The organism is Niallia sp. Marseille-Q9988 (assembly GCF_976954375.1).
The window spans coordinates 288,357-346,027 of sequence record NZ_CDRJSZ010000005.1 but is presented as its reverse complement, the minus strand read 5'-3'; the positions used below and the strand labels follow the sequence as shown (position 1 = coordinate 346,027).

Here is a 57,671-nt window from a genome sequence, read left to right as displayed (position 1 = left end):
CCTTCTCCTCTGCATTACCATGGGCGTAATTATGAATCGCACAAATGTCTGTATCGGTTGCTTCCCAGCCATCATTGGAGATTACAAGGCGTGTGCCATCAATGGCATGGAGCATATGATACATAGTTGTTGAAAAGTGCTGCTGTGTTTTATCAGAATGAATATCTGGAATACCCCAGCTTTCATTAAGTGGCACCCATGTGATAATAGACGGATGATTATAATCTCTCTCCACAATTTCCATCCATTCCTTCATTAATCTTGTTGCAGCTGTTTTTGTATAAATAGGTGCTGATGCGCATTCTCCCCATACTAGAAAACCTAATGTATCTGCATAATGCAAGAAAAGAGGATCTTCTGTTTTTTGATGCTTTCTACAGCCATTAAACCCCATTTCTTTAGCGAACTCGATATCTTTTTTAAAGTCTTCTGCTTTTGGAGCTGTTAAAAGTCCCTCTGGCCAATACCCTTGATCAAGAACCAGTTTTTGATAATAGGGTTTATTATTTAAATAGACCATGCCCTTTTCAGTATGAACTTTACGATAGCCAAAATAGGATTCCACCCGATCTAAAACTGTTCCACTTTCATCACAAAGTTCAAGAGAAACATCAAATAAATTTGGATGCTCTGGTGACCATGTGTAGCCATCATCATGAAAATTGGTACGAAAAATTTTATTTTGGATAATGTCTACTGCCCGTTTTTCGGTAATATTGTTCATTTTAATGCGATCTTCTGCAATCAAAGTATTCTTAAACATCATTTTGTAGTTTATATAATAAGTAGCTTTCGAAATATCTGTTTCTTCATTTAAAGCAAAATCCATCCATACGACGCCGCTATCAAGATCAGATGTAAATCGAACTTTTTCAATATGTTCATTATTTACTTGTTCTACCCAAACCGTTTGCCAAATTCCTGTCGAATTCGTATACCAAATTGCCCGGGGCTCCTCTTCCCAGAATTGTTTGCCCCGCGGAATCGTTTCATCTTTTAAAGGATCATAGACCTTAACAGTAATAATTTGATTTTCTTCTGCTAAATAATTGGAAATATCAAATGAAAACGAAGTATGCCCGCCTTCATGCTCTCCCACGAATTGTCCGTTCACATAGACCTTGCTATAATAGTCTACCGCCCCAAAATGCAAGATTGTTTTCTTAGCAGAATCATTAGAAATAACTACTTCTTTTTTATACCAAACATATTCATGGACAGCTCTTTCTCCAATCCCACTTAATAAAGATTGGTAGACAAACGGAACTTGTATTTCTTTTTCAAATGTTTCTTTATTAAAATACTGCTTTTTTTCTCCAATATTGTCATCATCAAACTGAAATTGCCATGTTCCATTTAAGTTAATCCACTCATCACGCACAAACTGAGGGCGCGGGTACTCTTGTCTCGTCATCTTATACACTCCTATGATTATAATCTTCGAGTATTTACTTGTCTTACTCTCTCAACAGAAACTTTTGGTTTTCTATCGATTGTAAGCAAGCCATTTACTTCTTGTTGGACATCTGTTAGTTGTGTATAACAATATCCACATACATATTCTAAATCCTGAACTGCATGATGGATATCTTCAAAACGTTTAAAAAACGCTTCTTCATCCTTCACTTGATTCCCATATCCCCAGCCTTCCTCTGTTTGAAAAGCAATTCCGCCAAATTCAGAAATAAGGATTGGCTGACCTTTATATGGGTAGTTCTTTGCAAAGGCATAGAAACCTTTATTAAACTGGATGGAATTCGACATTAATTTTTCTTTATCTTCATATCTACTTGCAAGAAGCGCTCCAAATTCTTCATAGTCATGCAATGTGATAATATCGGAAACAGTATGTTCCCAGCCGTCATTTGTGATTACAGGACGATTGCCATCATATGCTTTTGTTAAATGATAGATACTTTCTGTAAAAGCTTGTTGCTGTCTGTCATGATGGATATTACCAATACCCCATGATTCATTAAATGGAACCCATGTGATTACACTTGGATGGTTGTAATTTTGCTTTACAATTTCTAACCATTCATTGGTGAAATTCCGAACAGCTTTGTCACTAAACCCATACGTTGAACCAACCTCTAACCAGACAAGAAGACCTTTTTTATCCGCTAAATATAAAAATCTGCTGTCCTCTACTTTTTGGTGCTTCCGTACTCCGTTATAACCCAATTCTAATACTTTATCGATATCTTCTTCTAAAGCGGAAACACTTGGTGGAGTTAAATCCGATTCTTCCCAATAGCCTTGGTCTAAAATTAAGCGTTGATATAGCTCTCTATTATTCAGAAGGATTCTATTTCCTTCAATAGAGATCTTACGCATTCCAAAATAGGATTGAACTTCATCCAGTAATACATCTTGCTGGTACAATTTAAGAGTCAAATCATATAGATTAGGATTTTCTGGACTCCACACCTTCATTGTCCATGGATCCAGTCTTTCTAAAACACTTCCTTTAAGTATTGCTACATTATCAACTATATTTGCCGTTAATTCATTGATTACTTTGCCATTAAATTGGATTGTTGCTACTACTTTATATCCTTCTGCTGTAAGCGGGATGTCTTTTGTTTCTACTTCTATCGCTACTTTTTGCTCATCAAATAATGGTGTAATTTTAGCATGGTTTAAGTGAGCTTCATTTACATACTCCAACCAAACCGGTTTCCATATTCCCGTTGTTTGAACATACCAGCAGCCAAAATTTTCATCATGCCAGCGTTGTTTTCCTCTCGGTTGTGCACAATCCTTTGAATCTTTGACTTTAACAGTCAGTTTATTCTCGCCAGTTGTCACATAGTTAGCTATATCTACAGAAAAACCATGGTAACCTCCTTGATGAATTGTTACGAGATGACCATTTACATAGATAAACGCCTCATAATCTACTCCTTCAAAATGGACAATCGGATGCTTTTGTATATCATCGATTGTAATCGTTCTTTCATACCAAACCGTTTCGTGATGTTCTTGCTGATTAATCCCACTTGCTTTCGTTTCATAGGTGAACGGCACATTTATGGTTGTGCTCTTTGGAAAAGATGCATACCACTTCTCCTTCTCCCCTACTTTTTTATCATCAAAAGCAAATTTCCATTCTCCGTCTAGTGAAACCCATTCCGCTCTGTGGAATTGAGGATTTGGATGCCATTCATTCATTAATTTATACCTCCAACTTGTTCATTTCTTGTCCTATTTATTTTTCGTATAGATTTATTTTTTGCTAAAACTAAGATACCCGCCGACATACATAAAACTAGACTTATAATATCCATGATCGTATAAGATAGTGCCCCACATACGAATAGCCAAACTGCGACCTTTACATGGACTTGATCATCTATCATATATTTTTTTGCACAAACTAAATTAATTAACCCGAGACCGATTAACAAGGCACCAAACATCCCTATAAATATATAGATACTTCCTACATACGATTCCATTGCTTTCATATAAGCGAACTTAGAATCCTCTACAAGCTTTGCACCTTCTACCTTTTTTAATGTCCCATATAGCAAGATCGTAAAGAGACCATCAACAATTTGCCAAACACCCACAATTCTCACTAAATTTCTTTCTAACTTTCTATTCATTATCCTTTCACCCCTGCAGATAACGACATAGATTCCAAGAAATACTTTTGTGCGAATAGATATAAAATAAAGGTTGGAATAATCGCAAACAATGCACCTGCCATTAATAAAGTCGGTTGTGCTTGATACATTCCTTGCAATAATTGTAGACCTGGTGTAATTGGCATCTTTTCTATATCATTAAATACAATGGACGGCCATAAGAAGTCGTTCCATGATCCCGTAAAGGAGAATAAGGCAACAACCAAAAGTACTGGTTTTACCAATGGCAATATTACTTTTCCTAAAATTTGAAAATCATTTGCACCATCCATACGGGCAGCCTCATCAAATTCGAGGGGAATATTATTCATAAACTGTCTAACTAGGAAGATATTAAATACTCCAGCAGCTCCAGGAACAATCATCGCAATCGGTGAATTCACCCATCCAAGGACATCGATAATTTTATAAAGAGGAATAAGATTTACTACTCCTGGAAACATCATCGTTGCCATTAAAAAAGCAAACAAACCGTTTTTACCCCTAAAATCCAATCTGCTAAATGCGAACGCAGATAATGTAACAACAATTAAAACTAAGATGGTATGTGATACAGAAATAACAACTGAATTTGTAAACCAACGTACCAATGGTGTACTTGTATTATCAACTAATAATGTTGTGTAATTTGTAAGTACCCATTCAATCGGTAAAAATTTAAAGCCCACTGTTTGTAGTTCTATTTCTGATTTAAAGGAGGTTACAACTCCCCATAATAAAGGAATAATCCAAATCACAGCCATGACAAGCAAAAAGGCAAAAGCAATTATTTTCGGTAGTGGATTGGTTCTTTTACTACTCATACTCTTCCTCCTCTAATTAATTCTTTCTCTCTCTTAAGAAAAAGAATTGCAATGATGCAACAACCATTATGCAAAGTCCAAGAATAACAGCCATTGCAGACGAGATTCCAGCAATCGATTGACCTGAACCAAAGGCATTTTGCTGAATATCCATTAATAACACTCTCGTTGAGTCTGTTGGGCCACCACCAGTTAACATTAATGGCTGACCATAGACATTAAATTGGGCAATGGTTGTGATAACAACCGTATAAAGAATTTGCCCTTTCATACTTGGAAGGGTGATTTTAATAAATTTCTGGAAAGAAGAAGCGCCATCAATGTCTGCTGCTTCATAGTAATCTTTCGGAATGCCATTCAGTGCCGCTTGGTAAATGATCATATTCCCACCAATCGTCCACCAAACCGTTACTACTACTAGTGCAATCCATGCAAACGGCTGTGTACCAGTCCAAACTGTTTCAAGATTAAATATATTATTAATTGGACCATACGTTACGTTAAACATAAGTCCCCAAATGATAATGACAGCAGAAATTGCGAATAATGATGGTAGATAGAATAAAGACTGAAAAACTTTCCACAGAGTCGGTTTTGTATTCAATGCCGCTGCAAGAAAGAGAGGTACAAGAATACAAAATGGGACGGTAAATAGAACAAATAAAAAGGTGTTTTTCAAACCACTATGAAGTTGTTCATAAAAGACGGAATCAGATTGAAGTAATAGTTCTTTATAATTATCCAATCCAACAAAGGTTGGGGAACTAATCAAATCCCATTCTGTAAAAGAGATATAAATTCCAAAAAAGATTGGAATCAGAAAAAACACTCCAAAAATAATCAAATGAGGTGCTAAAAATATCCATGGCGCAAAGGAGGTATTCCTAGTTTTTTTCATTTTCATTTGATTCACATATTTCGTAGTGGGAACAGTTTCCATACACCCTACTTCCTTTCCTCTTGCTTTTATTAAAGTAAGATTCGTAGATTCTATACAATTAAAACTTATAGTCTAAATGCACTTATTTTCTTACTAGCAACTTTGATTTCTGTATGTAGGCTGTTTACTATTCTAGATAGATTGGGCCGTTTTGTTGATATTAGCTGCAGCTGAATACACTTCGCTTTTTGCGGGCAAGGTTTTAGTCACCGCGAGCATAACTAGTCATGTTTCCACGTATCTCGCTCGTTTAACCCGGTAGCACCTTTCGTGTATTCAGTCTGCTTAAGATTGGCTATTCTTCCTTTTCCTGCATGTTTTCAATTATCTAAAAACCCCTAAAATCCCAACTCAAAAAGTAAACACTTTCATTTTTATTCGAAAATCAATTATTCGAATTATCTTTTTCTACCTTTGCAGATATTTCTTTTTCCATATCCTCTAATGCTTTGTCCGTTTCTGTTTTGGAGAATACAACATCGCCCGCTTTCGAATCAAGCAATTCAGAAACATAACCATTGTATTTGTAGTCAAATATTTTTAATGTTGCTTGTTGTTCTGGTGTTGCTAAAAAGAATGATTGTGGCATTGCTTTATATTCTTCATTTTCTAATAGAGAAAGCGTTGCTGGGTTTTGACCGGATTTTGCCCATTCCATTGAATTATCACGAACCCAATCTAGAAACTCAACGACACCTTTTGCTTTTTCTTCGCTACGAGAATCATCTTTAAACATGACAAATTGGTGAGAGGAAGACCAGTTCACTGCTTTAGATAAGTCATCTGATAATTGTGGAGCATTTGTTAATCCCCAATTTATCTTTGACTCTTTAATTTGGTTTTGCATCCAAATTCCTTCTGGTAGAAAAACAACTTTTCCAGTTAAGAACATTTGCGTAGGATCTTCTCCATCCTTTGTCGTATAGCCAGCCTTCACATAATCTCTCCACAAATTAAAAGTATCTTTCGCTGCTTGGTTAACTAAAGTTGGTTGAATGCCGTCTTCTGTTAGCTCACCGCTATTTTGTGCATATAGTGACAAGAAATTAGGCTTCAGCCATGTTACCCCTAGTGCTCTGATTTTATCCTTTTGCGCTTGCTCACCAACTTGTTTAATCTCATCAAATGTTACAATATTATCATCCAATGCTGTCGGTAAATACTTATCCACTAAATCTTTATTGTAATAAAGTCCGAAAGTATGAATATCTAATGGAATACTATAACGCTCTGAATCTAGTTCTCCAATCTTCCAAGCCTCCGCAACATAATTGTCTGCCTTAATTTCTGGAAAATCGGCGAGCAAATCATTATAAGAAGTTAACATGCCATTATCTTTAAACTGTTTAATTCGTTCTGCATGGACGATTGTTAAATCTGGAATATTCTTTTTGGAGTTTACAATTGTCGGAATCTTTGTATACATGTCCGTTTCTTTTAATGAAACGTTTTTAATTTTGTATTCAGGATTCGTCTTATTATATTCATTTACCATTGCCTGCATGTTTTTCCCGTCAGGCCCTGTGTATGGATTCCAAAACGTAATTTCGTTTTTGGAACTGCTACTAGCTTCCGAATCTCCACAGCCTGCTAAAATACCAATTGAAAGCCCAATTACCCCAAGATACTTCCAAAGCTTACTCTTTGCCCCCACAATAATTCCTCCTTTTTATTTAACTCATTACTCAACTAAATTCTTTAACTAAAAAGTTAAAGTTTATCTTTTAAACCTTTTTACATTACTAATTTAACAACTTAAGAAAGCGTTGTCAATGCTATTTTATCAATATTTAAAGTTTTTTCTATTGCAGTTAAACACTACGAATGATAAAATAAATAAACAAGCTATTGTTTAACTAAATAGTTAAAGGAGGTCCCCATGCAAATACAAATTTCAAAGGATTATTTTCATATTTACCAAGCACTTGCTAGCGAAACAAGAATTGAGATTATTGAAATCCTTGCTAAAAACAATATGAATATATCTGATTTAGCAAAACAATTAGGCATAAGCGCCGCTATCGTTACCCGTCATATTCAAAAGCTAGAAGAAGCAGGAATCGTTAAATCGGAAAGAACCCCGGGAAAATCAGGACTGCAGAAAATAGTCTATTTAGCGATAGACAATATTGAAATTCATTTTCCAAGAAAAATATTTAAAGAATATCAACTCCACCAGACAGATTTAAAAATTGGTCATTATACTGATTTTTCCGCTATGCCTACTTGCGGAATTGCAACAGAAAAAGAAATCATCGGGAAAGCGGATGATCCTAAATATTTTATGGATAGCCAAAGAGTGGATGCACAGCTATTATGGTTATCCCAAGGTTATGTAGAGTACAAAATCCCAAATTTACTAGGACCAAATGAAATTCCAGAAATGGTAGAAATCAGTCTAGAGCTTGCATCTGAGTTTCCGATTTCCAATAATGTATGGCCAAGTGATATAACGTTTTACTTAAATAACGTGGAGATTGGCACCTACACTGTGCCTGGAAATTTTTCTGATGTGAGAGGTCGCTATACGCCAAAATGGTGGAATGATAAATTTAGTCAGTACGGCCTTTTAAAAACAATCAGGGTAAATAAAATGGATACAGGTATTGATGGGGAGCCGTTTTCTAGTGTCACGATTAATGATTTACAATTAGAGAACTCCCCCTTTCTCACTTTGAAAATTGCGGTTAAAGAAGATTCAGAAAGAGTTGGTGGGATGACTTTATTTGGGGAACATTTTGGAAACCATAAGCAAAATATACAGATTGGGATATATTATTTGGAGAAGGAAAATTAATATAGCAAAATTAATATAGCAAAATAAAAAGAAATGACCGTTTCCATTCTGTCATTTCTTTTTATTTTCATTTTCACGTTGAAGGTTAATAGCAACAGTAGCATCGTTTGTAGCAGTCATCACTACATCAAAATAAACGGATTAACATCAATAGAAATTTGCAGTCCATTTGTACTTATTTCTGTCTGGTAATGATCTAAAATCGACTTTAGAACTTCTTCCAGATTTGGTTCTTGTTTATATTTTATCAAACATTGATAGCGGTATTTATTTTTTATTCTTGCGATTGGTGAAGCGACTGGTCCTAAAATAACCGTTTGCGGTGATAATCTATTTCTGACGATCTGCGTGATTTTCTCCGCAACCCCTACTACCTTCATCAGCTCTTCATGACTAATCGTAATCATCGTAAGAAAATAGTATGGTGGATAGGCATGCTGTCTACGAATCATCATCTCCGTTTCATAAAAACGGTCATAATCCTGTTCACTCGCAAGTTCAATACTATAATGCTCTGGTGTATAGGTTTGAAAAATAACTTCCCCTTGTAACTCATGTCTGCCTGCTCTTCCGCTTACTTGTGTCAGTAATTGAAAGGTCTTCTCCGATGAGCGGAAATCTGGCAGATGAAGCATTGTATCAGCTGATAGTACGCCAACTAGCGTAATTCTTGGGAAATCTAGTCCTTTGGCAATCATTTGCGTGCCTAATAGAATATCTGCTTCTCCATCTTGGAATTTTTGCAGCAGCTTTTCATGGGCTCCCTTTCGACTAGTTGTGTCCACATCCATCCGAATAACTCTTGCTTCAGGCAAAATTTTCGCCAGCTCTTCCTCTACCTTTTGTGTTCCTGTTCCAAAATACCGAATATGCTCACTGCTACATTCTGGACAAGTGGTAGGCGTATATGTTTCATAGCCACAATAATGACACTTCATCTTATTTTGAAAACGATGGTAGGTTAAGCTAATATCACAATTCGGACATTTAACAACATACCCACAGTCACGGCACATGACAAAGGACGAATGCCCTCGCTTATTTAAAAATAAGACTGTTTGCTCTTTCTTTTCAAGGCGATCTTTCAGCTTATCTAGCAATGCTTCGGAAAACATGGAGCGATTGCCGGTTCGAAGTTCTTCCCGCATATCAATAATTTCTACATTAGGAAGGGATTGGTTATTCATTCGATTAGGAAGGGATAGTAAAGTATATACGCCTTTTTGGGCTCGTGCAAAGCTTTCTAAAGAAGGAGTTGCACTACCTAAAATAATCGAACAACCATGCTTTTTCCCTCTTTCGATGGCAACTTCCTTTGCATGGTAACGTGGATTCTCCTCTTGCTTATAGGTCATTTCATGCTCTTCATCAATAATGATAATGCCAAGATTCGTAAATGGAGCAAAGATGGCGGACCTAGCTCCTACGACAACTTTCACTTCGTTTCTTTGAATTTTTCGCCACTCATCATACTTTTCTCCCACTGACAATCCACTATGCAAAACCGCAACAAGTTCACCAAATCGCCCTTTAAAACGGTTAACCATTTGGGGAGTTAGGGCGATTTCAGGGACAAGCACAATCGCTTCCTCTCCCTTTGCCAATACTTTTTCAATGGATTGCAAATAAACTTCTGTTTTCCCGCTACCGGTTACACCATATAAGAGAAACACTTCATGGCGCTCCTCTTTGACCGCCTGATGGATCGGTGCAACAACTTTCGCCTGATCATCTGTTAAAGGCAAGGCATATGTTCTTTCAAACTCACGCTCTAGATAAGGATCTCGATATACTTCTTTATCCATTTCACCGAGAAGACCTTTTTCGACTAGCCCTTTTATAGCAGCTGTAGAAATCTTTAATTTCGTTAAGAGCTGTTTTTGTTCAATTGGTTCTGGATGCTCACTAAAAAACGCAAGTAATTCTTTTTGTTTTTTTGCGTTTTTATTCAGCGATTCTTCGTAATCGGTTAAATCTTCTCTCTTTACCAAAGGATAAATATGCTTTACCTTTTTCTTTTGACCTCTTGATTGAACCTCGTAGGAAACTTCTATTGTTCCTTTTTTCACTTCCTTTTGCAGAGCAGAAAGAGATACATTCTTTAGAGCTTCCTCCCACACTACTTCTTCCATATTGCGAAAAAGAGCAGCTACCCCTTCTGCCATGTCTTGTTCTTTTCCCGTTACCCTTTTTACCTTGCGCTCATATTTAGCCTTTAAAGCCGGCGGTAGCATCGCTTGAAAAGCAGAAATTTTATAGCAAAGGGTAGAATGAGACAACCAATCAGCAAGGGATAAAAGCTCTTTATTTAAAACAGGTACTAAGTCCATCGGCTCGATTATCTTTTTAAGTGATTTAAAACTAGACGTTTCCTCCAAGCTTTCCACAAATCCTTGAACCTTTCTAGGACCGAATGGAACAATAACTCGCATGCCTGGTTGAATAACCTCCTCCAGTTCTTCTGGAATGAGATAATCATAGGGTCTGTCCGTTTGTTTTGCCGGAACATCGACAATTACTTTCGCTACAGTCATTTCTGAACAGCTTCCTTCATCAAGACCGCTTGTTCCAAGATTTTTTCCGCTACTTCATCTTTAGAAAGAAGGGGAAGTTCGATGGAAGTCCCATCTTTCTTATACATTGTTACTAAATTTGTATCTGTTCCAAAGCCAGAATCCTGCCTATTTACATTATTAGCAACAATCATATCCGCATTTTTCCGCTTTAATTTATCCATTGCATACGCAGCCATATTTTGCGTTTCTGCTGCAAAGCCAATCAGAATTTGTTGATTTTTTCGCGACCCAAGTTCTGACAAAATATCCTTCGTCCGTGTAAATTCGATTGTTTCTGGACCGCTTTGCTTTTTCACTTTATGATCATATACTACCGTTGGCTTATAATCACTAACTGCTGCAGTTTTAATGATAATGTCAGACTTCTCGCTATAGCTTATCACCGCATTATACATCTCTTCAGCACTTTCCACAGAAATTACCTGTGCACCCTTTGGTGGGGCAAGATTTGTTGGTCCGGATACTAAAATAACATTTGCCCCATATGCAATTGCCTTTTTTGCAATACTATATCCCATTTTTCCAGATGAATGATTGGAAATAAAACGAACAGGATCAATTTTTTCTCGCGTCGGTCCAGCAGTTACGAGAACGGTTGTACCACTAAGGATGTTTTTCTTCCCAGAGAAATAATCCTCCATATGCTGAATAATCATTTCTGGTTCTTCCAATCTTCCCTTCCCAACATACCCGCATGCTAAATAACCTTCACCCGGGTTAATAAATCGATACCCATAGTCATGAAGCGTATTAATGTTTTTGATAACTGCGGGGTGATCATACATATGAACATTCATGGCAGGAGCAATCCAAACATCACTTGTCGCTGCAAGCAAGGTGGTTGTAATCATATTATCAGCAATGCCGTTTGCTATTTTTCCTATCACATTCGCTGTTGCCGGTGCGACTAAAATCAAATCAGCCCAATCTGCCAAATCAATGTGGGCAATCACTTTCGGATCTTTTTCATCAAATGTGTCCGTATATACTTCGTTTTTAGAAAGTGCTTTAAAGGTTAAAGGATTCACAAATTCCATGGCCGCTTCCGACATGATAACCTTCACATCCGCGCCCTTTTGCGTTAATTTACTTGTTAAAGCACATGCCTTATAAACCGCAATTCCTCCCGTAACACAAAGAAGAATCTTCTTTCCATTCAACATTATGCGCTTCCTTCCTTTCTTTCTGTTCTAAGAGTTTATGATAAATAATATTGTTTTATTTGTATTCCGTGGGGACAGCACGATTCACTGGGACGAGCGCCGAGCCGCTTCGCCAAATCTTAAATCGGAAACCAACCTGCTTAGTTAGAATTTAAACATTTATGGGAACACCATTATGTAGTCTTTCATTACTTCTATTATTGTTAAGCATATAATTAAATAACCATTATGTCCATGAAAAAAGACTTAGTAAATGGAATTGCTCCTTTTACCTAAGCCTTTTAGTTTGTACTATATTTTTCAAAAAAATTTAATTATTCCTCGCTTGAACCACTTGGAGTATTTACACGGTAAGTTAGCTGATCTTTATTAATCTCTTCTAATGCTTTTCCTACATTTTTATGAGAAACATATTTTGCTAATTGTGGTCTCGCATTTGTTTGTAGCTTTCTTGCTCTCTTTGCAGCAACAGATACTAATGAATATTTAGAATCGATTTTTGTCATTAATTTATCAATGGATGGATATAACATTATTTAGCCTCCAGCATTTTCTTGTATTTTGGTTCTACTCTTTCTCTGCGACAATGTTCAGCAACAATGATTGCTTTAATTTTTTCACAAGCATTCTCTACTGTATCATTTTCTACGACATAATCATATAAGTGCATCATTTCAATTTCTTCTCTTGCCACATTCATACGGTTGTTAATAATCTCTTCTGACTCTGTACCTCTTGTCACAATACGATTCTTCAACTCTGATAGGCTTGGCGGGCTTAAAAAGATAAATAAGCCGTCAGGAAACTTCTCACGAACCTGCTTTGCACCTTCTACCTCAATTTCTAAAAAGACGTCTTTCCCTTTTAATGTTGTTTCTCGTACGTAATCAACTGGTGTACCGTAGTAATTTCCTACAAATTCTGCATATTCTAGTAATTTCCCTTGTTCGATTAAGCCCTCAAATTCTTCTCTCGATTTAAAGAAATAATCTACACCATCTACTTCACCAGCGCGCGGAGCTCTAGTTGTCATGGAAATAGAATATTCAAAGGATGTATTTTGTTGTGAGAATATTTCCTTTCTCACTGTTCCTTTCCCTACACCAGAAGGTCCAGACAAAACGATTAAAAGTCCCTTTTCTACCAAATCTTTCTCCTACCCTTCGTCTATAATCTCATCACGATCATTTAATCGATGTGCAACCGTTTCTGGCTGAACTGCTGAAAGAACAACATGATCGCTATCCATTACGATAACCGCTCTCGTTCTTCTGCCATATGTAGCATCTATTAATGATCCTCTATCCCTAGCATCTTGGATAATGCGTTTAATGGGGGCAGATTCTGGACTGACAATAGAGATAATTCTATTTGCAGAAACTATGTTTCCAAAACCAATATTAATTAACTTAATGGACATTTGCCTACTCCAATCCTATTATTTTTAGTTTTAACTAGGAAGATTTATTCTAAACCCTATTTATTCAATGTTTTGGATTTGTTCTTTCATTTTTTCCAAACAGCTTTTCACCTCGACAACAATTGCTCCAATTGATGATGAATTAGCTTTAGAACCTATCGTATTGATTTCTCTGTTCATTTCCTGCAACAAGAAATCAAGCTTTCTTCCAATCGGGCTTTCTTCTTCCATAATTTGATAAAACTGTCTAATATGACTATGTAATCTAACTAATTCCTCATTAATATCTGCTTTATCTGCAAAAATTGCCACTTCTGTAATGAGTCTTGCTTCCTCTATCGGTTCCGGCAAATAGCTTTCTAGACGTGCTTTCAGCTTTTCCCGGTATTGTGTAATCACTTCAGGAGCTAATGACTGTAATTGTTCAACCCAAGTCTCTGTTTGCTTCAGGTTGTTTTCTAAGTCTTTGGATAACTCTAATCCTTCTATTGTTCGCATATTATTTAACTGGACAACCGCTTCTTCAACTGTAGTAAGTAATACTTCTGATAGTTCTTCCATGTCAAGTTCCCGTTCTACTATCTGAAAACACTCTTCTTGATTTAAGAGATCTCGTAGGGAGATAGGCTCTTCAATGGAATATTTGTCTTTTAATTGATGAAGTAATTGGTAATATTGATCAAGCAATGGCCAATCGACGATCATTTCTTGGCCCCTTTTCTCTTCATCTTCTAAGCTTACAAATACTTCTACTCTACCTCTATGTATATAGTTTGAAATAATTTTCTTTATTTGTTCTTCCAAATATAGAAATTGCTTTGGCATCCGAATAATCTGATCGCTAAACCTGTGATTGACCGATTTCATTTCAATGTGAAGTGTTGAATGATGATATTGTTTTGTTGCTCTTCCAAATCCAGTCATACTTTTTATCATGCTAACACATCCGTTTTCTTAAAATGTGCGAATTAATGTTGCTCATGCTTTTCCCGCAAAGTTTCGCTACTAACCCGCAGCCTGAATACACTTCGCTTTCCGTGGGGCGAGCGGTGAGCCTCCTCAGCTTCTCCTCCGGGGTCTCACCTGTCTCGCTAATCCCCGTGGTGTCTCCGTGTATTCAGGCTGCTTTATTATTCTTTAATAATTTCTCATCATACTTGCATAGCGTCGAATATTTTAGAAAAAACAGCATTAAAAACCACATTAAATAAATAAAAGGTAATAGAGTGGTCTCTACTACCTTTTGGATTATAACATATTTTATTTTGATTTACTTAATAAAAATGATCCTGCGAGTAAAAAAGTTGGTACGGAAGCGAATCCGATGATCATTGGCCAATCTTTCATTGCTATTGGCAGTGTATGGAAGATTTCTTGTAGGAATGGTACGTAAATGACAACTAGTGCAAGTACAAGGGATGAAATAACGGCCCATACAAGATACATATTGCCAAATGGGTTTCTTGAAAAAATTGATTTTTCACTGCGGCAGTCAAAAACATGTATTAACTGAGCAAGGACTAATGTGATAAATGCCACTGTTTGGGCGTATTCTAGATTTTCTGGATTATTATCATAGGCAAACATAAACGCTAAAATTGTGGAAATCCCGATTAAAAATCCTCTTGAAATTACCTTCCAGCCGAGCCCTCTTGAAAATACACCTTCATTCGGACTTCGCGGACCTCTTTTCATGACATTGTCTTCTGGTCTATCCAAGCCTAAGGCCATTGCTGGCAATCCATCTGTTACTAAATTCACCCATAGAATTTGGATTGGTACAAGTGGTAAAGGTAGAGCTAATAACATCGCAAACAGCATAACCAGTATTTCCCCAACATTTGAAGCTAGTAAATAACGGATAAATTTACGAATATTTTCATAGATATTTCTACCTTCTACGATCGCTGCTTTAATGCTTGCAAAATTGTCATCCATTAATACTAAAGAGGATGCTTCCTTCGCTACATCTGTACCTGTAATTCCCATTGCAATACCGATGTCCGCCTTCTTGATTGCTGGAGCATCATTCACTCCATCACCAGTCATAGCTACGACATGTCCTCTATTTTGGAAAGCTTGAACAATCTTCAGTTTATGTTCTGGAGAAACGCGAGCGAATACAGCAACATCTTCTACAATATCCTCTAATTCTTGTAAACTTAAATCTGTTAGCTCTTTTCCTTCCATTACCTTGGAACGGTTATTGGCAATGCCAAGCTGCTTAGCAATCGCTTTTGCCGTAATAACATGGTCTCCGGTAATCATAACTGTCTTAATTCCAGCTTCTTTACATTCTTTAACAGCTTTTTTTACTTCTGGTCTTGGCGGGTCAATAATGCCTTGGAGCCCGATAAAAATTAAATCCTTTTCCGCTTCTCTTTCGTGCATAATAATCGTATTTGGAGATATTTCCTTATATCCAATAGCAATCGTACGAAGCGCTTGGGAAGCTAATCCGTTAATCGCTTCCTGCACTACTTTCTTCTGCTCACTTCCTAATACAGTGGAACGATTTTCAAAAAGAATCGATTTACTTTGACCAATCAACACATCTGGTGCTCCTTTTGTTACGACAAACTGTCTTCCAGATGGGTCCTTTACGATCACACTCATCATTTTTCTTGTCGAATCAAAAGGAAATTCATTCACTATCGTAAATTGATTTAATAATTGAGAGCGCGAAAATCCTGCCTTCATACCAGCAACTAGTATAGCGCCTTCTGTCGGATCACCGTTTAAAACATATTCTCCGTCTTTTTGCAGTATCTCTGCATGATTACAAAGCATTCCAAATGTTAAAAGCTGTTGTAACGCCTTATCTTTAGCAGGATCGACTAATTTTTCATCTGCATAGTATTTTCCTTGTGGTTCGTATCCTGTTCCATCTACTGTATACGTTTTGCCACCAATCCATGTTCTTGTAACCGTCATTTTATTTTGCGTTAATGTACCGGTTTTGTCTGAACAGATTACAGAAGCACATCCCAGCGTTTCTACTGCAGGCAACTTACGGACAATTGCATTTTTTCGGATCATTTTCTGAACGCCAAGAGATAAAGCAATTGTAACAATCGCCGGTAGCCCTTCTGGTATTGCAGCAACTGCTAAGGATACACCTGCTAGAACCATTGTGTATAAATCATGTCCTTGAAGTACACCAATTACTACAACTAATACTGTTAATAGCAAGGCCGTTACAATGAGAATCTTCCCTAGCTGCTCTAATCTTCTTTGCAGTGGGGTTGTCACAGAATCTGCATTTTGCAGCAAGTCTGCGATTTGTCCCATCGCCGTCTTCATTCCCGTACCGATTACGACACCAACACCACTTCCACGCGAAACCATCGTACCCATAAAGCCCATATTCTCCATATCACCGAGCGCTAAATTATTATTCTTAATGGCTGATACGATTTTAGGAACAGGTACAGATTCACCTGTTAACGCTGATTCTTCGACCTCTAAACTTCTTGATTCTATTATTCTTACATCTGCACCGATTCTGTCCCCGCTTGCAAATTTAATGACATCCCCAGGAACTAATTCCTTTGATAAAATATTTATCCATTCCCCGTTGCGAAGGGCATGAACATGGGGCTGTGATAACTCCTTTAAAGCAGACAAGGATTTCTCTGCACGAATTTCTTGAAAAAATCCAAGAAAACTATTGAGAATGATGATTGCAATAATGGCAATCGCATCAATATATTCACCCAATAAACCTGAAACAAGCGTAGCAGCTAAAAGAACAAGTACCATAAAATCCTTAAATTGACTGAAGAAAATAAGCAATAGTGATTGCTTTTCTCCTTCCTCTAATTCATTAAATCCAAAATTCTTTCGTCGCTTTTCCGCCTCTTCATCCGTTAATCCAGCCGAAAAATCAGTATTCAATGTTTGTTCTACTTCTTTTTCGTTCATTTCATGATAGTTCATCCGGCCATCTCACTTCCCCCTTTTTCATTCACCGTTCGCGAATAGCACTTTTGCGAAATAATTACGTAGTAGTTCTGAACAAAGGTTAGCAATTCTAACTAACATACATAGTTGTCCCAACACCACTCTATGGAAATCATATTCAGGCTTGGCCGAAAAAATGCTATCAAGGTTAGATTTTTATTTCGCTTTAAAATTAAAAATAATTTTTTGGCCATTTCTTCTTATCATAAGATGCTAATTTTTTCTTTATTAAGGCTACCAAATCCTTGTATTTCTTTGTAATTAAAGATAGAGTAAAGAGGGAAATTATTATAAATGAGGTTGTTAGTTATGTCATTTGATGGTTTATTTACAAGAGCAATGTCCCTGGAATTAAAAGAGCTGTTACTAGGAGGCAGAATTAATAAAGTTCAGCAGCCTTTTACAAATGAAATTATTTTATCTGTTCGTGCAAATGGAAAAAATCAAAAGTTGCTTTTATCTGCACATCCGAGCTATGCACGAGTTCAAATTACCGAGGAAACATATGAAAATCCGAAAGAGCCACCAATGTTTTGTATGCTTTTACGCAAGCATTTAGAAGGTTACTTTATAGAAGACATTTATCAGATAGACAATGAACGAATCATTGTTTTTGAGATTAGAGGAAGAAATGAAATTGGCGATACTTCCTATAAAAAACTGATGATTGAAATAATGGGACGACACAGCAATATTATTTTGATCGATCGCGACAAAAATACGATTTTAGATAGCATTAAACATATTTCCTATGCTGTTAATAGCCATAGAGCCATACTACCTGGCTATGAGTATAAGGCTCCACCAAAACAAGAAAAACAAGATCCTTATACAGCTACAGAGGAAGATGTTTTAAGAGCAATTGATTTTAATAGCGGAAAGTTGGACAAGCAGCTTGTACAGCAGTTCGCTGGATTCTCCCCTTTAGTTGCCAAAGAAATTTTCTATCATGCTGGCCTTGCGAACCGCGATACACTGCCAAAGGCTTTTCTTGCTATAATGGATCCAATAAAAAAAGGCAGCTATGCTCCTTCTATTATGGATACTCCCGAAAAAGAATATTTTTACTTTCTGCCAATAGAGCATGTGAAAGGTGAAATTAAAGCTTTCCCTACTTTAAGCAAAATGCTTGATCGATATTATTTCGGAAAAGCAGAACGGGATCGAGTAAAGCAACAAAGCAATGATTTAGAACGTTTCATTGTGAATGAACGGGATAAAAATAGCAAAAAGATTAAAAAGCTAGAACGTTCATTAATGGAAGCAGAGAACGCAGAGGAATATCAATTGCTTGGCGAACTCTTAACAGCAAATTTATATGCAGTTAAAAAAGGCATGTCAGAGGTAGAAGTTCTAAATTACTACGAAGAAGATGGGGTAATGATTAAGATTCCCCTTAATCCAAGACTATCTCCTTCTGAAAATGCGCAAAAATATTTTACGAAATATCAAAAGGCGAAAAACTCTATTGACATTATTAAGGAACAAATTCAACTAGCAGAACAAGAATACGAGTATTTTGAAACATTATACCAGCAAATTCTTGCTGCCTCACCGAAGGATATTCAAGAAATTCGTGAAGAGCTAGTAGAAGAAGGATACTTAAGAGAAAGGCAAAAAAAACAAACGAAAAAACAACAAAATGTAAAGCCAGTACTAGATTATTATTTATCTGATGATCAAACAGAGATTATCGTTGGCAAAAACAATAAACAAAATGATTATTTAACCAATCGTGTAGCTGCCAGGGATGAGATTTGGCTGCATACGAAGGATATCCCTGGATCCCATGTCGTTATCCGGAGCAAGGAACCTTCGGAGGAAACAATTCTACAAGCTGCCAAATTAGCCGCTTATTTCAGTAAAGCTCGCCAATCAAGTTCTGTTCCAGTGGATTATACCCTAGTCCGTCATGTGAAAAAGCCAAGTGGCGCAAAACCCGGTTTTGTAATCTATGATAATCAACAAACAGTTTATGTAACCCCAGATGAGGAAACTGTGATTCGGTTGAAAGCGAAATAAAAAACAAATCGCGAGAGGCAATGCTGCCTCTCGCGATTTGTTTTATTGGTTACACTGGTTTTAGTTTATGCATAAGGAAAATTCAGCTTGAAGGGTTGGCTTTTTGAGACTCTCATGCCTTTGATGAAGACCAGTTTTGTGTCTCCTCCTCTTCTTTTTTGTTTTCATCCACCTTATGAACACCATTTACCAACTAGTTATTTTCATTTATAGACTTTTATCCAAGCCCCAAAAAAACGACACTTTAGTTAACTAAAATGTCGTTATAAACATTATCCACTTACCACTTCTCTGGATTTTCCTTCCAAGCATTCAAGCTCGCTAAATCTCTTTCTTCAATATAGCCATTTTTCTGTGCTACTTCTAATAAGCTCGTATAATCTGTTAATGAGTATGCTGTAATTTCAGCCTCAGCAAGCAATTCTTTCCCCTTTGGCAATTCGTATGTAAAAATCGCAACAACCCCAAGTACATCACTGCCTGCTTCTCTTAAACTATTAACTGCTGTAATGACACTTCCCCCTGTTGAGATAAGATCTTCCACCACTACTACTTTTTGCCCTTTATCTACCTTGCCTTCAATCTGATTCCCTTTTCCGTGGGCTTTTGCTTTGGAACGTACATAGGCCATCGGCAAATCAAGAAGGTCACTTACCCAAGCTGCATGAGGAATACCTGCTGTTGCTGTCCCTGCCACAACTTCTGTTTCTGGAAATTTATCTTTGATTAAACTAGCTAATCCTGTTGCGATATTTTTACGCACCTTCGGATAGGACAAGGTTAAGCGATTATCACAATAGATTGGCGACTTTAATCCTGAAGACCAAGTAAACGGATCATTTGGCTGTAAAAAAACTGCTTTAATATCTAGTAATTGTTCGGCAATTTCATGTTTCATAACGTGATGCCCTCCCACTCGGATTTAAATAATGAATAGCTTTCATATGGATTTGCTGCTCTTGTAATCGAGCGACCAACAACAATTGCTGATACCCCATTTTCTCTCGCAATCTTAGGCGTTGCTACCCGAACTTGATCCTGTACTTCATCTGTTTTTAAACGAATGCCAGGCGTTACAGTTAAAAAGGTATCCCCTAATCTTTCACGAATTGCGAAAGCTTCTAAAGTGGAGCACACGACTCCATCCAGTCCAGCCTCTTTTGTTATCGTTGCATAGTGTAATACCGATTCATGTAAAGGAACTTGAATTAATTGCTCTTTTTGCATGCTCGCTTCAGAAGTACTTGTTAACTGAGTCACACCAATACATTTCGCTCGTTTCATGCCAGATGGTGTACCTGCTTCAAGCCCCTCCACTGCACGAGCCATCATGTCGATTCCACCAGCTGCATGAACATTCACTAAATCAACGCCTAAGCTAGCAATATTTTTCATCGCACTTCCAACTGTATTTGGAATATCATGTAGCTTTAAGTCTAGGAAAATTTGGTGATTTTGTTCCTTTAATTCCTGAATGATGCTTGGTCCTTCTTTATAAAATAGTTCCATACCTACTTTTAAAAACAACGATTCTCCGTTAAATCCTTTTAAAAAAGAATGTACCTCGTCCTTACTTGCAAAATCAAGCGCGATGATAAGCGAATTGTTCATGCTTTCCCCAGCTCCTTCCCGTTACTTCTGAAATATGTTCAAATCCGTATTTGTCTAATAGCTCAGGTAATTCATCTATTATTTTCGGGCAAATAAATGGATCTACGAAGTTTGCTGTACCAACTGCTACTGCACTTGCGCCTGCATAGAAAAACTCTAATACATCTTCAGCAGTGGATACTCCCCCCATTCCGATAATCGGTAGGTTTACTGCTTGACTTACTTCATAAATCATTCGGATTGCTACAGGCTTTACTGCAGGACCAGATAATCCTCCCGTTTTGTTGGCTAGGATTGGCTTGCCTGTTTTTAAATCAAGACGCATGCCAACAAGGGTGTTAATCATGGTAATCCCATCTGCTCCTCCAGCTTCTACCGCTTTTGCCATCTCGACAATATTCGTTACATTTGGTGAGAGCTTTACATATACAGGAACTTCTGACACTTCCTTCACCTTTTTCGTTAATTCCTTAGCAACTTCTGGAATTGTTCCAAAAGCAATGCCTCCTGTTTTTACATTCGGACAAGAAATGTTTAATTCTAGTGCCTTAACATTCGATGCTTTTGATATCTCTTTTGCAACAGCAACATAGTCCTCTTCCACCGATCCAGCAACATTTGCAATAATTGGTACATCGAATTGGCTAAGCCAAGGTAATTCTTCGCCAACCACTTTTTTTAGTCCAGGGTTTTGAAGACCAATGGCATTTAGCATCCCAGAAGTAGTCTCAGCTACTCTTGGTGTTGGGTTACCAAAGCGTGGTTCTACCGTAGTTGCTTTTATCATGATGGCACCGAGCTTGCTTAAATCATATAAGTTACTGTATTCCCGTCCAAATCCAAAACAGCCAGAAGCAGGCATGATTGGGTTTTTAAGCTCTAATCCAGGAAGCTTTACTTGAAGTCGGTTCATAGGACAACCTCCCCTGTTCTAAATACTGGTCCATCTGTACATACCTTTTTATAGCTGAATCCTGTCGGATCATCTGCTGTGTGACATACACATGCAAAGCATGCACCAATCCCACATCCCATTCTTTCTTCTAGAGAAATAAACACCTTTTTAGTAGGAAATGTTTTTTCTAGATTTTTAAGCATTGGCGTTGGTCCACAGGAGTACAATACGTCAAACTCCAGATTTTCTTGAAAAATAACGTCTGTGACAAAGCCTTGTGTACCATGACTACCATCTACTGTAGCGATATACGTATCCCCAAATGAGGCAAACTTTTCTTCATAAAATGCAACGGATTCTGTTTGAAAGCCTAATACAGCAACAACCTTTACCCCTTTTGCAACTAGTCGATTTGCTAATTCATATAAAGGTGGCACACCAATTCCTCCGCCTACTAATAAGGCTGTTTGCCCTGACTTGCTTGCTTCAACGGGGAATCCATTTCCTAATGGACCAAGAATATCAACTGCTTCCCCAGCTGTTTTTTGGGCAAGAAGCTTTGTGCCCGCTCCTTCAGCGCGGTAAATCATCGTAAATGTTTTACTTTCCTGATCAATCCGGCAAATACTAATGGGACGTCTTAATAAAGGTGTAGCATTATCACTTACTTTTATATGAACAAATTGACCTGGCTCGTTCATTTCAGAGACAAGCTCACCTGTTAAGGTGAGCTCCATAATATTTTCAGCTATTTCTTTCTGTTCGACTACTGTACAGATTTCGTTTTTGATCATACTAACACTGCCTCCGGTTGCGTTTTGCTTGGCTCCATTGCATCTGTAGAGAATGTCATCGATTCTACTACTCGAAGGATAGCCTCTGCTGTATCTAATGAAGTTAAGCATGGAATGCCATTTTCAACGGATTCACGTCTAATTCGGAATCCATCTCTTGCTGGCTGGCTTCCTTTGGAGAAAGTATTAATGACAAATTGTGCTTCCCCATTGCGGATTACATCTATTAATGTATGTCCTTCTCCACCGATTTTACCGACTACTTTTACTGGAATGTTATTGCTTTCAAGGTACTCTGCTGTTCCACTTGTTGCCATCAAGCTATAGCCGATATTCGTAAATCTTTTTGCAAGCTGTAAAGCCTCTTCCTTATCTTTATCCCCAATTGTCAAAAGAACCGTTCCAAATGTTTTTATCTTCATTCCTGAAGCAATTAAACCTTTATACAGTGCTTTTTCTAGAGTAATGTCTTTCCCCATTACTTCTCCCGTTGATTTCATCTCAGGGCCTAATGTGATATCGACTCTACGTAATTTTGCAAAAGAGAATACTGGGACCTTCACATACACACCAGACTTCTCTGCTACTAAGCCCGATTGATATCCCTGCTCTTTTAAGGAAGTACCCAAAATTACTTTTGTAGCGATTTTCGCCATTGGCACATTCGTAATTTTGCTTAAGAAAGGTACTGTTCTACTAGAGCGTGGATTTACCTCTAGTACGAATACTTCACCTTTGGAAACAACATATTGGATATTTAGTAAACCTACGATTTTTAAACCTTTTGCAAGTCTCGTTGTATAATCTACTAACGTTTGCTTAATTTCAGCAGACAAGCTTTGTGGTGGATAGACAGCGATCGAATCGCCTGAGTGTACTCCTGCACGTTCGATATGCTCCATAATTCCTGGAATGACAACATCAGTTCCATCACAGATTGCATCCACTTCAATTTCTTTCCCTGTTAAATAACGGTCAATTAAGATTGGTTGACCTGGACTTGCCTTAACCGCGTTTTCCATATATGGAATCAGCTCTTCTTCTTTATATACGATTTGCATTGCTCTTCCACCAAGTACGTAAGATGGTCTTACAAGTACTGGGTAGCCAATTGATTTTGCTACAACAATTGCATCTTCAACTGTTAATGCTGTTTTTCCGTCTGGCTGTGGAATTCCTAATTCTTGCAGACTTTGTTCAAACTTATCACGGTCCTCTGCGCGATCTAAGTCTTCAAGTGATGTTCCTAAAATTTTGACCCCACGCTCTGCTAGTGGGCCTGCTAGGTTAATGGCTGTTTGCCCCCCAAACTGAACCACTACTCCTTCAGGTTTCTCTAAATCGATGATATGCATTACATCTTCAATCGTCAGTGGTTCAAAGTAAAGTTTATCTGAAATACTAAAGTCTGTTGAAACCGTCTCTGGATTGTTATTAATGATAATTGCTTCATATCCAGCTTCTTTAATCGCCCATACAGAATGAACGGTTGCATAGTCAAACTCTATTCCTTGGCCAATGCGAATTGGTCCAGATCCAAGCACAACAATGCTTTTCTTCTCTGTTACAATCGATTCATTTTCCTCTTCATATGTTCCATAATAGTAAGGTGTTTCAGATTCAAACTCAGCCGCACAAGTATCAACCATTTTATAAACGGGCACAATGCCTTTTTCTTTTCTCCAGTTATATACTTCAAGCTCTGTTGTATTCCAAAGCTTTGCAAGTTGAATATCAGCAAATCCCTTTTCTTTCGCTTCTTTTACATATTCCTCATCAAATGGATGATTGATTAACTCTTTTTCGAACTTTATGATGCCTTCCAGTTTGAAAAGGAAGAATAGGTCAATCTTGCTCCACTCATGAATCGTTTCAATACTCACGCCACGATTAAGTGCTTCTGCTATATAAAATAATCTTTCGTCTCCGGCAACTCTTATTCGCTTTTCGAGTAATTCGTCGCTTGTTTCATCTGCTGCATTTAAGGAGAAATGATATACTTTTGCTTCAAGAGAGCGAATCGCTTTTAGTAAAGATTCTTCAAAAGTACGACCAATTGCCATTACTTCTCCCGTTGCTTTCATTTGTGTTCCTAAGTTACGTTTTGCTGATTCAAACTTATCGAAAGGAAAGCGTGGAATCTTACTTACTACATAATCAAGTGCTGGTTCAAAGCTTGCATAAGTTTTTCCTGTAACAGGATTCATCATCTCATCTAATGTTAAACCTACTGCGATTTTTGCCGCTAGCTTTGCAATCGGATAGCCAGTTGCTTTACTTGCAAGGGCAGATGAGCGACTCACTCTTGGGTTAACTTCAATAATATAATATTGGAAGCTATCTGGGTCTAATGCTAGCTGTACGTTACAGCCACCTTCAATTTTTAGTGCACGGATAATTTTTAAAGATGTATTTCTTAATAATTGATATTCACGGTCACTTAACGTCTGACTTGGTGCGACAACGATACTGTCACCTGTATGAATCCCAACTGGATCGATATTTTCCATGTTACATACTACAATCGCGTTATCATTGCTATCACGCATTACTTCATATTCGATTTCTTTAAAGCCTGCGATACTTTTCTCTAATAAACATTGCGTTACTGGGCTATTTTTCAAACCACTTGTTACAATTTCTTCTAACTCCTGATCATTATGGCAAATACCGCCGCCTGTTCCACCTAGTGTGAAAGCAGGACGAACGATTACTGGATATCCGATTCTCTCTACAAATGCTCTTGCTTCCTCCATATTATGGATGATATCACTATCTGGAACAGGTTCTCCTAATTCATTCATCAAGTTACGGAAAAGATCTCTATCTTCCGCTTGCTGAATCGCGGAGAGCTTCGTTCCAAGTACTTCTACTCCGCATTCTTCTAACACGCCTGCCTCTGATAGCTCGACTGCAAGATTTAAGCCAGTTTGCCCTCCTAATGTTGGCAAGATAGCATCTGGTCTTTCTTTGCGAATAATTCTGCTGACAAATTCAAGTGTTAATGGTTCAATGTACACTTTATCGGCCATTTCTGTATCTGTCATAATCGTTGCAGGGTTAGAATTTACAAGAATAACACGATAGCCTTCTTCCTTTAAAGCGATACATGCTTGCGCTCCTGCATAGTCAAATTCTGCTGCCTGCCCAATGATGATTGGTCCTGATCCGATTACTAATATACTTTTAATACTTTTAAGCTTTGACATATGCGGCACCTTCCTGTTTGTGAGATTGTATCATTTCCATAAAACGATCGAATAAATAGTTAGCATCCTCTGGTCCTGGTGAAGCTTCTGGATGGTATTGCACGGTAAATGCTGGGTATTCTTTATGCTGCAAGCCTTCGATTGTTCCATCATTTAAAGCAATATGTGTAACTTCTAAGTTTGTGTGATTAATAGATTCTTCTTCTACTGTATAGCCATGGTTTTGAGAAGTCAGACAAACCTTCCCTGTTAATAAATCCTTTACTGGGTGGTTTGATCCTCTATGACCAAACTTCATTTTCTCTGTGTTTGCCCCACTTGCAAGTGCGAACAATTGATGACCTAAGCAGATTCCAAACAGCGGCACTTGCCCAATAATTCCTTTAATTGCTTCAATAGACTCGGGCACATCCTTTGGATCCCCAGGTCCGTTCGATAGCATCACGCCATCTGGACTTAAATTTAGAATATCTTCTGCCGTTGTATTATATGGAACGACGATTACATCACAATCTCGTTTATTTAATTCTCGTAAAATTCCATGCTTCATTCCATAGTCTACTAACACAACGCGACTTCCACGGCCAGGACTTGGATAAGGTTTTCTTGTAGAAACTTGCTTTACTTGATCTGTACTTAACGTAATCCCTTTTAATTTTGCAATTACTTCCTCTGCATTTTCCTCGATGCTGCAAATCGCACCCTTTAAAGTTCCATATTGGCGGATAATGCGCGTTAATTTTCTTGTATCAATTCCCGCTATTCCTGGGATATTCTTTTGTTTGAAATATTTGTCTAATGAAAGCTCGTTACGCCAGTTTGAAGGAAAATCACACACTTCTTTTACAATAAATCCATGAATGGCTGGCGTTATCGATTCAAAATCATCTCGATTGATGCCATAATTTCCTACTAACGGATACGTAAGTGTGACAATTTGTCCACAGTAGGATGGATCGGATAGAATTTCCTGATAGCCTGTCATTCCTGTGTTAAATACTACTTCACCAAATTTTTCTGTATCGGCACCGAAGCCTTTTCCGATAAATACCGTGCCATCTTCTAGAATTAATTGTTTTTTCATGCGTGTACACTTTCCTTTCTCCAAGCAATCTTCCCACCAACAATTGTTGCAGCCGGCCAGCCCTGACATTCCCAACCAGCAAACGGGGTATTTCTTCCTTTTGATAAAAATGTTTCTGGGTCAATTTTATTTGTTTCTTCTAAATCAAGAATGACGATATCTGCAGTTTTTCCTGCTTCTAAAGTTCCAGCATCCAATTTAAAGCTTTGAGCTGGTTTTATTGTTAGATAATCTATTAATTGTTGTAATGTCATCACCCCTGTTTTTACAAAGTTCGTATAAAGAAGAGGAAATGCTGTTTCTAAACCGACAATTCCAAATGGTGCAAGCTGCATCGACTGCGCCTTTTCTTCTGCTGTATGCGGTGCATGGTCTGTTGCAATAAAATCAATTGTTCCATCTAACAATCCTTCAAGTAAGCTTTTTCGATCCTCTGTTCCTCTTAAAGGAGGATTCATTTTATAATTCGTATCAAGAGAAGGAATATCTGTATCTGCTAATAGTAAGTGATGTGGCGACACCTCTGCTGTAACTCTAATTCCAGCTTTTTTTGCATCTCTTACAACGCGCACTGATTCTTTTGTACTGATATGGCATACATGATAATGACAGCCTGTCGCTTCTGCTAAAAGAACGTCTCTTGCTATTTGGACTGATTCACAAACACTTGGAATTCCATTTAAACCTTTCGCCTTTGAAAATTCTCCTTCGTGCACACAGCCTTTATTGATAAGGCTATTATCTTCACAGTGAGCGACAATTGCCATATCTAATGCAGCCGCTTGCTTCATCGCCTCGAGCATTTGACCTGCTTCTTGGATTCCAACACCATCATCTGTAAAAGCAAATGCTCCTAATTCTTTTAGTGCTTTAAAATCAGTAAGTTCAGTCCCTAATTGTCTAATTGTAATGGATGCATACGGTAAGACATTTACATTTGCCGTATTTCGAATTCTTTCATTTAAATTATGTAAATTTTCAACTGTGTCAGGAACAGGTCTTGTGTTTGGCATATTGGCAATCGTTGTAAATCCACCTCGTGCTGCTGCCATCGTCCCTGTTGCAATCGTTTCTTTCTTTTCGCCGCCTGGCTCTCTTAAATGAACATGTAGGTCAATAAATCCTGGCGCCACAACTTTTCCAGCAGCATCAATCACTTCATCTGCATTTGAAGTTATTTCCTTTGCAATCGTCTTAATTGCTCCATTTTCAATCAAGATGTCCTTCTGTTCTAATTCCCCTGTAGTATTAAGCAACTGGCCATTTTTGATAAGTATTGACATGTTCATTTCTCCCTCCGATATTTTCTAATGATCTTTTTAGCACACTCATGCGAATAAACACACCATTTTCCATTTGCTTAAAAATTCTCGAGCGTTCGCATTCAACCAATTCATCAGCAATTTCTACATCTCTGTTTACAGGTGCAGGGTGCATGATGATGCTTCCTGGCTTCATTTTTCTTTCTCTTTCTACTGTTAATCCATATAGTCTGTGGTAGCTTTCTTTGTCAAAAGCAGCTCTTTCATCTCCATGTCTTTCATGTTGGACACGTAGCAGCATGACAACATCGGATGTTTCAATCGCTGTATCAATATCTTCATAATTTGCATCTTGTAGGACTGTTTCATCAAACCATTCTCTTGGTCCAGAGAAAACGACATCTGCCCCCAGTCGTGTTAGGGCATCTGCATTTGATCTTGCTACTCGGCTGTGGCTGATATCACCAATAATACTTACTTTTAAGCCATTGAAGCGTTGGAATTCCTGCTGTATCGTCAGAAGGTCTAGTAGAGATTGTGTAGGATGATGACCACAGCCATCTCCTGCATTAATGACTGGTATGTTTACCTTCCCTACTAATTCATCAAAGTAATGATCCTTTTCATGTCTTATAACAATAGCATTTACTCCTACTGATTCCAGCGTTCGAACAGTATCATATAATGTTTCTCCTTTAACAACACTTGAGGTTGTCGTTTCAAATGGGATTACCTCAAGTCCTAACTTTCTCTCCGCTACTTCAAAGCTGCATTTTGTTCTTGTGCTAGCTTCGAAAAAAAGGTTTGCCACAAAGCTTTGATTTGCCGGTCTCCAAGTTTCTCCATTAGCAAATCTTTGTGCATCTCTTAAGATTTCTTTAATCTCTGTAACGGTTAACTCAGTCGTAGTTAATAAGTTTTCCATGATACTACCTCCCGTTATTTGCTGCTTTTAACTTAGCCCGCAGGCTAAAATACACTTCGCTTTCCGTGGGGCGAGCGGTGTCTACGTGTATTTTAGACTGCTCAGTAATTCTCTAATCCCCTAAAAAAAACCACCCTAACAACTCGTTAGGGCGGCAAAAATCATGATTTTCCATAGATTTAGGCAAAGTGAACCTAGCACATACAATCTATGCATCATTTTTGACACCCTTATAAGTCTCTCTGTACTTGTTTAAAAGGTGTTATTATTTAGTTTCGTCTACTGCGATTGGTTCTTCGAATAAATCGTCCTTTGCTTTTTCTCTACCTGGCAATACTAAATTTAAGATAATGCCTAGGATTGCGGCAAAAGCCATTCCTTCTAGTTTAAAATTTTCTCCCATATGAATGGAGAAGCCTCCAATTCCTGTTACAAGGATAACGGATGCAATCACTAAATTGCGATTTTTATTAAAATCAATCTTTGCTTCTACAATAATTCTTAATCCAGAGGAAGCGATAATTCCGAATAGAAGGATGGAAACTCCCCCCATTACCGGCGTGGGGATGGATTGAATTAATGCTGCGATTTTTCCAATAAATCCAAACCCTATTGCAAGTACTGCAGCTCCTGCTAATACATAAACGCTGTATACTCTTGTGATTGCTAATACTCCAATATTTTCGCCATATGTTGTTTTTGCAGGACCTCCCATTAAAGCGGAAAGAATAGTTGCTGTTCCATCTCCCAAAATACTTCTATGCAATCCAGGATCTTTAATATAATCTTTACCAACAACTTTACTTAACACTAGCTGATGACCGATATGCTCTGTTAATGTAACAATTGCGACCGGTACAAAAATAGTTAGTAGCGCAAGATTAATTGTTACAGGATAATCTACAAACGGGAAGATAAAATCTGGCATTGCAAACCATTTTGCATCTAGCACTTCTTGGAAGTTAACAACACCTACTAGCAAGGCATATACGTAACCTACAACGATTCCTGCTAAGATTGGGATAAAGCTAAATACTCCCTTGCCAAACATGGTGAAAAGTATTGTTGCTAGTAAGGTTACTAGCGCAACAGAGATATAAAGCAAACTATATTCTTGATTCTCACTGCCATTATTTACATACATTGCTTGCCCTACTGCTGTGGAAGCTAATGCTAGCCCGATAACCATGATTACTGGTCCAACAACAATCGGCGGTAGGATATTCATAATCCAACGATAACCAGCTTTTTTGATGATTAAGGAAACGATGCCGTATACAATCCCGGCTATAAATGTTCCAATCATGGCTGCCCCTATACCTCCACCAGGCATTGTCTTTGCTGCAATTACCGGTGCGATAAAGGCGAAGGATGATCCTAAGTAGGCCGGAACCTTAAATTGCGTAATGATTAAGAATGCGAGTGTACCTACACCACTTGAGACTAAAGCAACCGCAGGGCTCATTTCTATTAAGAATGGTACTAACACTGTTGCACCAAACATAGCGAATAAATGCTGTAAGCTTAACGTTACCCACTGAAGGGCACTTGGTTTATCTTTAATTCCTAATAAGGGTTTTGATTCGTTCATTGCTGTCTCCTCTTTCTGTTTAAAAAAATTACTTGTATAATTGCTATTAATATCCCCTATTACATAAATAAAACCCCTTTTCAGCGCAGCTGAAAAGGGGTTTTATACAGGCTTAAAGAAACCTGACGAAAAAAACTCCCCTTCTCAGCCTCACAGGACTGCTATTAAAAGGGCTCTATTTAATTTTCAAAAATATTCACTTCATCATATCCATCCACTTCAGTAAGTTCTACCACAATTTTCTCCGAGCTGGAGGTAGGAATGTTTTTCCCGACATAATCTGCTCTTATTGGCAGTTCTCTATGTCCTCTGTCTACTAGGACCGCAAGCTGTATGGATGCTGGTCTTCCCATATCCATTAGTGCATCCATGCCGGCACGAACAGTTCTTCCTGTATACAAGACATCATCTACTAGGATGACCTTTAATCCTTGTATATCTTTCGGGATATCTGAGCCTTTTACTAATGGCTCCTCATTTTTCGTCTTTTTTGATAAATCATCTCGGTATAAAGTAATATCCAATTCACCAACTTCAATTGGCTTTCCTTCAATTTGAGCAATTTTCTCTGCAAGGCGATTTGCGATGTATATACCTCTTGTTCTTATTCCAACAAGAATACAATTCTCAATCCCTTTATTTTTCTCGATGATTTCATGAGCAATTCTTGTTAATGCTCGTCTTATTGCTTGATCGTCTAGTACAAGTGCCTTTTGTGACATCTCGCTCACCATCCATGCTGTGATTCAATCATATTTTCTAAAAAAAAAATCCTCTCACCCTTTTGGATGAGAGGATAGACGTATACCAATATAGCTATTGCTTAAAATAGCTAGGATCCGTTTCCTTCTCAACCTCACGGGATTGATTTAAAGGACTTATTCAACTAACGTTATCTTAATATAAAATTAAAAGCGTGTCAACGATTATTTCGTAATGTATCTAGAATATTCTCATAGTCTTTAGGAAGTGGTGCTTCAAACTCTAAATATTCCCCTGTGCGCGGATGTTCAAATCCTAGAATTCCTGCATGCAGTGCCTGACCGCCGATATCCAATGTTTTTCTTGGGCCATATTTAGGATCTCCTACAAGTGGATAGCCAATATACTTCATATGCACGCGGATTTGATGGGTGCGTCCTGTCTCTAATTGGCATTCGATAAACGTGTATCCATCCATTCTTTCTAACACATGGAAATGAGTAACAGCATGCTTGCCCTTATCTATAACCGTCATACTTTGTCTATCTTTCGTATCACGGCCAATCGGGGCCTCAACCGTTCCATAATCATGGGGGATAGAACCATGTACCAATGCTTTATATTTTCTCGTTACTGTTTTTGCTACTAATTGATTAACAAGACTCTCATGTGCAGCATCATTTTTTGCAACCATTAATAGTCCAGATGTATCTTTATCGATTCGATGAACAATTCCTGGTCTCATCACGCCATTTATACCGGAAAGATCTTTACAATGAGCCATCAAGCCATTTACTAATGTACCTGTCACATGTCCAGGAGCTGGGTGCACAACCATTCCTTTTGGTTTATTCACTACGATGACATCACTATCTTCATAATAAATATCTAAATCCATTTCCTCTGCTTCTACATCTAGTTCGATTGCTTCTGGTACTTCAATTGTAACTAAATCATTTAAAACACCTTTATACTTTGTTTTAACCGTTTGCCCATTAACTGTAACATGACCGTCTTTTATCCACGCTTGAACCTGTGTTCTCGACCAATCACTGTTAATCATTGAAACGATTTTGTCGATCCGTTCATTTACTTGCTCACTTTGAATGATATGTTCCTTTTTTTCCATGTTTCTTCTCCTTCTTTGCGTCTCTATCCTCCTTCAGCATAACTAGGATTAATAAAATAACGCCAATTACTAAAGATGAGTCTGCAATATTAAATATTGGGAAATCATAATTAAAGATATACGTATTGATAAAGTCTACTACATATTGATGGCGCGCGCGGTCAATAAAATTGCCGATTGCCCCCCCTAAAATAAGACCAAGAGAAACACCATAAAGAATTTTCCCTTTCGTACCTGTCTGAATTAAATAAATCAATCCAATTACAACGATAACAGTGATAATATAGAAGAACACCATTTGATTCTCAAGCATTCCCCAAGCTGCACCACTATTACGATGGGATGTCAGATAGAAAAAATCTTTTATTACTTCGATACTTTCTCCTAGTTCCATATTTTTTACAACTAACCATTTCGTCCATTGATCAAGAATAATAATTATAGCTGCAATTATGTAATAAAACACTAAAGTTTCCTCCAATTCTCGAGTCTCCTTTAGCATTTTAGCATAAACCAGTTGAAAACGATAGCTTGGTTCATTATTTTAAATGGCTGTTTTCGTAAAGTACCCCTTTTTGAATAAAAGCTATTCTCTTAATGAATGGACTTTCTATAATAGGATTGAATGCTATTTATATCCTCTTTCGTTCGAATCGTTGGAATCATTTCCAGCAAATCAACAGGAAGTAACTCTCCTGACATTTCGCACATTCCGAAATTGCCATTTTCTAGTTTTTGCATGGTTTCTTCTACATCTTTTAATTCCTCTTCAATATATTTATTAATTTTCGAGTCTCTTTTAACCCTTAATGTCGTTGCTAATTCGATTTGTGTTATACGGAGTTCTGTATAAAGCTTTTCAATAGTTGAATTCAATTCCATTACCTCCGTTTCTTTAATTATCTTTAGCATTTCCATTGAAGAATACATAAACCGATTAAAGATTTAACAGCCATAACAACTATTAACGGAGGTGGAAGTATTTCTCTTTCTTACCTATGTATAAAAAACTCCACCAGCATCAAGATAATAGACAGACATAACTTTCTCACTATGTAATTATATATTCTTCTTTTCCTTTCCCAATAAAAGGCTTTTACAAAACTTTTTTCCTTGCATTTTTTCTTTGTTTTAAATTATCTTTTAAACACACAAAAAAACCGACAAACTATTGAAAGTTTATCGGTTTTTAAAATTTATCTCTTAATAATTTTCTTCTACTACATGTGCACATCTTTCACATAATGTTGGATGAGCTTCGACTGTGCCAATGTCTGTTGTAACAGTCCAGCATCTTTCACATGTTTCACCGTCTGCTTTTGCTACAACTATTGCAGCATTTTCTAGCTTTAGTGCCTCTTCTGGTGCATTATCATATTTCCCAGCAATTTCAAAACCTGATACGATAAATAATTGCTGTAAGTTTTCTTGAATAGAATTTAGTAGTGTATCTACTTCTTCATTCACATACAGTGTTACTTTCGCAGCAAGGGATTTACCGATGACTTTTTGGTTACGTGCTTCTTCTAATGCTTTAAGCACATCGTCACGTACAGCCAAGAATTTATTCCACTTTTCTTCTACTGCATCACTATTTTCATACACAGTAGATTCAGGGAAATCAGTCAACTGGACACTTTCTTCCTTTACAGAAGAAATATGATCCCAAACTTCGTCAGCAGTATGTGGTAAGATTGGCGCAACTAACTTTGTTAAGCTGATTAAACTTTCATAAAGAACTGTTTGAATAGCTCTTCTTTCTTTGTTATTTGTTGCTTCAATATAAAGGACATCTTTTGAGAAATCAAGATAGAATGCACTTAAATCCAATGTACAGAAATTATTAATATTATGATAAATAGTAGAGAATTCATATTTATCATAGGATTCTGTCACCGTTTTAATGAGCTTATTTAGCTTGATCATCATAAATTGATCCACTTCACGTAATTCCTCATAAGAAAGAGCATCTGTTTCTGGGTTAAAATCAGCAAGGTTTCCTAATAAGAAACGGAAAGTATTTCTGATTTTACGATATCCTTCTGTTACTTGTTTTAAAATAGCATCAGATACACGTACATCTGCTTGGAAGTCTACAGATGCTACCCATAAGCGTAAAATATCTGCACCTAATTGGTTCATTACTTTTGCAGGTATCATGACATTCCCTAATGATTTACTCATTTTGCGTCCTTCTCCATCTAATACGAATCCATGGCTTAAAACAGCCTTATAAGGCGCCTTTCCAGTTACTGCAACACTTGTAGATAGGGAAGAGTTAAACCAACCACGATATTGGTCAGAACCTTCTAGATATAAATCAGCAGGACGTTGCAGATCCTCTCTTTCTAACAATACAGCTTGATGAGAAGAACCAGAATCAAACCAAACATCCATAATATCTGTTTCTTTCGTAAATTCCCCATTTGGGCTGCCTGGATGTGTAAATCCTTCAGGCAATAATTCCTTAGCTGACTTTTCAAACCAAATATTGGAACCATTTTCTCTAAATAAATTCGAGATATGCTCAATTGTTTCATCAGTAATAATACTGTCACCATTTTCTGCATAGAATACAGGAATTGGCACACCCCAAGCACGTTGTCGAGAAATACACCAGTCCCCGCGATCACGAACCATATTATACAATCTAGTTTCGCCCCATGCAGGTACCCATTGTGTTTCTTTAATTGCATCTAATAGATCATTTCTAAAGTCTTTAATAGAAGCAAACCATTGTGCTGTCGCTCGGAAAATAACTGGTTTTTTCGTTCTCCAGTCATGTGGATAAGAGTGTGTGATAAATTGAAGCTTTAATAATGCGCCAACTTCTTCAAGCTTTTCTGTAATTGGCTTATTTGCTTTATCATAGAATAACCCTTCAAATCCAGGTGCCTCTTCTGTCATAACCCCTTTATCATCGACAGGACAAAGAACTTCTAATCCATATTTTTGACCAACTAGGAAGTCATCTTCCCCGTGTCCTGGTGCTGTATGAACACATCCAGTACCAGCATCTGTTGTTACATGCTCCCCTAGCATTACTAAAGAATCACGTCCATAAATTGGATGAGCTGCTAAAATGTTCTCGAGCTCTGCACCTTTTACTTCTTGAACAACATTCGCCTCTTCCCAACCAATCTCTGTTTTAACGCTTTCTAATAAATCTTGTGCAACAAGATACTTGCTTCCTTTTTCCTCGACGACTACATACGTCAAAGTAGGATGAACAGAAATACCTAAGTTTGCAGGAATAGTCCAAGGTGTAGTTGTCCAAATAACAATTTGTACATCACTTGCCAATACTCCTTTTCCATCCTTCACTTTGAATCCAACATATATGGATGGAGACTTTTTGTCTTTATATTCAATTTCTGCTTCTGCAAGAGCTGATTCACTTGTTGGAGACCAATAAACTGGTTTTTTGCCTTTATAGATATAGCCTTTTTTCGCCATTTCTCCAAACACTTTTATTTGTTGTGCTTCATAGGCAGGCTTTAGCGTTATATATGGGTTCTCCCAATCACCACGAACACCTAAGCGCTTAAACTGTTCTCTTTGACTGTCAATTTGTTCTAAAGCATATTCTTCACATAACTTACGGAATTCTGCAACGGTCATTTCTTTACGTTTAACGCCTTTATTCGTTAAAGCTTGTTCAATAGGAAGTCCATGTGTATCCCAACCAGGCACATATGGTGCTTGAAAGCCTGTCATGGATTTATAACGAACAATAAAGTCTTTTAAAATTTTATTCAGCGCATGTCCAATATGTATATCACCGTTTGCATATGGTGGGCCATCATGAAGAACAAACATTGGACGTCCTTTTGTACGGTCTTGAACTTTTTCGTAAATATTCATTTCTTTCCATTTCGCTTGCATATCAGGCTCGCGATTTGGTAAATTCCCTCTCATCGGAAAGGCTGTTTTTGGCATCAGCAACGTATCTTTATATTCCATTTTCTTCCTCCAACATTATTATCTTTTTTTCATCATGTATGCAAGCAATATATTCCGTATTCTATTATAGACATTTCTGCTTTTTTAGAATCAGTATACACAGCAAAAAACCTTCTCATCCCCATGAAAGGGACGAGAAGGTTTTTAAAGGTTCCCGCGGTACCACCCTTATAGATAAAAAGAACTCTTATCCACTTAGACATTTTTTAACGGCAATGAACCGCCTTTTCTTACTTCTATTTCAGAAAAGGACTCAAGGGTGATTTTCAACTTCCAACTTATATCAGGCTTACACCGCCCCTGATTCGCTACTTTAAGTTTCACGGAAATCTACTATCCCTATCAACGCTACATGAATATCTATTTGTGAAAAATTATATTTCATCAATCCATCATTCGTCAAGACTTGGGAATTATTTTGTTGAATTTAATTCAGATGCATCTAATTCATATTCTAATAAATGATCCCAATCATCATTATTAAGCATATCTAATTGTGCTTCAATTAGCATTTTGAATCGAGTACGGAATACTTTTGATTGCTTTTTCAATTCTTCAATTTCAAGAGCAATCTTTCTAGCTTTCGATAGCGATTCATTGACAATGCGATCAGCATTTTTTTCTGCTTCTTTAATAATTAGTTTTGCCTCTTTTTGTGCATTTCGCTTAACTTCTTCGGCAGCTTCTTGTGCTACTACAATGGATTTATTTAACGTTTCTTCAATGTTATTATAGTGGCCGATACGGTCCGTTAACTCATTTAATCTTTCTTCTAGTTCTTTTTTCTCACGGATAATATTTTCATAATCTTTAATTACCTGGTCAAGAAATTCATTTACTTCATCTTCATCATAACCACGGAAGCCTTTGGCAAATTCCTTGTTATGAATATCTAACGGCGTTAATGGCATAAAGCCACCTCCCAAACTTCGATTTCTTTATGTATCATCCTAATTTCGACAGTATTACCGGATTTCCTGCATTATTTTTAAAAAATAAGAAGAAACGTGAAAAATAATGCTACTAAAAAATATTGTAACATATATAGACAATAAAAAAACTATGTTTTTTGTTTGCAGGAAAAATTATGGGACCTTATCTTCCTTCTTATTATCTATTTCAATTTACCTACCACTACCCTCCATTTATCTTTTTTCGTTTTTCCTTCAATGGATTTAATGGTAGCTCGTCCTTCTCCCCGAACAGAAAACACATCTCCTTCTTCACATATAAATGCAACATTTTCTATTAAAGTAAAATTCACTTTTACAAGTCCTTGTGCAATGTAAGTCTTTGCTTTTTCTCTTGAAAAATTATAGATTGCTGCAATTAGTGTGTCGAGGCGAAGGGAGGAAACAGTCGTCGTCATTTCTGTCCAATGTTCTTCTTTGAAAATTATTTTATCTAATGAAACTTCTGTTAGACTTATCTTCGCTTTCCCAATCGATTCAAGCTGAAGCCTTACATAATCCTCGACTTCTCCTGCAACAATGAATTGAATTTCCTCATCTACAACCAAAATATCACCGAATTTATTACGATTTAACCCAAGCGACATTAAGCTACCTAAAATATGGGGATGCTCAATAGTGACAAATTTCTTTGGATAATTCACTTCTAATAAAGTCAAGTTAAAATCCTTTATGTCTGCCTCGTAATATTCAGGGTATAGAAGTGCCCGTTTTCTTTCTGCCTGATCATGTCCTCCAAAAAATTGAAACTTTACCTCATGATGCTCACCAATAATCATACCGAGGACTTTTTGTTCTCTTGGATCTAAAAAATCGGTTAATTTCGGGGCATAGGTATTCTCGACATAGCTTCGCCAATTTTCTACTTGATCGATAAAGTCTCTTTCTTCAGGACGAAAATGTTGATAGATTGACATGTTTTTAGCTCCTTTTTTGCATAGAAAAAGGGCTATATTAGCCCTCTTAAATACTTATATAAACCACATTCCTAATTGCTGAATTCCCATTCCAGCAAGGTTTAAAACAAAGATAGCAACAATCGGTGAAATATCTAGCATACCAATTGGCGGAATAACTCTCCGGAAAACTTCTAAGTAGGGCTCACAGACTTTTGCAAGAAAAACACCAATAGATGTTTCGCGTGCACTTGGAATCCAAGACATTAGAATGTAAATAATTAAAGCATAGGAGTAATACTGTAATAATTTTGCTAAAACTAAAATAATAAATGTCATTCGTTGTTACCACCTCGTATTTTCGTATTCTGCATCCTGCAGGATTTGCGATATATTTCCTGATACTTCCACATTATCTGGCGTACATAAAAATATATCTGTACCAATTTTTTGAATATCTCCACCAATCGCATAAACAGTCCCACTAAGGAAATCTACTATTCGTTTACCTTGGTCCTTTTCAATCCGCTGTAGATTTACAACGACAGCCCGACGGTTTTTCAACTGATCTGCAATATCCTGTGCTTCTGCATATACCCGTGGCTCCACCAAAAATACTTTTGATGATTTTTGGATACTTTGTAGACTTACTACATTTTGGTTATTAGTTTTCGGCTGTTGAACATGTTGATTTTGCTGATTATGATAATTTTGCTGAACAGGCTGTTTATAATGTCTAGCAGGCTCGCTTGGCTCGTCTTGATAGTTAGCTTGCTCTTCTTCGTAATCTTCATCTTCTAAAAAAAAGAACGTTTTTATTTTCGATTTTATACTCATTTCACTTGCCTCCTATTTCTCGCTTCCTACTAAAGCAGTTCCAATTCTTATCATCGTTGCTCCCTCTTCGATCGCAATGGAATAATCATTCGACATGCCCATAGAAAGCTCTGTGCATGGAGCATATGGTAATTGTAATCCTTTTACATCTTCTTGAATGCTTTTTAATTTTTGAAAGCATTGACGAAGTAATAATTTATCTTCTGTAAATGGTGCCATTGTCATTAATCCAACTACTTGAACATTTGGATAGTTGGATAATTGTTTCACAAAATCAATTACTTCTTCTGGTTCCATTCCATGCTTCGATTCTTCTTTCGAAACATTAACCTGTACAAAACACTTTATGGTACGATTCGCTCTTTTATGTATTTCTTTTGCCAAAGATAGTCGATCCAAAGAGTGAATATAGTCTACATAATCTATAATACCTTTTACTTTTCTAGTCTGCAATGATCCAATAAAATGCCAAATTGGCTTGTCCTGAAGAACTTCATACTTTGCCAGTAAGCCTTCTTCACGATTTTCACCTAGATGAACAATTCCAGCATCTAACGCTTCTTGTGCTCGCTCTATTGTAACATACTTTGTCACAGCAATAAGTGTTATCTCTTCTGGATTCCGATTTACTTTTTCACACGCATGCGCAATTTCCTGCTTTATAACACTAAGATTATCTTTCACTAACATTTTCGTTTCCTTCTTCCTCTCTCCATCCAATATAACTCATCATTCTTCCTGTTTTCCCCTTATCCCTTCTATGAGAGAAAAAATAAGCGTCATCTTCATAGGTACAATAATTAGTTAGATGAATATTGCTTTCCAGCACTCCTGCTTCTAATAAAATCTGCTTATTTGCTTCTTGTAAATTCAGTCTGTATTGCCCCGGAGAAACAGTCGTATATGACTTCGCTTGAGAATGTATCACCATATCTATTTCATTGATGACTCGGTCATCCACTATATAATGACGATCTGTAATGGAAGGACCAATAACAGTAAGCACCTCATCAACAGGTATACCGTGTGAAGCAAATACATTGATCATTTCCCTAGCAATGCCTTTAACCGTCCCTTGCCAGCCTGCATGTGCAATCCCAATTGCCTTTGTAACGGGATGAATAAAATATAACGGAACACAATCTGCAAAACATAGAGTTAATAATATATTTTTTTCTAAAGTAAAAAAACCATCTGTATCCTTTAACGCACTTTCATAATCTTTAGCACCCATACCTAAATGATCATTTGTCACTTTGGCAATATGGACTTTATGCGTTTGTTCTGCACCAACCCATCGTTCCAAAGGAAACATTAACTTTCGCGCTACCTCATCGCGGTTAGCTATAACCGTTTCCTTCTGATCATTCACATGAAACGCCATATTTAAACTAGCATAATCGCCTTTACTTTTCCCATCATTTTTTGTTGTGAAACCAGCTAATAAATTTGGGAACTGCTGCTCCCATAAATCAAGATTGAAAAACTGTTTATTTTGTAAAGTAAAAGGTTCCATTATCTAACCCCATCTTTTTGTTTTAGTTTACCATATGGACCTATAATTGGTCACAGAAAAACATGATTTTCTTTGGAAATAAGATTGCATTTTATAAAATGGGGGTTATTTTTTCTAATCCGAGAATCTTCTAAATTAACTATGCTAATTGGTGGCGTCTTATTTCGTTACCTAATGGATAGCAAAGTCACTATTAGTTAAACTAGCACTCAAAACTCGCATGATCCATTTCTATAATTATTTATGCATTTTATTAAAAATAGCATTTTTCCAATAGAAAAGGTTAGACAATCATTAAAGTATCATACTTTAAGAAGTCTAACCCGCTATTCCTATTTTAGCTTTGAATATTTTTATTCATTTGTTTGATAGCAGCTTTTTCCAATCTTGAGACTTGCGCTTGTGAGATGCCGATTTCATCTGCAACTTCCATTTGTGTTTTGCCTTGGAAAAATCGCTTTCGCAAAATCATTTTTTCTCGATCATTTAATCGGCGCATTCCTTCTTTTAATGCCAATTCTTCCACCCATTGTATGTCCTTATTTTTTTCGTCACTTAATTGGTCCATTACATAAATTGGATCTCCACCATCATTATATATTGGTTCAAAAAGAGACACTGGATCTTGAATAGCATCTAACGCAAAAACAATATCCTCATGGGGAATGTCTAACTCTTTGGCAATTTCCTCAGCTGTCGGTTCTTTTGATGTTTTATTCATCAACCTTTCTCTGACCTGTAGTGCCTTATAAGCAACGTCTCTCAGAGATCTGGAAACCCTAATTGGATTATTATCGCGGAGATACCTGCGAATTTCACCAATAATCATCGGGACAGCATAGGTGGAAAACTTTACGTTTTGACTTAAATCAAAATTATCGATAGATTTCATTAGACCAATACAACCCACTTGAAATAAGTCATCCACGAATTCTCCTCGATTATTAAATCGTTGAATCACACTTAATACGAGGCGGAGATTTCCATTTACGAGACTTTCTCTTGCGGATATATCTCCCTCATGCATTTGCTTGAAGAGCAATCTCATTTCTTCGTTTTTTAACACTGGAAGCTTTGATGTATCAACACCGCAAATTTCTACTTTATTTCGAGTCAATCTATTTCCCTCCTCACAGGAGCTGCTGTACAAAAAACAGTATCTCCCCGAGAAGGAAAAATATGCATGAGAAGAATTTTTGTTAAATTTCCAATTTACGCTAATTTCAGTTGAAATTATGTGGGACAAGGATTTCTAAACGGAAAAATTTTAAACCATTTTATTAAATTCTTTTTGAAGTCTCTTAATAATTCTCTTTTCTAATCTGGAAATATACGATTGAGAAATGCCTAGCATGTCTGCTACATCTTTTTGGGTTTTTTCTTCTCCTGTTCCTAAACCAAACCGTAATTCCATGATTTGTTTTTCTCTTTTAGAAAGTTGATGTAATGCTTTTACCAAGAGCTTTTTATCCACACTTGCATCTAAATCCTTCGTAATAATATCATCTTCTGTTCCCATCACATCTGATAGAAGTAGTTCATTTCCATCCCAATCAATATTCAACGGCTCATCAAATGAAACTTCTGAGCGAATTTTATTATTTCTCCGCAAATACATCAATATTTCGTTTTCAATACATCTGGAGGCATATGTGGCAAGTTTAATTTTTTTCTCTGGATTAAATGTATTAACCGCCTTAATTAATCCAATGGTGCCAATACTAATTAGGTCTTCAATATTAATACCCGTGTTTTCGAACTTCCTCGCAATATAAACAACAAGACGCAAATTTCTCTCAATAAGCATCGAGCGAGCTGCTTGATCCCCTTTTGGAAGTTTTTCCAAAAGCATTTCTTCTTCTTCTTTCGTTAACGGAGGAGGCAGTGCTTCACTTCCACCAATATAAAATACTTCGTCTGTTTTCAATCCAATTTTAATTAAAAATTTGTACCAATAATAAGATAAGCGAAGCTTCCATTTCTTCATGTGCATTTCCTCCTTCTAAACGATGTTTTTCGTGAGTATAGTATATTAACTAACCTTTTCCTCCACTGATTTTTTCCCTAATAGCATTTTCGGATGAACAATACAATCAAATGCATCCTCAGCAGAGAGAACTTGGTTTGTAAACGAAATCAATCCTTTTTCAACAATAGTTACTTCCTGCTCTTTTTTCAACAGCAAAACATCTGGTTTCACTGCTATAATTAGTTGGTGATCCTTGCCGACTACTTTATATGGAATAATGCGCATCTTACTTTCCCACTCTGGAGCAATTGGCTCACTTCCATAAATAACCTGTTCTGGCTGCTCTGATAAACGAATTAATTCTGCCGGCATATCATTTCCGATATTCTTCAAGGAAACAAACATAACCGGAAGACGAGAGATTGGATCATATACTTGATTTCCGCTATCCACCAATCCCTTTACCGAAAACTCTTTTCCACCAATTTGAAAAATCACATCAATTATTTGCTCATATTGAATCTTTGTAACTTCAATCCCTTCCACATTTCTGCGTGAAAAGTACCAGGCAACAGGAAAGCCAAGAAGGACAAATAGCCAACTAATAGGATCACCAAATCCTTTTACACTTGCAAGAAGGACGGAAGAAGACAGTTGAAAATCAAACTGTATAAAATAATGGGCGCCTATCAATGTTCCTCCAATTAAAAAGGTAGCTAAGTAAAAAATCATCAACGCTTGAAGATAGGTGCGAAATCGCTTATATCCAAAAGCAGTTGCTACCATGATGATCGAAAATAGTAGCTTTGATACAGGATGACTTGTATAGGGACTAAGCGATGTGATGGATAACAAAATAATTAGGGAACCAATGAATCCTCCAAGCAAAATTCTCCAATGAATGATTTTTTTCTTTAAAAGAATTCCAGTTAAATATAGTAATAAACTGTCAAATAGAAAATTTAATAGCCATATTACATCTAGATAAATGGCCAAACATGTAACTCCTCCTCTCCTTCATCGAAGCTTTGTAAATGACTGACCTTATCCTTATTCATCTGCATTATAACTAGAAAGCAATCAAGATCCTCACAGTTCTTGCAAATGAAAAAGGGATCATCGCCAAAGCCACAAAAGAAGTAAATCTTCTCTCTATTAATCTGTTACGAAAAAGTATAACGTACTTGTTCTTGAAATTCTGTCACTTTCTGTAATCAAAAAATCAGAAATTTCCTCTATTTCTAACGGTTTTTGTCACTATATCTCCTAACTGAATATTTTTTAGTTCTAGCGAAATATTATCAGTTTTTTTAATAATTCTAAGCAATATTAAATGGAAAATGAGAAAAAGGGATAATGGATGAATGCAATTAAAAAGGGGATTTTTATAGCTAGCTTAAAAAATCTAGCCTGCAAAATAAAAAACCTCTCCATTATTGTAAAAATAACAGAAAGGTTTTTGCTACAGAAGTAATTATCTTCTGCGGTTTCTATTTCTTAAGAAGGTTGGGATATCTAAAGTATCCTCTGTTTGTTGTACGTTTGTACTTCTCGGTTGTTCTTTTTGAACATTTGGTTCTTCTCTTTTAGGTTCTCTAGTATTAGCTTGATTGCTGTTTTGGCTTGCATTATTGGCATTTGGCTTTAACCCTCCAAATCCAGGTCTGCCTTGCTGTGGTTGAGATAAGTCTTGGTTGAAGCCTGTAGCAATTACAGTAACAACTATTTCATCTTTTAAATTATCATTGATAACAGAACCAAAAATCATATTTACATCTTGATCTGAAGCTGATGCAACAATATCTGCTGCCTCTTGTACTTCATACAAGCTTAAATTCGATCCGCCAGTGATATTCATTAATACCCCTTGTGCTCCGTCAATAGAAGTCTCAAGAAGTGGAGAAGAAATTGCTTTTTTCGCTGCTTCAGCTGCACGATTTTCTCCAGAAGCAACCCCTATACCCATAAGAGCTGAACCTTTGTTTACCATAATAGTTTTTACATCAGCGAAGTCTAAGTTAATTAGACCTGGTGTTGCAATTAAGTCAGAAATACCTTGTACACCTTGACGCAATACATTATCTGCTTCTCTAAACGCTTCAAGCATTGGAGTTGATTTATCTACAATTTCAAGTAAGCGGTCATTTGGAATTACAATTAACGTATCCACTGCGTCTTTTAGTGACGTAATACCACTTGCAGCGTGGGTAGATCTTTTTCTTCCTTCAAAAGTGAATGGTCTTGTTACCACTCCGACTGTTAAAGCACCTAAGTCATGAGCGATTTGAGCGATAACTGGTGCAGCACCTGTACCAGTTCCTCCACCCATTCCAGCCGTTACAAAGACCATATCTGCTCCCTTTAAAGCCTCTTCAATTTGTTCTTTGCTTTCCTCAGCAGCCTTCTTTCCTACTTCAGGATTGGCACCTGCACCAAGGCCTCTCGTCAACTTGCCGCCAATTTGCATTTTTATTTCTGCTTTCGATAAATTTAATGCTTGTGCATCTGTATTCACAGCAATAAACTCTACCCCTTGAACACCATGTTCAATCATTCGGTTAACAGCGTTATTACCACCGCCACCTACTCCTATTACCTTTATTACAGCTAGTGAATCTATATTTGTATCAAATTCCAACATGACAAATCCTCCTAATTCGTCGATATTCAGCAGTATCGAACTGTCCGCATCTCAAGTCTTGGTGATATGGAGTAACATACCATTTAAAAATATACCTAGACTGACCCTAAACGACTCTCAGCCTTCTCGAAGTTCTTTTTATTAAAACATGTCCATCCTATTAAAGCCATTCATTAATCGAAGAAATAACCCATAAATTTCTTAAACTTTGAAGGTTCCTTCTCAACTTGTTTTTTCTCATATGCTGGTTTTTGGGTTGCTTGTTTTTGAACTTTTTCCCTATTTTCAGCAGGAACGGTGACAGGATTATGGATATTTCCACCTTGAAGTTTACTATTTTTATAGGAGAATTTAATTAACCCAACAGCAGTAGTATATTGTGGCTCTCTTACTCCAATATAATCAGGAATAGCAATTCTAACACGGCTTTGGAAAACATCTTGTGCCAATTCTAAAATTCCTTTTGTACTAGCAACCCCACCAGTTAATACGAATCCTCCTGGAAGATCGTATACACTGTGTCTCACTAGTTCGTGACCAACCAGTTCAAAGATTTCTTCTAATCTAGCTTCTATGATATCAGAAATCTCTAATTGATTAAATTGTTGATGCTGATCGCTTCCTATAATAGGAACACTAAATACCTCCTCTTCAGAAGCATGATCATAAAAGGCATATCCATACTTTATCTTGATTTTTTCTGCATCTTCTGTCGTAGTACGAAGACCAATCGATAAATCTTTTGTGATGTGGTCTCCTCCTATAGGAATTACACTAGTTGCTTTAAGAAAACCATTTTCAAATACAGCAATTGTGGTGGAACCACCGCCAATATCTATTAAAGCAACCCCTAAGTTTTTTTCATCTTTTGAAAGTGCGAAGGAGCCTGAAGCAAGTGGCTGCAAGGAAATATCCTGAATTTCAAGTCCGGCTCTTTCCACACATCTTAAGGTGTTATGTAGTATGGTTTTACTCCCTGTTATTATGGTACCTTCCATTTCCAGTCGTACACCTATCATTCCTCTTGGATCGGTAATTTCGTCTAATCCATCAACAATAAATTGCTTAGGAATAATATCAATAATTTCTTTTTCTGGGGGAATGGAGACTACTTGTGCTGCATCCTTTACCCTAATTACATCCTCAATTGTAATTTCGCGATTTTCACTAGAAACTGCAACTACCCCACGTGAAGTTTGCAGATTTACATGATTTCCCGAAACGCCAACAATTACTTGTTTTATTTCCATCCCAACCATTCTTTCGGCTTGCTCTATTGCCTGTCGAATAGAATGAACGGTTTCATCTATATCCACAATTGAACCTTTTTTTAAACCTTCTGATGGAACGATGCCTACACCAATAATATTTAAAGATTCGTTAATCATCTCGCCAATGATAACTTTTATGCTGGATGTACCGATGTCTAGACTTACATAAAGTTCATTGCTGTTCATTCTCGGGCACCTCCTTTTGCATTTTAAATAAAGTGAACAACAAATTATGTCATACAGTAGAAAAATAAAATTTTAACATTTTTATTAAGAAGTAACGTCTTCTATTTTCATCGTTTTTTGATATACATAAGATATAAGATAAATTTCATCTTTAACTATTCTATTGTATACCAGGCAACACCATATTTTCACTAAGTTTTCACTTAGTGTCAATAAGATTTTAGACTTTTTTACTATAAATAGGACTAATTACTTATTCATTAAAGGAATTTCATCATTCACTTTGACATTTCTATTAATATTTAAATTATTCGCCAAAACTAATATATTCCCTTTTTTCTCTGTCAACTTTTTTCAATTTTTTCGGGAGAATTAGTATTTGATTTCTTTAAAATAATACTTCTAATTACAGCAATGTTTTGAAATAGTCTCACACCAAATGCAAAAATCGCCGCTAAGTATAAGTCTACACCAAGATGAACACCTAGAAAAGCTAAACTTGCTGCAAGGACAATATTAAAAAAGAAGCCTGTTACAAACACCTTTTCATCAAAAATATTTTGCAGATGTGCTCGAATCCCACCGAATAAGGTGTCCAATGCTGCTAAAACTGCAATCGATAAATAATTCGCATATTCTTCTGGTACTTTTATATCGGTTAATAGTCCAAAGACAAGCCCAACAATCAACCCAAATATAGGAAGCCACATTATGAATCGCCTCCTTCATTTGTATTTGCAGGCTCCATATTATGGATAGTAACAGCCTTACTGTATGCTGGAATCGTGATTGCCTTCTCTGGCTTTTCTACATTTAATAAAAGATTGGAAACAAAAAATTCATCTGCTGATTTAGAAACCTTCATGTAGTTAAACAATTTTTCTGCAGTACTAGCATCTTTCGCTATTACCTTTATTTCAATCGGCAGCTGATTAAGGGGATTTCCATCCATTTTTAACACATTATTTATTTCACGGATAACAGTTGTATTCACATAGCGATTATCATTGATCGCTATCTCCTCTGCCCCATATAAATTCAACTCATTTACCAATCGCTGTAATAATTCAGATGTCACTTCTCCAGGTTCTTCCCCTAATAGAATTTCTGTATTAACAGATGCAATTTTTAAGATGATTCCATTTCCTGTTACTTCTGTTAAACCAGCTTCCTGCTTTAATTCTTTTAGCGTAACCTTTAATACCTCTGCTTTACTTTCAGAGGTTTCATTTTCATACTCATCTAATTTTGCGTTTATCGATCGAATTTCATTAATAAGCTGCAATTCTAATTTTTTTTCATTTATTAAATCTTCTCTTAGTTCCCATGTATCTCTTGTATCCCGTACTACCGGTTCTTTTATTGTCTGAAATTGTACTGCAATCATAAATCCGACAATAAGCGTTATTCCAGTCATTGTTATAAAATTCTTATTCAAAGCGCATCATACTTTCTACTCATCATACTTACTGTTAATTTACTTTCAAAGGTTCCATTTGAATCGACCGTTTTTTTTCCAGGCTAAATCTAACATTATCATTTACTAACAAATCTTTTACACCACCATTAATATTGATTGCACCTTCTAATACATCGCTATCACCGATTGCCGTAATAACAAATGGAGCAGGGTGTTGGTAACCATCCACTTCAATTACCGGTCCATTACAGAGAATATATGAATTATGGGATAGTCTTTGCCCGTTGATACTAATTGCTTGTGCACCTGAAACATATAGCTCATTAATCACTTTAAACACATGATGTTCATGGACCAAGTAATTATTCACACTATCTTCCTTTGGATTATATTCTCCATCTTCTAAGGTAATTTGCACCCCTTCTCCTTTTACAGCAACTTTTCCTAAATAGATACGATACTTTTGGGCATCTTCTGCTAAGTTAGAATAGGTATCTGCTTCATTCGAAAGATTCTTCTCTAATTGAACAAGTTTCTTTTGGGATTCCTTTAATTCCTTATAAAGATCGTTATTTTTTTCTTCCTGCTCTATTAATTCGTTCCGCAATTCCAAATCTCTTTCAAATTGGCTCTCACTAATTTCTTGCTTTTCGTCCTTTTTTGTATTTTGATACGAAAAGGAAATCATAAATCCAAGTACGAGAAAAACCAAGGAGAAGATAACATTTCTTCTTCTTTTATTAGTCTTCACTCTTCTTTTCCCCTTCCGAATCGAAAGCTTTGAAATAAGAACCTACTTCTAAATCAATTACTCCCTTTTTGTCTGTATTTAGCTGTGCAATAATGGATGGATAATGCTCCATTTTATCCGAAAAAGAAGATAAAGAAGCTAATACTTGATTTCCGTCATTCATATAAACGGTAACATGCCACTTATCGGTATCTTTAGGAGTATACCTTATTTCAGAAATCGCATTATACACACTTGCTGGAAGTTTACTTAATTCCTCCCCTATTTTCGTTATGACAGTGTCATTTTCGCTCTTTATATCTTTGATAATAGGAGCATCGTAGGGACTGTTTGTCATCGCTCTATCATGTAGCATATCACCATTTTCTAGAAGCGGAATAAATTCATTCTCCACTTCAAAGTAAGCAATCTTCCTATATTCTTTTACGTCAATTTGAACAGTATTTGGAATAGAGATGGAAACTTTTGCAGACTTCATTCCACCAGCATCTTTCAGTTTTGATGCTAACTGATCTTTTTTGATTGTCCAAATATTTGTTTCGGTTGTAATTCCACTCATTTTCTCTAAGTCTTCATAAGTATATAAATGATTCCCAGTAATTTCGATTTTTTTTACATGACTTAAAGGTGATTGGAAATAGATAACGCAAACGATGATAAGGAAGAATAGAAGGAGAAGGAAAATAAGTCGACGATTCGCCTTTTTTCGTCTCTGTTCTTTTAATTTTGGAATTCGATCTTCTAAAGAAACAACCTTCCCATTTTCCAAAAAATCACCCCGATATTTTTAAATAAGGAAATAGTAAAAAACCATTCAAAGGTTGTCCACCTTTTTATTCGCAAACCGAAAATTTGCTTTCTAATCAAATTTCCGATTTGCAATTTCCTACTTTTTCTTGTTATCGATAACTTCCTTCATTACATTATATAACCTCATTGCCGCATCAGGAATCCCTAGTTTTTTGGATGCCTCCTTCATACCTTTTAACACATTAGGATTCAGCATAATGGCATCCATTTCTTCCACTAATTTTTGTCCATTCATATCCTTTTCTAGAAGCATTTTTGCTGCTCCATTGCTTGTTAGTGCAGTCGCATTTTTTTCCTGATGATTGTTCGTCACATAGGGACTCGGCACAAGAATACTTGGAATACCGAGAGAGGTTAGCTCGCTTAGCGTTGTTGCGCCTGCTCTCGCAACAGTCAGGTCAATGCTTGTTAATACTTCTGGCATATTATGAACAAATGGCTTGATAATTACATTTTTAGGATTTCCTACTAACTCTACTTCTTTTTTTACCGCTTCATAATGCACTTCTCCGGTTACATAAAGTACTTGATATGGTTTATCCCCTAATTGGGGTAACGCTGTAATAACAGCATCGTTTATCGGTCTAGCACCTCTGCTTCCACCAACAATAAGAACAGCTGGGGTTTTCAATTGTAAGCCAACCGATAATCTTCCTTTAATGCCATCCTGATTTAACACTTCTGAAGCTCTAGGATTCCCTGTCATCACAACTTTTTCTTCTGGAAAATAAGAAGCCGCTTCTTCAAAGCAAGTAGCTACTTTATCAACATATTTGCTTAAAAATTTATTCGTTAATCCTGGAACACTATTTTGTTCATGAATGATGGTTGGTATCCCAAGCTTAGCAGCTGCATAAACAACCGGACCACAAACATATCCGCCTGTTCCTATTACCACATCTGCCTTAAACTCTTTTAATATCGCCTTACTTTTTTGTACACCAGCAATAAATCTCCAAACTGTTTTTAAATTTTCTGGAGACAGTTTCCGTTTAAAGCCTGTAATATGTATTGTTTTAAAGGGAATATTTTCCCTTCTGACTAATTTATTTTCTAGTCCTTGCTCTGTTCCAACATAAAGAAACTCAGCATCTTTCACTTCTTTTTTTATTTCGCGAATCAATGCTAATGCAGGGTATATATGTCCCCCTGTTCCTCCACCACTTACAACTATCTTCATTCTTTCCACCTCAAAATACTTCTCTTCTCTACTTTTGAAAAATATGTTATTTTTCTTTTCTTTTTACATTATAGCTTCAATTAATGAAAAACAGAAATAATCTTCTGCTATTTTCTAAGAATTTTTTTACTTTCCGGTCAACCCCCAACTAATAGATACCTTATTGTACTATATTTTAAACACCCTTTATGAATATCTTGAAATTGATAATGAAATGTAACACATTCCCCTTTTCCGCACCACTTTTTGTCATGATTGCAAAAAGTTTATCATATGTGCGAAAAAAATAAATTTTTGATATTCTCAGCTTTCTTATGATGTTTTTCAGGTAAACAAGCTATTTATTAGCTATGGTAAGTATTTATATTAATCCCTTATGGCTTATGTGTGCCCCAAGGGAAGAGAATGGAATTACCTGCGAGTTCTTCCTTTTTAAAAAGGCAATAAAAAGAACCTAGTGATGGGAATAAGCACCCTACACTAGGTTTCAAAATTTTAAATAACGTTTAATACCTTGAAAATCTGCTGACATTTAAAAGAATACCAATCGCGATTAACATGAGGGTTAAAGAAGATCCTCCATAGCTTAGAAATGGAAGGGTAATCCCTGTTACAGGCATTAGTCCTGTTACAACTCCGATGTTAATCATAACTTGAATCGCAACCATAGAAATAATTCCAACCGCTACAAAACTACCAAACAAATCTTGTGCGCCTAGAGCGATTCTTATTCCTCTCCAAAGCAAGAGGGCGAATAATAATAAAATCAGCGAGCCACCAATAAATCCTAATTCTTCTGATAGAATCGCAAAAATGAAGTCTGTTTGTGGCTCCGGCAGGTAGAAAAACTTTTGCCGACTCTCCCCAAGACCTAAACCAAATAATCCACCTGGACCAATTGCATACAAGGACTGAATGATTTGAAACCCGCTTCCTAATGGATCAGACCAAGGATCAAGGAAGGAAGTAATCCTTTTAATCCGGTAAGGAGCACTCGCAACCAATCCTACAAACCCTGCAACACCAATAAGACCTAATATCACAAAGTGACGAATTCTAGCACCAGCAATAAAAATCATGACAATACTTGTACCAACCATAACCGTACCAGTACCTAAATCTGGCTGAAGCATTATCATTCCAAACGCCAGGAATACTAGCCCTAATGAAGGGAGCAAGCCTTTTTTAAATGAAGTAATATGCTTTTGATTTTCTGACAGAAACTTCCCCAGGAAAATAATCATTGCTATTTTCATAAATTCAGAGGGCTGAATAGAAAATGCACCGACTCCAATCCAGCTTTGTGAACCATTCCGAACTAAACCAACACCAGGAATTAAAACGACTATAAGCAATACAAAACAAACAATAATAATCTGTTTAGCCCAAGAACGCCATATCCAGTAATCAAGATTCATTATAAATAGCATTGCTGCAATTCCGACGCCAGCAAAAAGCATCTGTCTTTTGGCAAAGAAGAAAGAATCACCTAAATTTCGTTCGGCCATTACCGCGCTAGCACTATACACCATGATTAACCCTATTGCCAGTAACGTAAATGTGAGAATCATTAGAATTATATCTGGAGTCGTTTTTTTTGATGGCACCATTAACACCTCGAATTGCAAGATTTGGGCTTGAAGAAAAGAAAAGCGCGTGGTATCCAAATTTCATGTGTTCTCGAAATCGATTCAAAAAAAGAAAGCTCTGTAAATTAACGGTTGAGAAGTAGCAAAAAGTTCAAAAGTCATTTCATTCCCGCATGGCATAAAATAAACTTTCTCGTTTTCTCTACTACCCTTGTTATCATTTACAGAGCTTACTTCAGGTAAGAACGTTTTATCCTGTTAGATCATTGATGTGTTTGTTCATACAAATCAAATTTTTTCTTTCAACGCCTACTTACAGACAAGCCCTTATTAAAGCATATGCACCGCATTAATAAAAATGTCTCCTCTGACCTCAAAAGTTTTGTATTGATCCCAGCTTGCACATGCTGGGGAAAGGAGAATTACATCTCCACTTTCTGATAAGTCATAAGCAACAGGTACTGCTTTGTCCACATTATCGACGCGTTTAATTGTTTTTATTCCTGCAAGTCTACCTGCCTTCTCCACTTTTTCAGCAGTTTGTCCAAAAGTAATCATGGCCTTCACATTTTTAAGCGATGGAATTAGTTCATCAAATTCATTTCCTCGATCCAAGCCACCTGCCAGTAAAATAACTGGCTCATTAAAGGCTGCAAGGGCATTTTGTGTTGCTAAAATATTGGTTGCTTTCGAGTCATTATAAAATTTTCGCCCATGTAATTCTTTAATAAATTGCAGACGATGTTTAACCCCTTTAAATGTACTTAGTACTTCAAAAATACTTTCATTTGACACTCCAGAAAGCTTAGCCGCAGCAACGGACGAAAGGATATTTTCTAAATTTAAGGCACTTAAGTATGTAATATCAGAAAGTTTCATTATTTTTTCCTCATTAAAATAGATGACATTATCTTTCACATATGCACCAAACTCTAATTCCCGTTTTGCAGAAAAAGGAATAATTGTCGCATTACTGTTTTTCGCGATATTCATTACTACCTCTTGCTCCACATTTGCAATTAAATAGTCATTTGCATCCTGATTCTTCGTGATATTCCCTTTTGCCTTTGCATATTCGTCTTTTGTTCCATGATAATCCAAATGCGCCTCATAAATATTCGTAATGATTGCAATATGTGGCTTGAATTTCTCAATACCCATTAATTGAAAAGATGATAATTCGATAACAATTTTATTATCTTCCTCTGCAACTTGAGCCACATTCGAAGCAACTGTACCAATATTTCCGGCAATGAGTGGCTTTTTCTTATCTGCTTCTAACATATCAAATAATAATGTCGTTGTTGTCGTTTTCCCATTTGATCCAGTGATGGCAAAAAACGGAGCTTCAGAAACTCTGTATGCAAGCTCTACCTCTGTAATAACGGGAATATCGCGTTCTATTGCCCCTTTAATCATTGGATTAAAATAAGGAATCCCTGGATTTTTTACAATAAGCTGGAATCCTTCTTCTAATAATTCAATGGGGTGGCTACCGCATATTACTGTTATCCCTTGCTCCAATAATCCTTGCGCCTCCGGATTCTCATCTAAAGGTTTACTATCATTTACTGTTACGAAGGCACCTAAATTATGTAGTAATTGAGCTGCGCTTACTCCACTTTTGGCAAGACCTAATACAAGTATTTTTTTATGATGATAATCGTTAATCTGTTTCATTATAACCACACCTCAATATAAATTCCTAAAGCGGCAAATAATAATCCAACCGTCCAAAATGTGACAACTACTCTCCATTCTGACCATCCAACCAATTCATAATGATGATGCAGTGGACTCATTCGGAAAATTCTTCTTCCTGTTGATTTAAAGGAAATAACTTGAAGAATAACGGAAAGCGTTTCGATAACAAATACTCCACCAATTAGTATCAGTAGAATCTCTAGTTTTGTCAAAATTGCAATGGCAGCAATCGCGCCACCTAGTGCAAGAGAACCTGTATCTCCCATAAATACTTTAGCTGGATGGGCATTAAAAACTAAGAATCCTAATACTGCTCCAACAATCGCTACAGAAAAAATACTAATTTCAAACTGAGATTGGCTCCAAGCAAGAACAGCAAATGCACCAAAAGCAACAGCAGATGTACCGGAAACTAAACCGTCCAAGCCATCTGTTAAATTAACAGCATTTGAAAATCCAACTAACCAGAAAATAATAAACAATGCATAAAACCAGCCTAATTCCAATGGTTTATCAACAAATGGAATCGAAATAGCGGTCGAGAATTCATTTTCACGTAATACAAAGTAAAAAATAAGGGAAATGATAATCTGACCTAGCAGCTTTTGTCGAGATGTCAATCCTAAGTTACGCTTCATCACTACTTTTATAAAGTCATCTAAAAACCCTAATAAACCAAAACCAACTAAAACTAATAATAATAAATATGTCTTAATTGTTGGCTCTGAGAATTTATTAATCATTACTAAAGTTGTTACAACAATAGAAAAGATAATCATTAACCCACCCATTGTTGGTGTTCCCGTTTTTTTCTGATGGGATTTCGGTCCTTCTTCCCTAATGCTTTGTCCGAATTTCAATCTTCGCAAGAAGGGAATAAAAAAGGGAGAAATCAATACGGTTATTAAAAAGCCTAAAAGAATCGTAAAAAAGATTACTTTCTCCTGCATTTTAGTTCCCTCCTTTCATTTGCGTGCTCGTTTTTAATACATGCTCTCTAATTACCGGTATATCATATGATTCCATCATGGAATGCAGACTGTTTTCTTTCAAAAAAATAAATTTTGTTGTACTTTCTTGTGTTTGCAATTGTTTCTCATAAATTTCAATCATTTTTAATATGCCTTCCTTTAAATCTTTTGTATAAAAAATAGGGAAATGATTAGGTGTATAAGATGGGAGATCCACCCCTTCTTCCCAAATCGCTCCTATTGCTCCATTCGCTATTGCAATGCTCAAATCACCAGAATTCTCCTCATAAAAAGGAATAAATAGCCCTTTCGACTGCTTCGTGTCTGCTATAAATGTCACGGTTTGAAAAAGTAAATCTTCCTTCACAAACCCTTTTGCTTTCGGTATTGCCTGAAGGATTACATTATAGGACAGTGTCATTTTTTCTCTCTCCTATCGCTTCTTTTGCAACTAAACGGTCATCAAAATCTAACACATCAGAACCAATAATTTGATATGTTTCATGTCCCTTTCCTGCAATTAAGATAACATCGCCATGCTGTGCTTGATTTACCGCTAAAGTAATAGCCTCTTTTCGATCAGGAATTATCGTATAATTTTGTTCTTCCTCCACTCCTGCTTCCATATCTTTTAATATGGCAATTGGATCTTCACTCCTAGGATTATCAGAAGTAAGAATAGCATAGCTCGCTTCCTGACAAGCAATTTTTGCCATTAAAGGGCGTTTTGTTTTGTCTCTGTCTCCCCCACAGCCTACAATGACATAAACTTTATTCTCGGCAAATTCCTTCACCGTCTGCAGGGCATTTTGTAAACTATCAGGTGTATGGGAATAATCAACAATCACTGAAAAGTCTTGCCCAGCATTCACCGTTTCAAATCTTCCTGCAACTCCTTCTACCTTTTCTAACGCTTTAATTGTTACTTCTAATGGAATATTGCTTGCAATCGCTGCACCAATGCTTGCTAACGAATTATACACATTGAATTTGCCAACCATTTTCAGTTGGACATATTGCGTTCCAAGCGGAGTATGTAAATCAAACGATGTACCAGCAGCTGTTATTTTTATATTTTTCGCCATAATATCCGCATCTTTATCAATTCCATATGTAAGTATATGAGCAGCTGTAATGGTTTCATACTCGTTCGCTGCTGCATCATCTTTATTTAGGATAGCAAACTTCGGCTTTTCCCCTTGAAAGGCATTTCCTAATCTTGTAAACAACAGCCCTTTTGCTTTTTTATATTCCTCCATCGTACCATGATAATCTAAATGATCCTGACTTAGATTTGTAAATACAGCAATATCATAATCACAGCCAAATACTCTGCCTTCTACAAGGGCATGTGAAGATACTTCCATTACAGCTGTATCCACTTTTTGTTCCACCATTTGATGGAACACCTTCTGAAGTGTCACTGCTTCTGGAGTAGTATTTTTTGTTTCTTGAATTTCCTCACCGATTTTTGTATACATGGTACCGATGATTCCTGTTTTTTTATGCGCCTCTTTTAAAATAGCATCTATTAAATGGCTCGTTGTCGTCTTTCCATTTGTTCCTGTTATCCCAATAAGCTTGAGCTTTTGTGTTGGATTTTGATAAAACACATCTGCAAGCACACTACTAGCCCTTTTGGTATCTTTTACTACGATAACTGGAATAGGCAAGGGCAGTTTTCTTTCAGCAATGACAGCGACTGCGCCAGATTCATATGCATTCTGGGCAAAATCATGTCCATCGACTGTATATCCTTTTATACAAATAAAAAGACTGCCTTCTGTTACTTTGCGATTATCATTCTCTATTGATTTTATTTCCACATCTTCTCCAACATAAGGAGTGTATGGCTGTAAACTCTCAATAAGTTTTTTTAATTGCATCGCTTTTTGATTCCTCTTTTCTCTAGCTCTATATGTACTCTAAATCACTCATAAATATTAATTATATACTAAATAATGAAGCAACCATATAGATTATACAATTTTCTTAGCGTATTTTATTTTACATGATTAAATAAAAATTATCTATGTTGTACCTTATTGTTGGAGAATTTATATTAGAAGAATAATTTTTTAATGGAGGGTATTTTTATATTTAATTTGCTCTCCCCTTTTCCTTTTAGAAAAAGCGCATAAGGGGGTCTACTTTCATTCCTGTCTGATAAAAAGAGAAGCGGCACGAAAGATACCGGCCGCATTCTATCCAATTAATTAAATTGAAGCAATATGGTTGATCCATCCTTTACTTTTGTACCTGGTTCTGGAGATTGTTTAATAACGGTATCCCCACTACCACTTGAATCAATTTTAAGATTAATAAACAATTCACTAATGTCTTTTTTCGTATAACCAACTAAATCCGGCACTTCGATTAATGGATTTTCCGGATATTTATATATTTTATCAATCTGGTCTTCACGAGGTTCTACGCCAAGGGCTCTTAAACTATCTC

General features: G+C 36.7%; 51 protein-coding genes and 1 other annotated feature (2 of these 52 cut by a window edge). Of the genes, 2 read left to right on the top strand and 49 right to left on the bottom strand.

Annotation, left to right across the window (positions count from 1 at the left end; genetic code table 11):
* From ACWNMZ_RS11505 to ACWNMZ_RS11480, 6 genes are all read right to left on the bottom strand, one after another.
* Nucleotides 1-1,414: the 5' portion of a glycoside hydrolase family 2 protein gene (locus tag ACWNMZ_RS11505; RefSeq protein ID WP_251627331.1), read on the bottom strand. Its footprint begins 398 nt before the window's first position; the window shows 1,414 of its 1,812 coding nt (coding positions 1-1,414); the start codon lies at nucleotides 1,412-1,414; its stop codon lies beyond the left edge, outside the window.
* Nucleotides 1,415-1,431: 17 nt separating this feature from the next.
* Nucleotides 1,432-3,174 (bottom strand): glycoside hydrolase family 2 protein, encoded by a 1,743-nt coding sequence (locus tag ACWNMZ_RS11500; protein WP_251627333.1) that lies wholly within the window; start codon nucleotides 3,172-3,174, stop codon nucleotides 1,432-1,434.
* Entirely contained in the window at nucleotides 3,174-3,611 is a 438-nt protein-coding gene (locus tag ACWNMZ_RS11495; protein ID WP_031534377.1) for a hypothetical protein, read from the bottom strand. Before ACWNMZ_RS11495 ends, ACWNMZ_RS11500 begins: the two co-directional genes overlap by 1 nt.
* Complete coding sequence (locus tag ACWNMZ_RS11490) at nucleotides 3,611-4,456, bottom strand: carbohydrate ABC transporter permease (protein WP_235247712.1); 846 nt, start codon at nucleotides 4,454-4,456, stop codon at nucleotides 3,611-3,613. The genes ACWNMZ_RS11495 and ACWNMZ_RS11490 overlap by 1 nt, the downstream gene beginning before the upstream one ends.
* Nucleotides 4,457-4,472: 16 nt before the next feature.
* Nucleotides 4,473-5,396: a carbohydrate ABC transporter permease gene (locus ACWNMZ_RS11485; protein ID WP_311295591.1), complete on the bottom strand. Its 924-nt coding sequence runs from the start codon at nucleotides 5,394-5,396 to the stop codon at nucleotides 4,473-4,475.
* A 385-nt stretch (nucleotides 5,397-5,781) separates the two neighbouring features.
* Nucleotides 5,782-7,050, bottom strand: a complete 1,269-nt coding sequence (locus tag ACWNMZ_RS11480) for an extracellular solute-binding protein (protein ID WP_251627335.1) — start codon at nucleotides 7,048-7,050, stop codon at nucleotides 5,782-5,784.
* A 225-nt stretch (nucleotides 7,051-7,275) separates the two neighbouring features.
* Here ACWNMZ_RS11480 and ACWNMZ_RS11475 point away from each other — a divergent pair, with 225 nt between their 5' ends.
* Nucleotides 7,276-8,193, top strand: coding sequence for an ArsR/SmtB family transcription factor (locus ACWNMZ_RS11475; protein WP_235251009.1), 918 nt, complete (start codon nucleotides 7,276-7,278; stop codon nucleotides 8,191-8,193).
* Nucleotides 8,194-8,315: 122 nt separating this feature from the next.
* Here the strand turns inward: ACWNMZ_RS11475 and priA are convergent, their stop codons facing one another.
* The 7 genes from priA to ACWNMZ_RS11440 all read right to left on the bottom strand — a co-directional run bounded on the left by priA (nucleotide 8,316) and on the right by ACWNMZ_RS11440 (nucleotide 17,291).
* Nucleotides 8,316-10,727: a primosomal protein N' gene (gene priA, locus ACWNMZ_RS11470; protein ID WP_251627336.1), complete on the bottom strand. Its 2,412-nt coding sequence runs from the start codon at nucleotides 10,725-10,727 to the stop codon at nucleotides 8,316-8,318.
* Nucleotides 10,724-11,932: a bifunctional phosphopantothenoylcysteine decarboxylase/phosphopantothenate--cysteine ligase CoaBC gene (gene coaBC / locus ACWNMZ_RS11465; RefSeq protein WP_235251026.1), complete on the bottom strand. Its 1,209-nt coding sequence runs from the start codon at nucleotides 11,930-11,932 to the stop codon at nucleotides 10,724-10,726. The genes priA and coaBC overlap by 4 nt, the downstream gene beginning before the upstream one ends.
* 314 nt (nucleotides 11,933-12,246) lie before the next feature.
* Entirely contained in the window at nucleotides 12,247-12,465 is a 219-nt protein-coding gene (rpoZ, locus tag ACWNMZ_RS11460) for a DNA-directed RNA polymerase subunit omega (RefSeq protein ID WP_031534362.1), read from the bottom strand.
* Nucleotides 12,465-13,079 carry a guanylate kinase gene (gene gmk / locus ACWNMZ_RS11455; protein WP_031534359.1) on the bottom strand — a complete coding sequence of 205 codons (615 nt, stop codon included), beginning with the start codon at nucleotides 13,077-13,079 and terminating at the stop codon, nucleotides 12,465-12,467. The genes rpoZ and gmk overlap by 1 nt, the downstream gene beginning before the upstream one ends.
* Before the next feature lie 9 nt (nucleotides 13,080-13,088).
* Nucleotides 13,089-13,352: an extracellular matrix/biofilm regulator RemA gene (gene remA, locus ACWNMZ_RS11450; protein ID WP_031534358.1), complete on the bottom strand. Its 264-nt coding sequence runs from the start codon at nucleotides 13,350-13,352 to the stop codon at nucleotides 13,089-13,091.
* Between the two features lie 60 nt (nucleotides 13,353-13,412).
* Nucleotides 13,413-14,288, bottom strand: a complete 876-nt coding sequence (locus tag ACWNMZ_RS11445) for a YicC/YloC family endoribonuclease (RefSeq protein WP_251627338.1) — start codon at nucleotides 14,286-14,288, stop codon at nucleotides 13,413-13,415.
* A 324-nt stretch (nucleotides 14,289-14,612) separates the two neighbouring features.
* Nucleotides 14,613-17,291 (bottom strand): calcium-translocating P-type ATPase, SERCA-type, encoded by a 2,679-nt coding sequence (locus ACWNMZ_RS11440; protein WP_251627340.1) that lies wholly within the window; start codon nucleotides 17,289-17,291, stop codon nucleotides 14,613-14,615.
* A gap of 333 nt (nucleotides 17,292-17,624) precedes the next feature.
* Between ACWNMZ_RS11440 and ACWNMZ_RS11435 the strand changes: the two genes are divergently transcribed.
* Nucleotides 17,625-19,337: an Rqc2 family fibronectin-binding protein gene (locus ACWNMZ_RS11435; RefSeq protein WP_031534356.1), complete on the top strand. Its 1,713-nt coding sequence runs from the start codon at nucleotides 17,625-17,627 to the stop codon at nucleotides 19,335-19,337.
* Nucleotides 19,338-19,617: 280 nt separating this feature from the next.
* Here the strand turns inward: ACWNMZ_RS11435 and pyrE are convergent, their stop codons facing one another.
* The 36 genes from pyrE to ACWNMZ_RS11255 form a co-directional block, all read right to left on the bottom strand.
* Nucleotides 19,618-20,235, bottom strand: a complete 618-nt coding sequence (gene pyrE, locus ACWNMZ_RS11430) for an orotate phosphoribosyltransferase (RefSeq protein ID WP_031534354.1) — start codon at nucleotides 20,233-20,235, stop codon at nucleotides 19,618-19,620.
* Nucleotides 20,232-20,948, bottom strand: a complete 717-nt coding sequence (pyrF, locus tag ACWNMZ_RS11425) for an orotidine-5'-phosphate decarboxylase (RefSeq protein ID WP_235251046.1) — start codon at nucleotides 20,946-20,948, stop codon at nucleotides 20,232-20,234. Before pyrF ends, pyrE begins: the two co-directional genes overlap by 4 nt.
* Entirely contained in the window at nucleotides 20,920-21,861 is a 942-nt protein-coding gene (locus ACWNMZ_RS11420; RefSeq protein WP_235251055.1) for a dihydroorotate dehydrogenase, read from the bottom strand. Before ACWNMZ_RS11420 ends, pyrF begins: the two co-directional genes overlap by 29 nt.
* Nucleotides 21,858-22,637, bottom strand: coding sequence for a dihydroorotate dehydrogenase electron transfer subunit (locus ACWNMZ_RS11415; RefSeq protein ID WP_031534348.1), 780 nt, complete (start codon nucleotides 22,635-22,637; stop codon nucleotides 21,858-21,860). The genes ACWNMZ_RS11420 and ACWNMZ_RS11415 overlap by 4 nt, the downstream gene beginning before the upstream one ends.
* Complete coding sequence (gene carB, locus ACWNMZ_RS11410; RefSeq protein ID WP_235251061.1) at nucleotides 22,634-25,846, bottom strand: carbamoyl-phosphate synthase large subunit; 3,213 nt, start codon at nucleotides 25,844-25,846, stop codon at nucleotides 22,634-22,636. Before carB ends, ACWNMZ_RS11415 begins: the two co-directional genes overlap by 4 nt.
* Nucleotides 25,833-26,930 (bottom strand): carbamoyl phosphate synthase small subunit, encoded by a 1,098-nt coding sequence (locus tag ACWNMZ_RS11405; protein WP_285846349.1) that lies wholly within the window; start codon nucleotides 26,928-26,930, stop codon nucleotides 25,833-25,835. Before ACWNMZ_RS11405 ends, carB begins: the two co-directional genes overlap by 14 nt.
* Nucleotides 26,927-28,213, bottom strand: coding sequence for a dihydroorotase (locus ACWNMZ_RS11400; RefSeq protein WP_251627398.1), 1,287 nt, complete (start codon nucleotides 28,211-28,213; stop codon nucleotides 26,927-26,929). The genes ACWNMZ_RS11405 and ACWNMZ_RS11400 overlap by 4 nt, the downstream gene beginning before the upstream one ends.
* Complete coding sequence (locus ACWNMZ_RS11395; protein WP_235251064.1) at nucleotides 28,179-29,117, bottom strand: aspartate carbamoyltransferase catalytic subunit; 939 nt, start codon at nucleotides 29,115-29,117, stop codon at nucleotides 28,179-28,181. Before ACWNMZ_RS11395 ends, ACWNMZ_RS11400 begins: the two co-directional genes overlap by 35 nt.
* 265 nt (nucleotides 29,118-29,382) lie before the next feature.
* Complete coding sequence (locus ACWNMZ_RS11390) at nucleotides 29,383-30,708, bottom strand: solute carrier family 23 protein (protein ID WP_031534338.1); 1,326 nt, start codon at nucleotides 30,706-30,708, stop codon at nucleotides 29,383-29,385.
* A 179-nt stretch (nucleotides 30,709-30,887) separates the two neighbouring features.
* Entirely contained in the window at nucleotides 30,888-31,430 is a 543-nt protein-coding gene (gene pyrR, locus ACWNMZ_RS11385; RefSeq protein ID WP_031534336.1) for a bifunctional pyr operon transcriptional regulator/uracil phosphoribosyltransferase PyrR, read from the bottom strand.
* A 197-nt stretch (nucleotides 31,431-31,627) separates the two neighbouring features.
* The gene (locus tag ACWNMZ_RS11380) at nucleotides 31,628-32,539 is read right to left on the bottom strand and encodes an RluA family pseudouridine synthase (RefSeq protein ID WP_031534334.1); all 912 of its coding nucleotides are present in this window, start codon (nucleotides 32,537-32,539) and stop codon (nucleotides 31,628-31,630) included.
* Nucleotides 32,508-33,041: a signal peptidase II gene (gene lspA / locus ACWNMZ_RS11375; RefSeq protein WP_081836525.1), complete on the bottom strand. Its 534-nt coding sequence runs from the start codon at nucleotides 33,039-33,041 to the stop codon at nucleotides 32,508-32,510. Before lspA ends, ACWNMZ_RS11380 begins: the two co-directional genes overlap by 32 nt.
* Nucleotides 33,042-33,133: 92 nt before the next feature.
* Nucleotides 33,134-33,415, bottom strand: a complete 282-nt coding sequence (locus ACWNMZ_RS11370; protein WP_031534331.1) for a hypothetical protein — start codon at nucleotides 33,413-33,415, stop codon at nucleotides 33,134-33,136.
* 327 nt (nucleotides 33,416-33,742) lie between these two features.
* Nucleotides 33,743-36,502 carry an isoleucine--tRNA ligase gene (gene ileS / locus ACWNMZ_RS11365; protein ID WP_251627342.1) on the bottom strand — a complete coding sequence of 920 codons (2,760 nt, stop codon included), beginning with the start codon at nucleotides 36,500-36,502 and terminating at the stop codon, nucleotides 33,743-33,745.
* A gap of 125 nt (nucleotides 36,503-36,627) precedes the next feature.
* Nucleotides 36,628-36,857: a binding site (T-box leader), on the bottom strand.
* A gap of 58 nt (nucleotides 36,858-36,915) precedes the next feature.
* Nucleotides 36,916-37,413 (bottom strand): DivIVA domain-containing protein, encoded by a 498-nt coding sequence (locus ACWNMZ_RS11360; RefSeq protein ID WP_016201026.1) that lies wholly within the window; start codon nucleotides 37,411-37,413, stop codon nucleotides 36,916-36,918.
* Between the two features lie 203 nt (nucleotides 37,414-37,616).
* Nucleotides 37,617-38,390, bottom strand: coding sequence for a YlmH family RNA-binding protein (locus tag ACWNMZ_RS11355; RefSeq protein WP_031534327.1), 774 nt, complete (start codon nucleotides 38,388-38,390; stop codon nucleotides 37,617-37,619).
* Nucleotides 38,391-38,444: 54 nt separating this feature from the next.
* Nucleotides 38,445-38,708 (bottom strand): YggT family protein, encoded by a 264-nt coding sequence (locus ACWNMZ_RS11350; RefSeq protein WP_031534325.1) that lies wholly within the window; start codon nucleotides 38,706-38,708, stop codon nucleotides 38,445-38,447.
* 6 nt (nucleotides 38,709-38,714) lie between these two features.
* Nucleotides 38,715-39,206, bottom strand: coding sequence for a cell division protein SepF (locus tag ACWNMZ_RS11345; protein WP_251627343.1), 492 nt, complete (start codon nucleotides 39,204-39,206; stop codon nucleotides 38,715-38,717).
* A 12-nt stretch (nucleotides 39,207-39,218) separates the two neighbouring features.
* On the bottom strand, nucleotides 39,219-39,896 hold the full coding sequence (locus ACWNMZ_RS11340) for a YggS family pyridoxal phosphate-dependent enzyme (RefSeq protein WP_031534322.1): 678 nt from the start codon (nucleotides 39,894-39,896) through the stop codon (nucleotides 39,219-39,221).
* Nucleotides 39,880-40,722: a peptidoglycan editing factor PgeF gene (gene pgeF, locus ACWNMZ_RS11335; RefSeq protein ID WP_251627344.1), complete on the bottom strand. Its 843-nt coding sequence runs from the start codon at nucleotides 40,720-40,722 to the stop codon at nucleotides 39,880-39,882. Before pgeF ends, ACWNMZ_RS11340 begins: the two co-directional genes overlap by 17 nt.
* A gap of 337 nt (nucleotides 40,723-41,059) precedes the next feature.
* A complete protein-coding gene (gene sigG / locus ACWNMZ_RS11330; RefSeq protein WP_251627345.1) occupies nucleotides 41,060-41,839 on the bottom strand; it encodes an RNA polymerase sporulation sigma factor SigG in 780 nt (259 codons plus the stop codon).
* Between the two features lie 150 nt (nucleotides 41,840-41,989).
* Nucleotides 41,990-42,709, bottom strand: coding sequence for an RNA polymerase sporulation sigma factor SigE (gene sigE / locus ACWNMZ_RS11325; RefSeq protein ID WP_016201019.1), 720 nt, complete (start codon nucleotides 42,707-42,709; stop codon nucleotides 41,990-41,992).
* Nucleotides 42,710-42,754: 45 nt separating this feature from the next.
* A complete protein-coding gene (gene spoIIGA, locus ACWNMZ_RS11320) occupies nucleotides 42,755-43,687 on the bottom strand; it encodes a sigma-E processing peptidase SpoIIGA (RefSeq protein ID WP_031534315.1) in 933 nt (310 codons plus the stop codon).
* 478 nt (nucleotides 43,688-44,165) lie between these two features.
* On the bottom strand, nucleotides 44,166-45,332 hold the full coding sequence (ftsZ, locus tag ACWNMZ_RS11315) for a cell division protein FtsZ (protein WP_031534313.1): 1,167 nt from the start codon (nucleotides 45,330-45,332) through the stop codon (nucleotides 44,166-44,168).
* A gap of 173 nt (nucleotides 45,333-45,505) precedes the next feature.
* Nucleotides 45,506-46,789: a cell division protein FtsA gene (ftsA, locus tag ACWNMZ_RS11310; RefSeq protein ID WP_235251091.1), complete on the bottom strand. Its 1,284-nt coding sequence runs from the start codon at nucleotides 46,787-46,789 to the stop codon at nucleotides 45,506-45,508.
* A 344-nt stretch (nucleotides 46,790-47,133) separates the two neighbouring features.
* Nucleotides 47,134-47,499 (bottom strand): small basic family protein, encoded by a 366-nt coding sequence (locus ACWNMZ_RS11305; protein ID WP_031534310.1) that lies wholly within the window; start codon nucleotides 47,497-47,499, stop codon nucleotides 47,134-47,136.
* The gene (locus ACWNMZ_RS11300; RefSeq protein WP_235251224.1) at nucleotides 47,499-48,206 is read right to left on the bottom strand and encodes a DUF881 domain-containing protein; all 708 of its coding nucleotides are present in this window, start codon (nucleotides 48,204-48,206) and stop codon (nucleotides 47,499-47,501) included. Before ACWNMZ_RS11300 ends, ACWNMZ_RS11305 begins: the two co-directional genes overlap by 1 nt.
* A gap of 55 nt (nucleotides 48,207-48,261) precedes the next feature.
* Nucleotides 48,262-48,960 carry a DUF881 domain-containing protein gene (locus ACWNMZ_RS11295; protein WP_235251098.1) on the bottom strand — a complete coding sequence of 233 codons (699 nt, stop codon included), beginning with the start codon at nucleotides 48,958-48,960 and terminating at the stop codon, nucleotides 48,262-48,264.
* Complete coding sequence (locus tag ACWNMZ_RS11290; protein WP_031534303.1) at nucleotides 48,950-49,729, bottom strand: cell division protein FtsQ/DivIB; 780 nt, start codon at nucleotides 49,727-49,729, stop codon at nucleotides 48,950-48,952. The genes ACWNMZ_RS11295 and ACWNMZ_RS11290 overlap by 11 nt, the downstream gene beginning before the upstream one ends.
* Nucleotides 49,730-49,846: 117 nt before the next feature.
* Nucleotides 49,847-50,950 carry an undecaprenyldiphospho-muramoylpentapeptide beta-N-acetylglucosaminyltransferase gene (murG, locus tag ACWNMZ_RS11285; RefSeq protein WP_251627347.1) on the bottom strand — a complete coding sequence of 368 codons (1,104 nt, stop codon included), beginning with the start codon at nucleotides 50,948-50,950 and terminating at the stop codon, nucleotides 49,847-49,849.
* A 506-nt stretch (nucleotides 50,951-51,456) separates the two neighbouring features.
* Entirely contained in the window at nucleotides 51,457-52,557 is a 1,101-nt protein-coding gene (gene spoVE / locus ACWNMZ_RS11280) for a stage V sporulation protein E (protein ID WP_031534299.1), read from the bottom strand.
* 312 nt (nucleotides 52,558-52,869) lie between these two features.
* The gene (gene murD / locus ACWNMZ_RS11275) at nucleotides 52,870-54,219 is read right to left on the bottom strand and encodes a UDP-N-acetylmuramoyl-L-alanine--D-glutamate ligase (RefSeq protein WP_251627349.1); all 1,350 of its coding nucleotides are present in this window, start codon (nucleotides 54,217-54,219) and stop codon (nucleotides 52,870-52,872) included.
* Nucleotides 54,219-55,193, bottom strand: a complete 975-nt coding sequence (gene mraY / locus ACWNMZ_RS11270) for a phospho-N-acetylmuramoyl-pentapeptide-transferase (protein ID WP_031534297.1) — start codon at nucleotides 55,191-55,193, stop codon at nucleotides 54,219-54,221. The genes murD and mraY overlap by 1 nt, the downstream gene beginning before the upstream one ends.
* A 1-nt stretch (nucleotide 55,194) precedes the next feature.
* On the bottom strand, nucleotides 55,195-55,635 hold the full coding sequence (locus ACWNMZ_RS11265; RefSeq protein WP_048719127.1) for a hypothetical protein: 441 nt from the start codon (nucleotides 55,633-55,635) through the stop codon (nucleotides 55,195-55,197).
* A complete protein-coding gene (locus ACWNMZ_RS11260; protein ID WP_251627351.1) occupies nucleotides 55,619-57,100 on the bottom strand; it encodes a UDP-N-acetylmuramoyl-L-alanyl-D-glutamate--2,6-diaminopimelate ligase in 1,482 nt (493 codons plus the stop codon). The genes ACWNMZ_RS11265 and ACWNMZ_RS11260 overlap by 17 nt, the downstream gene beginning before the upstream one ends.
* A gap of 326 nt (nucleotides 57,101-57,426) precedes the next feature.
* Nucleotides 57,427-57,671 carry the 3' portion of a stage V sporulation protein D gene (locus tag ACWNMZ_RS11255; RefSeq protein WP_031534292.1) on the bottom strand. 1,666 nt of this gene lie beyond the right edge of the window, so 245 of the gene's 1,911 nt are visible here — the last part of the coding sequence; its start codon lies off the right edge, out of view; its stop codon occupies nucleotides 57,427-57,429.

Excerpts from the sequence above, each read along its gene's own strand:
- ftsZ (WP_031534313.1), bottom strand. The coding sequence starts at position 45,332 with ATGTTGGAATTTGATACAAATATAGATTCACTAGCTGTAATAAAGGTA.
- ACWNMZ_RS11440 (WP_251627340.1), bottom strand. The coding sequence starts at position 17,291 with ATGAACTATCATGAAATGAACGAAAAAGAAGTAGAACAAACATTGAAT.
- ACWNMZ_RS11345 (WP_251627343.1), bottom strand. The coding sequence starts at position 39,206 with ATGAGTATAAAATCGAAAATAAAAACGTTCTTTTTTTTAGAAGATGAA.
- lspA (WP_081836525.1), bottom strand. The coding sequence starts at position 33,041 with ATGCTAAAGGAGACTCGAGAATTGGAGGAAACTTTAGTGTTTTATTAC.
- ACWNMZ_RS11260 (WP_251627351.1), bottom strand. The coding sequence starts at position 57,100 with ATGCAATTAAAAAAACTTATTGAGAGTTTACAGCCATACACTCCTTAT.
- ACWNMZ_RS11475 (WP_235251009.1), top strand. The coding sequence starts at position 7,276 with ATGCAAATACAAATTTCAAAGGATTATTTTCATATTTACCAAGCACTT.
- ACWNMZ_RS11360 (WP_016201026.1), bottom strand. The coding sequence starts at position 37,413 with ATGCCATTAACGCCGTTAGATATTCATAACAAGGAATTTGCCAAAGGC.
- ACWNMZ_RS11400 (WP_251627398.1), bottom strand. The coding sequence starts at position 28,213 with ATGTCAATACTTATCAAAAATGGCCAGTTGCTTAATACTACAGGGGAA.
- coaBC (WP_235251026.1), bottom strand. The coding sequence starts at position 11,932 with ATGTTGAATGGAAAGAAGATTCTTCTTTGTGTTACGGGAGGAATTGCG.
- carB (WP_235251061.1), bottom strand. The coding sequence starts at position 25,846 with ATGTCAAAGCTTAAAAGTATTAAAAGTATATTAGTAATCGGATCAGGA.
- ACWNMZ_RS11495 (WP_031534377.1), bottom strand. The coding sequence starts at position 3,611 with ATGAATAGAAAGTTAGAAAGAAATTTAGTGAGAATTGTGGGTGTTTGG.
- ACWNMZ_RS11415 (WP_031534348.1), bottom strand. The coding sequence starts at position 22,637 with ATGATCAAAAACGAAATCTGTACAGTAGTCGAACAGAAAGAAATAGCT.
- pyrF (WP_235251046.1), bottom strand. The coding sequence starts at position 20,948 with ATGAACAATTCGCTTATCATCGCGCTTGATTTTGCAAGTAAGGACGAG.
- pgeF (WP_251627344.1), bottom strand. The coding sequence starts at position 40,722 with ATGGAACCTTTTACTTTACAAAATAAACAGTTTTTCAATCTTGATTTA.
- mraY (WP_031534297.1), bottom strand. The coding sequence starts at position 55,193 with ATGCAGGAGAAAGTAATCTTTTTTACGATTCTTTTAGGCTTTTTAATA.
- pyrR (WP_031534336.1), bottom strand. The coding sequence starts at position 31,430 with ATGTCACAAAAGGCACTTGTACTAGACGATCAAGCAATAAGACGAGCA.
- ftsA (WP_235251091.1), bottom strand. The coding sequence starts at position 46,789 with ATGAACAGCAATGAACTTTATGTAAGTCTAGACATCGGTACATCCAGC.
- pyrE (WP_031534354.1), bottom strand. The coding sequence starts at position 20,235 with ATGAAACATGAAATTGCCGAACAATTACTAGATATTAAAGCAGTTTTT.
- ACWNMZ_RS11405 (WP_285846349.1), bottom strand. The coding sequence starts at position 26,930 with ATGAAAAAACAATTAATTCTAGAAGATGGCACGGTATTTATCGGAAAA.
- ACWNMZ_RS11350 (WP_031534325.1), bottom strand. The coding sequence starts at position 38,708 with ATGACATTTATTATTTTAGTTTTAGCAAAATTATTACAGTATTACTCC.
- ACWNMZ_RS11355 (WP_031534327.1), bottom strand. The coding sequence starts at position 38,390 with ATGTCAATCTATCAACATTTTCGTCCTGAAGAAAGAGACTTTATCGAT.
- ACWNMZ_RS11395 (WP_235251064.1), bottom strand. The coding sequence starts at position 29,117 with ATGGAAAACTTATTAACTACGACTGAGTTAACCGTTACAGAGATTAAA.
- ACWNMZ_RS11300 (WP_235251224.1), bottom strand. The coding sequence starts at position 48,206 with ATGACTGGAATAACGCTTATTGTCGGATTTATGATTGCAGTACAATTT.
- ACWNMZ_RS11380 (WP_031534334.1), bottom strand. The coding sequence starts at position 32,539 with ATGGAAAAAAAGGAACATATCATTCAAAGTGAGCAAGTAAATGAACGG.
- ileS (WP_251627342.1), bottom strand. The coding sequence starts at position 36,502 with ATGGAATATAAAGATACGTTGCTGATGCCAAAAACAGCCTTTCCGATG.
- ACWNMZ_RS11435 (WP_031534356.1), top strand. The coding sequence starts at position 17,625 with ATGTCATTTGATGGTTTATTTACAAGAGCAATGTCCCTGGAATTAAAA.
- ACWNMZ_RS11340 (WP_031534322.1), bottom strand. The coding sequence starts at position 39,896 with ATGTTAGTGAAAGATAATCTTAGTGTTATAAAGCAGGAAATTGCGCAT.
- ACWNMZ_RS11305 (WP_031534310.1), bottom strand. The coding sequence starts at position 47,499 with ATGTGGCTTCCTATATTTGGGTTGATTGTTGGGCTTGTCTTTGGACTA.
- ACWNMZ_RS11490 (WP_235247712.1), bottom strand. The coding sequence starts at position 4,456 with ATGAGTAGTAAAAGAACCAATCCACTACCGAAAATAATTGCTTTTGCC.
- rpoZ (WP_031534362.1), bottom strand. The coding sequence starts at position 12,465 with ATGTTATATCCATCCATTGATAAATTAATGACAAAAATCGATTCTAAA.
- murG (WP_251627347.1), bottom strand. The coding sequence starts at position 50,950 with ATGAAGATAGTTGTAAGTGGTGGAGGAACAGGGGGACATATATACCCT.
- ACWNMZ_RS11445 (WP_251627338.1), bottom strand. The coding sequence starts at position 14,288 with ATGATAAAAAGTATGACTGGATTTGGAAGAGCAACAAAACAATATCAT.
- remA (WP_031534358.1), bottom strand. The coding sequence starts at position 13,352 with ATGTCCATTAAGTTAATTAATATTGGTTTTGGAAACATAGTTTCTGCA.
- ACWNMZ_RS11265 (WP_048719127.1), bottom strand. The coding sequence starts at position 55,635 with ATGACACTGTCCTATAATGTAATCCTTCAGGCAATACCGAAAGCAAAA.
- ACWNMZ_RS11500 (WP_251627333.1), bottom strand. The coding sequence starts at position 3,174 with ATGAATGAATGGCATCCAAATCCTCAATTCCACAGAGCGGAATGGGTT.
- ACWNMZ_RS11420 (WP_235251055.1), bottom strand. The coding sequence starts at position 21,861 with ATGAACCGACTTCAAGTAAAGCTTCCTGGATTAGAGCTTAAAAACCCA.
- murD (WP_251627349.1), bottom strand. The coding sequence starts at position 54,219 with ATGAAACAGATTAACGATTATCATCATAAAAAAATACTTGTATTAGGT.
- sigE (WP_016201019.1), bottom strand. The coding sequence starts at position 42,709 with ATGAAGAAATGGAAGCTTCGCTTATCTTATTATTGGTACAAATTTTTA.
- priA (WP_251627336.1), bottom strand. The coding sequence starts at position 10,727 with ATGACTGTAGCGAAAGTAATTGTCGATGTTCCGGCAAAACAAACGGAC.
- ACWNMZ_RS11485 (WP_311295591.1), bottom strand. The coding sequence starts at position 5,396 with ATGGAAACTGTTCCCACTACGAAATATGTGAATCAAATGAAAATGAAA.
- ACWNMZ_RS11390 (WP_031534338.1), bottom strand. The coding sequence starts at position 30,708 with ATGAACGAATCAAAACCCTTATTAGGAATTAAAGATAAACCAAGTGCC.